Consider the following 55,961-nt stretch of genomic DNA (forward strand, 5'->3'; position numbering starts at 1 on the left):
GACCGTGATCTCCTTGATCAGTTTGGTGAAGACCTTGCCCCGCTTCGCGTCCTGACGACCCTTGCGGTGCTGGATGTTGGCCCATTTCGAATGACCCGCCATAGAATCCCCGATACTTCCGATAAACGATTGGAAATGGGCGGGATTATACAGGCGGGTCGGGCGCGGCGCCCCGCATCCGAGTGCAGCCGTTTGCGCCCTGCGTCTGGTACAGTGGCGGCCTTTTTGTCGATGTCATTCTTCGCGTACCCCGCGGCGCGGTCCCTCCGGCTGCGGGCGTACGTCGCCGATCCGCGATGACGAAACGTTGTCGCTGTACCTCTTGCCGGCGTTTCTTGCGCTTTTCGCTGTTCAGGCGTCCGCGCAAGGACAGACGACTTACGGCGGTTGCGTGGATACGACTGGCGCACTGGTCCGCGCGATTTCCGACGCGACGCTCGCCACCGTCGCCGAGGCGCGGAACGACCGCGGCGTCGCGGAGATCCGTTACAAGCACGAGCCTGTGCGACTTCCGGTGATCGCATGACGCCGTACGCGCCGCTGTGGCCCGGCTCGGCGCGTTCCCGACTCCCCGCGGCTCCGCCCGCAGCGTGCATGCCGGGTGGCGGAGCCGCGGAACCCGAATCCGCTCAAGGAGGACTTTCGACTTGAACCCTGACACCGACCCATCGTCATCTTTCGTACCGGATCGGGTATTCCTGTTCAGCGGGCACCGGATCGACGCGCCCGATCGCCGCACGCCGCGCTTTCCGCCGCGAAGCGAGGCGATTGCCGCCGCGGGCATCGGCGCGGCGCTCGACGCGTGGGGCGCGGGTCCAAGCGACCTCGCGCTGGCCCAGGGCGCCAGCGGGGGCGACCTGCTGTTTCTCGAAGCGTGTCTCGCCCGCGGGTTGCGCCTGCAGATGCTGTTGCCGTTCGCCGAACCCGAGTTCATCCGCTCGTCGATCCTGCCGTCGGCCGACGGCAGGCAATGGTGCGAGCGCTATCACGCGCTGAAGTCGCGGCTCGCGATTCCGCCGCAGGTCATGCCCGCCGATCTCGAACTGCCGGCGGGCTTCCGCATTCCGGAGAAAGCGGGCCCGTATGAACGCTGCAACCTTTGGCTGCTGCATATGGCGATGACGTGGGGCGCGGACAAACTGCACTTCCTGTGTCTGTGGAACGGCGGCGGCGCCGACGGCGCGGGCGGCACCGCTCACATGTACAGCGAGGCGCGGCGGCGCGGTGCACGGGTGACCTGGCTCGACACACGCTCCCTGTGGTGAGACGTCTGCGCACGAGAACGCGCGGCCGGCCCGGTAAAGCGGCAACCAGACACAACCGTTCGCACTGAACCGGTCGATCCGGGTGGCAGGGCTTCGAAAAGCTCGGACCGAACCGGATCCGGTTGCCGCTTTCAGCACCGATGACGGACGGCAACCGCGGAAAACGCGACACAACCCGTCGTCGCGCATCGCGGAAACTTTCCCCGGGAGGGCGAGGCCGCTGCGGGGCCCCGCCGATGTCCCCTCCCTTACTTCGCCTTCGCTTTCGCCGCCGGCTTCTTCGCTGCGCCGACCGTGACCTGGTCACGCAGCTGATTCACCGATTTGTCGCCGATACCAGAGACTTTCGTCAGGTCGTCGACGCTCGCGAACGGTCCGTTCGCCGTGCGGTATTCCACGATCGCCTTGGCACGCGCGGGGCCGATTCCCTTTACTTCTTCGAGTGCGGTCGCGTCGGCGGTGTTGATATCGACCGGGGTCGCGAGCGCTGCCAGCGGGGAAAGGGCAACGGCGAAAACCAGCGAACGAAGCAGTCTGATCACGTTGATGTCTCCGGAGAATGAATGCCATATGGCGCAGGCATTTTCACGACGGCGGCCTGAAAATGTCAATAGCATTTTTGCGAAGGCGTAGCGAGCGGCACGTCCCGGGGGGGCGAAAGCGCTGTCGTCGATCGCGCCCGGCGGAAGATCGGACGAGATGGCCGCTCGGGGGAAGTATTCACGCACCGCCGATTGGATGCCTGAGCTATGCTCGGCGGCATGGAACCGATGCCCCGAGATCCCCCGCTCCGCGCCGCACTGCGTCCGATGGCCGACGGCGTCGGAATACCGAAATACCTCAGCCGGACCTACACCTGGGCCTACCTGAACCCCCGGACCTTGGGCTTGCTTGACCGGCCCGCGGTCGTTTCCGCGATCCTGTGGGGAAACGCGAACCGCCTGATGCGCGACGCCGTCGCCGAGTTTTCCGCGGGGCAGTGCGTACTGCAGGCGGCGTGCGTCTACGGCGCGTTTTCACGGATGCTCGCGGAGCGGGTCGGCGCGTCCGGAGCGCTGGAAATCGTCGACGTCGCCGCATTGCAGATCGCCAACGCGCGGCGAAAGCTCGCCGGGTTGGACCACGTCGTACTGCGTCAGGCGGATCTGTCGCTGCCGGGTTGTCTCCGCGCCGACAGTCATGACGCGGTGTGCTGCTTCTTCCTGCTGCACGAGATGCCGGAGAAGGAACGGCGGCGGGTCGTGGACAATCTGCTCGGCGCGGTCCGGCCGCGCGGAAAAATCGTCTTCGTCGACTACCATCGCCCGCGGCGCTGGCATCCGCTGGCCCCGGTGATGCGGGCGGTATTCCGCTGGCTCGAGCCCTACGCGCCGTCGCTGTTCGAGCGCAACATCGAGTCGCGTTCGCCGCGGGCCGCGGACTTCGAATGGAAAAAGACCACCTGTTTCGGTGGTCTTTATCAAAAACTCGTCGGCGTGCGCCGCGGCTGACGCGCGCCCGACCGACCGCCGCAGCCGGTTTTCCCGGCCGGGCGTGTCATCGGCCAGGGATCACTCGTCGCGATCGCCGCGTTTCGCATTGAAGAGCGCGGCGCGCTGCGCCGGCTGTCGCGAGACGTTCGTGCGCTGTCCGGCGCCCGCATCGGCCTGACGCCCGGCGCCCTGGCCGTTCGTGTCGCGGTTGCGCGGCGCGCGGTTGCCATCGACGTCGGCCCTCGGCGACGCCCCGCGATTGCCGTCGCGGGGAGCGCTCTTGCTGTCGGCGTCGGTGCGGCGCGGCCCGCGATTGCCGTCGACGTCGCCATTGCCGCGCGGGCCGCGGTCCCCGGCCGGCGCGCCGGTTCGCGCCCGTCCGCTCGCCCGCTCCGGCGAGCCGTGGGCGGCTTGGCGTGGCACCGGACGCTCGCCGCGAGGCTGGCGCGCGGCGCCACCGTCGTTCCGCCGCGTCTGCGGGCGCGGCGGGCGCGCATCGGTGTCGGCCTCGGTCGCGAGGGTCGCGAACGCGGGCACCGGTTCGCGTTCGATCGTCCGCTTGATCAGCCGCTCGATCGACGCGAGATGCTGGCGCTCCTCCGAGTCGACGAACGAGATCGCTGCGCCGCTCGATCCGGCACGACCGGTGCGGCCGATGCGGTGCACGTAGTCCTCGGGGACGTTCGGCAGCTCGAAATTCACGACATGCGGCAACTGGTCGATATCGAGCCCGCGCGCGGCGATGTCGGTCGCGACCAGCACCGGCAGCGAGCCGTCCTTGAACTGCGCGAGCGCGCGCGTGCGCGCCGACTGGCTCTTGTTGCCGTGGATCGCGGCCGCCGGGATGCCGTGCTTGGCGAGATACTCGGCGAGCTTGTTCGCGCCGTGCTTCGTGCGGGTGAAGACCAGCACCTGGTGCCAGTCGTTCTGTTTGACGAGATGCACGAGGAGGTCGCGTTTCTGTTTCTGCGCGATCGAATAGACCGACTGCTGCACGAGTTCGGATGCGGTATTGCGTCGCGCGACTTCGACGCAGCCCGGGTTGTGCAGCAGGCCGTTCGCGAGCGCGCGGATCTCGTCGGAGAAGGTCGCGGAGAATAGGAGGTTCTGCCGGTGCTTCGGCAACAGCGCGAGCACCTTGCGGATGTCGCGGATGAAACCCATGTCGAGCATGCGGTCGGCTTCGTCGAGAACGAGAATCTCGACGCCCGACAGGTCGAGCGTCTTCTGCCCGACGTGATCGAGCAGCCGCCCGGGCGTCGCGACGAGGATATCGACGCGCTTTTTCAGCGCCTGGATCTGCGGGTTGATGCCGACGCCGCCGAACATCACCATCGAAGTCAGCGGCAGATGCTTGCCGTAGGTCTGCACCGATTCCTCGACCTGGGCCGCGAGTTCGCGGGTCGGCGTGAGGATCAGGCAGCGCGGGCGGCCCGCCTTCGCGTTCGCCGCGGGGGCGGCGGAAAGGCGGTGCAGGACCGGCAGCGTGAAGCCGGCGGTCTTGCCGGTGCCGGTCTGCGCGGCCGCGAGCAAGTCGCCGCCGGCGAGCACGAGCGGGATCGCCTGCGCCTGGATCGGCGTCGGCGTCGTGTAGCCCGAGTCGGAAATGGCGCGCAGCAGGGGTTCGGCCAGTCCGAGACCGGCGAAAGTGACGTCTGATGTCATCGAGAAAATTGCTCCAGCGACGGCCTGTCGCTCAAGCTGAGTGACACCAATCGAGGCGGGCGGGAAAAGTGGACCGGAACGGTCGTTGGGATGGGGCCGCGGCCGATTGGCTGGGCTCGCGGAAGGCTGCATTGTACGGGCTATCGTGCGCGCGCAGCGAAATTCTTTCGCGGCGGTGAGGAAGATCGCGTCCTTATCACCAAGGTGTAATGTTTCGGAAGCGCCGCGCAGGTATAGTCCCTGTTCGTTTGATGGCTTTACGGACGCCGCTGATGCATCCACTCCGTTCCCGCGTTGCGCGGGCTCGCGGCCGCTTGGCCTTCGTTCTCGGTTTGCGCGCAGTGATCGGACTGTGTGGCTTCGCGCTGCTCGCGCTCGCGCTTGGGGCGGGCGCGATCTGGTCCGCGGCCAGTGCGTGGAGTGCGCTGACCCAGGGGGCGGTGGGGGTCGCGGTGATTTCGGCGGTCGGCTTCCTGCTGTCGGTCGCATTGGCCGTGCGCTGCCTGCTGTGGCTGTCGGCGCCCGCGCCCTGTCCCGGCGGCGTGTGCGTGCCCTACGAAGCCGCCCGACCGCTGCATCGCATGGTCCGGCGCATCGGCAGCCGCCTCGGCAGCGCCGCGGTCGACGCGATCTGGATCGGCGGCGACATGAACGCGGCGATCCTGCAGCGCCCCCGGTGGGGCTGTTTCGGCCCGATGGAAAGCCACCTCATCATCGGCCTGCCGCTCGCGCACAGCGTGTCACGGCGCCAGTTCAGCGCGATTCTCGCGCACGAATTCGCTCACCTCGCGTACCAGCGCCAGGGCGCCGCGGCGTGGTGGAGCCACTTTCGCGCGTGGTGGTTCCGCGTCCTCGACCGGTGCATCGCCGACACGCGGTGGTTCGGCCGAGTGCTCGAGCGCTGGTCGGAGGTCGACCTGCGCGGCGCGCTGCGGCTCGCGCGCCTCGACGAGTTCGAGGCGGACGCGGGGGCCGCGCGCGCGGTCGGTGCCGGGCTGGTCGGCGAAGCCCTGGTCGAAGTGGCGCTGAAGGAGCGCTTTCTGAGCGAGGATTACTGGCGCAAGGTCATGGCACAGAGCCGCCTCCAGCCCCAGCCCTCGATCCGGCCGTACCGCGAGATGGGGCTCGGCGTGATGGCGGGCTTCCGCCGCCCGCTGCCGGGTGCGGTCGACATCCGCGAACTGTTCGACGACGGCGGTTTCACGCCCGATTTCCATCCGTCGCTCGTCGAGCGGCTGGCAGCGCTCCGCGTCGGTCCGTCGGTTTCGCGCGGCGAGCAGGTCACTGCCGCGGACGCCTATCTCGCGCCGCTGCTGCCGGCTCTGTCGCTGGTCTTCGATCGCGCATGGTGGCAGGGGTCCCGCACCGCGTGGCGCCGCGCCTACCAGCTGTCGCGGCTCGTCTGAACCCGCGTCTCGACGTGCGCAGACGTTCCCGGGTTGTCGCGCTGCTCGCTTCGTGCGCCGGCCGGGCGTCGAAGCGGAGCGGACCGCGCGGGCTCATTCGGTCATCGCGGTCTTGAAGCGACGCAGGAGCGGCCGCGCGAGATAGGCGGCGAGCGAGCGCTCGCCGACACGGAGCATCACCGTCGCGAGCATGCCGGGCGCGAGGCGGAGGTCGCCGAGCTTGCCGAGCTCGGACCGCGGCACCGACACGCGCACCGCGTAGTAAGGCTGCCCGGCCTGCGGATCGACGAGCGCATCGGCCGACACGACCGCGACCTCGCCGGTCACCAGCGGTTGTTGCGCGCGATCGGCATAGGCGTCGAGATGCACGTCGGCCGGCAGGCCCACGCGCAGGCGGTCGGCATACTGTGGCGCGACCTTCGCCTCGACGATCAGCTCGTCGTCGTCCGGGACGATGTCGAGGAGGCGGTCGCCCGGCTTCACGACGCCGCCGACGGTGTGGACCGCGAGGTCGACGACGGTGCCCGACACCGGCGCCCGGATCGCGAGGCGGTCGAACGTGTCGCGCTGCGCGGTCAGCCGCTCGCCGAGCGTCGCGACGTCGCGCTGCGTCTCGGCGAGCTGCGTTTCGACTTCGCGGCGGTATTCGACTTCGCGCTGCGCGCCGCGCATGCGGAATTCCGCGAGCCGCGCGTTGATGCCCGAGATGTTCGAAAGATCCTCGCTCTGCTTGCTCTGCACCTCGGCGAGCTGGCGCTCGACTTCGATCACGTGGTTGCGCGACAGGAAGCCGCGCTCTTTCAGCTTCTCGTACGAGTCGAGCTGCTCGCGGAACAGCGCGATCTGCTTCTCGCGCCCCGCCCTGAGCTGCGACAGGCTCGCGAGCTGCGTTTCGAGGCCGAGCGCCGACTCGCGGAGAATCCGCAGCTCGCCGTCGAGCGCACGGCGGCGCGAGCGGAACAGGTCCTCCTGTGCGCGCATCGCGGCCGCGACTTCGGGCTCGGCCGCGGCGGCGGCGAGTTCGGGTGCGAACGCGACCGCGGGGGCGGCGCCGCGCTCGGCCTGCAGGCGGGCGAGCGTCGCGAGCGCCGTGCGGTACTGGCTCAGCGTCGCGTCGAGCGCCGATTTCGACTGTGTTTCGTTCAATACGACGAGCGCATCGCCGACCGTCACCGGCTGCCCGTCGCGCACCAGGATCGCTTCGACGATGCCGCCGTTCGGATGGTCGATGCGCTTGCGGCTCGATTCGACCGAGACGATGCCGGCGGCCGGGATGCCCTCGTCGAGCGGCGCGAGAAACGCCCAGACGAGAAAGCCGCCGAAGCCGACCCCGAGCAGCCACAGCCCGAGCCGGACGACACGCCCGTAGTCGGTGTCCGGCAATGCGACGGCCTCGGCCGCCTGTAGTTCGATGACGTCGGGAAATGTCCCGCTGACATGCGTCTCGCGGTCGTGCTTCGCCGGCGGGAAATCGACGCTCACGCCGCCTCCTCCTTCGCGAGCGGCCTGTTGCGCCCCTCGGCCGCCCGCGCGAGCCCCGGCACGGTCGTCAACACCGCGTCGCGCGGACCGTACGCCTTGATCGCACCGCCCGCGAGGATCATCACCGCGTCGGCGACGTTGAGGATGTTGAGGCGATGTGTCATCACGAACACCGTTCGCGCTTCGCGCTTCATCTGCTGCAGCGCTTCGAGCAGCGCGGCGTCGCCCGCCTCGTCGAGATTCGCGTTCGGCTCGTCGAGCACGACGAGCGCCGGGTCGCCGTACAGCGCGCGGGCGAGCGCGATGCGCTGGCGCTGCCCGCCCGACAGCGCGATGCCGCCCTCGCCGATCGGCGTCTCGTAGCCTTCTGGGAGGCGCAGGATTATGTCATGGACGCCGGCACGCCGCGCCGCCTGCACGACCTTCTCGGAATTGCGTTCGCCGAAACGCGCGATGTTCTCGGCGATCGTGCCCTCGAAGAGCTCGACGTCCTGCGGCAGATAGCCGACCCACGGGCCGAGCTCTTCCTTGTCCCACTTCGTCACGTCGGCGCCGTCGAGCCGGACCGTGCCGCCGAGCGGGGGCCAGACGCCGACGAGGCCGCGCGCGAGGCTCGACTTGCCCGACGCGCTCGCGCCTACGACTGCGATAAGCATGCCGGGCGAGGCGCCGAACGTGACGCCCTTGAGGATCGGCACTCGGCTGCCCGGCGAGGCGAGCACAAGGTTTTCCGCCTGCACGAAACCTTTCGGCCGCGGCAGCGCGGTGCGCTCGACCGGCGACGGATTCGCGTCGAGCAACTCGCTCAGGCGTGCGTATGCGCCCCGCGCCGAGACGGTGCCGCGCCACGTCCCGATGGCCAGATCGACCGGCGCAAGCGCGCGGCCGAGCAGTATCGAGCCCGCGATCATGCCGCCGGCGCTCAGCTGGTTTTCGAGCACCAGCAGCGCGCCGACGCCGAGGATGCCCGACTGCGTCGTCAGGCGGATGAACTTGCTTGCGGCAGTGACGAGCGCGGCGCGTTCGCTCGCGTCGGCCTGAAGATTCAGCACGCGCACCTGCCGGGTGAACCAGCGCCGGCGAAGATTCGGCAGCATGCCCATCGCCTCGATCACTTCGACATTGCGCAGGCTGTTGCTCGCATAGTTGCCGGCCGCCTGCGCGAGCTTGCCCGCTTCGCTCAGCCGGCCCGCGGTGACGCGCTCGTTGAGGTACGCGAGCGCGACGAGCAGCAGCATCGACACCGCCGCGAACACGCCGAGCCACGGGCTGAGCAGGAAGATCACGAAGAGGTAGATCGGCGCCCACGGCGCATCGAAGAACGCGAACAGACCTTTGCCGGTGAGGAACTGGCGAACGTTCGTCAGGTCCGCGAGCGCCTGCGACGGGTTGCCGCTGCGCGACGCGAGATAGCGCCGGAACGACGCGTCGAACACCCGGCTGCCGAGCCGCAGGTCGAGCGCCGAGCTCGCCCGGATCAGGATCCGCGCCCGCACGAGTTCGAGCGCCGCTTCGAGCGTATAGAGGCCGAGCATGATCAGGGTCAGCATCAACAGCGTGGCTTCGTTGCGGCTCGCGAGCACGCGGTCGTAGATCTGCAGCATGTAGACCGCCGGCATCAGCATCAGCAGGTTCGTGACGAAGCTGAAGCTGCCGACGGCGAGGAAGGCGTTCCTGAAGGCGCGAATCGTCCCGCTCAGTTCCCCGCTACCCGCGCTGGAAGTTCCGCTCATGATGCCGCCCGGATTGCGTCTGTAAGCGCATGATCGTACGCGAAAAAAGAGCCCGGGCTGATCGCTCTGTCCGGGCCCCCGCCCGAAAATCGATCGGGCCGTGAATAGGTGCGCGGCCGATCAACCGAACTGGACGTAGCCGCCGGCGACGAGGTCGGCGAGCGACGCGTCGGTGCCGACCAGCGTGATCGAGCCGCCGTCGAAGCTGATGACCGTCTTGCCGTCGGTGAGGGTGTCCGAGGTCAGGAAATTGCCCCAGTAGGCGGCGTCCGTTGCGTTGTCGCTAAGACCGTTGAGCACCAGCTTGTCGGCGCCCTTGGCGGCCCAGTCGAGCACGACGTCGGTGCCTTCGCCTTCGATCGTGGCCTTCGTCGTCGTCTCGTAGTAGGCGTAGCTGTTGTCGCCCGTGAAGTTCGCGGTCGAGTAGATCGGCTTCTTGACCGTGCCGCCATTGACCGTGATATCCACGTCGTAGGTCTCGCCGGCGTCGAGGTCGCCACCATACAGGTTGTCCAGCTCGGCGCGCCACGCGTCGAGCTGCGTGTCGTAGTTGTACCAGGCCTTATAGTCCGCGTTCAGGCTCGGCGCGTCGCCGTCGCGGAAGTAGACGGTCGTCAGTTGCGAGCCGCTCGTGACGGTGAAGTTGAAGGCGAACGTGTCGTCGCCCGAGCCACCGGTCAAGGTGTCGTCCCCGGGGCCGCCGACGAGCGTGTCGTTGCCATTGCCGCCGTCGAGGCTGTCGTTGCCGGCTTCGCCGTAGAGGGCGTCGTTGCCGTTCTCCGCGACCGTCGCGACGACGCCGAGCACGTCATCGCCCGCGCCGCCATACAGCACGTCGTTGCCATTGCCGCCGTTCATCAGGTCGTTGCCGTCGCTGCCGGTCAAGGTTTGTTCGCCGGTGCCGCCGAAATATTCAGCCATTTCCATTTCCCCCCTGGTCGCTTCCGGTGGACGGTCCCTGCCTTCGAGTAGATCGATCGGGCGCCGTCTAGCCGCTCGTTCCATGAAACCGCTTCATCGGCGGCTTCGCCTTTCGCGCCGGCGTGCTGCCCGATCGCGCTGGAATAATGCTAAGCGGCAGCCGGTTTTCCCGGCAGTTAGCCCCGTCACTCCGGATGCGTGACACTTATAATGTCTTGTGCGCCCGGCGTGACAAAGCGCACGGGCACTCAGGGTTTCGGCGGGTGGCGCAGGGCGAGGGCGAAGAGCTGCAGGCGGTTCGCGGCGCCGGTCTTCGAGTAGATCGTCGAGAGGGCGTTGCGCAGCGTGTTTTCGCCGATGCCGAGGACGTCGGCGATCTTCTTGTTCGGCACGCCGTTGTATTCGAGGACGACGGCGACGATCTGGCGCTCCCGCGGGGTCAACGATGCGAACGGGTCGGGCGTCGGGTGGGCCTGGCGGCGCAGCACGTCGACGAGATTGCCGGTGCTCGTGCGATCGAGCCATAGCTCGCCTGCATGGACGCGGTCGATCGCGCGCACGATCGTCTCGGGCCGCTCGTGCTTTCCGAGCACGCCGCGGGCACCCGCGTGCATCGCCTGCCGGCGCATCCCCTCGTCGCGCAGTCCCGTCAGCACGAGAAACCGGATCGGCGTGTCGGCGAATTCCGTGATGAGCTCGGCGCCGCGCTCGCCGTCGAGGTCGAGGTCGAGGAGCGCGACGTCGGGAAGGGTCCGCTGCAGCAGCTCGCGTCCCGCGGCGAGGTCGTGCGCGCTCCCGACCGGCCGCATCCGCGGCATTTCCGTTTCGATCAGGCGTTCGAATCCCCACGTGATGCTCGGATGATCGTCGATGATCGCAACGTCGATGGTCATGTCGTTCATAGCGGAATACGCACGTGCACGATGGTGTCGCCGGTGTCGGCGTGCTCGACCCGCGCGTCGCCCCCGAGGCCCTGCGCGCGGTCGCGGATCGATTTCGGGATGAACGCGGTCTCGCTGCCCGCGCGGCGCTCGTTCGCGAGGGTCAGCCGGATGTCCTCGCCGTCGCGAAAGAGGCGCAGCCTCGCCCGGCGAGACGTCGTGTGCCGGCGGATGTTGCTGAGGCCCTCGCCGATCATCGCGAGCAGATCGGCGGCGAGCCGGTCGCTGACGGGTACGCCGGGCTCGGCGTCGAAGCGGAACTCGATGTCGAAGTGCTCGCGATATTGTTGTGCGAGACGGCCGAGCGACTCGGGGATGAGATCCCCGTCGGCTGCGGTGGCGCGTTGCCCCGCGAGCATCCGGCGCAGCTCGCCGGCGCCCTGGTGGGCGAGTTGCAGCAGGCCGCGCAGATCGTCGGTCGTTTGCGTGGAATTGCCCGGCCGGCGCAGCGCGGCTTCGAGCCCGAGCTGCAGGCCGAGGTAGGGCTGGATCGCGAGATCATGCAAGTCGTGCGCGATGCGCCGGCGTTCGCGTTCCGCGGCGAGCGATGCGAGGCGATCGAGCAGATCGACCTTTTCGACGATGTGCAGCAGGTGCAGCGCGGCGTCTGCGAGGAACGCCAGTTCGGCTTCGTCGAACTGCGGTAGCCGCGCGTCGAGAACGTAGATGCGACCGCGCGTCGCCCTATCGCAGCCGATCGGAACGGTTGCGAACGCGGCGGCGTCGAGCGTGTCGCCGAGCCCGCGGCATCGCTCGCCGAGCGCGTCGGGTGCGCAGCCGACGCACACGAAGGCCGTCGGTGAATGCAGCACGAGCGCGTCGGGCGGTAGCGCGAGCAGGGGAGCCGCGGCTGGGGCGGGAAGCTTTTCGATCGCGGATCGTTTCGCATTGCTGCGCGCGACGACGCAGTCGCCGTCGGCGTCGCGCGCGAGAACGATCAGGCATTCGACGGCGCCGTAGCTGTCGCGGACGCGTTCGGCCGCGTTCAGGAGCGTCCGGTCGACGCCGAAGCGCGGATTCGCGATCGTGTTGATCTGCGCGAGGAGCCCGAGCTTGCGCTGGGCGCGCTTCTGCGCGCCGCCTTCGCGCGCGAGGATGTAGCCGAGGATCAGCAGCGTGATCGGCCGGATCATCGCGCGGTTGAATTCGAAGAGGATGCCGCCGGGCGACGTGGGCAGGCCGACGACAAGAAAGCCGGCGGTCGTCACCCAGGTCATCGTCCAGCCCGCGTCGAACCCGTCACGGAACGACCGGGACACGATCGGCAGCAGCAGGAAGAAGAACAGCAGGCTGCTCGTCCCGCCGGTGACTGCGGTCAGCGCGAGGCACCAGCCGAGGTCGAGCCACGCGGTGCCCGGATGGCGGGGCGCCCCGCGCTGTTCGCGCACGAGCGCCCGGATCGCGAACGCGAGGTACGCGAGCAGCAGCGGCAGCGTCGCCTGCGGCGCGATCGTGAAGTCCGGCGGATCGAGCTGCAGGACGACGATGCCCGTCAATGCCATCAGCACGCGGCAGGCCGCCTCCGGCGGCATGCTCGCGATGCCGGGGCGCGGCGCGGTGCTCCGGGAATTTCTAGTCAACGGTCCCCTCCGAGATGCCGCGCACCGGCGCGCGACGGCGATACGACCGGCCGAGGCGCCGGCGATCGCGTATTCCGTGACCGCCGGCAGCGGTCGAACCTATGGCGCTCGCGCCGCGGCCGAAGCGGGTTGCGGACGAGTGCTCGAGAAAAGGAGGATAGGAGAGGGCGTTCGAATCGCCTGCGTGTTACGTCACGCCAGCGGGCAATGCGCGCCGAGGCGGCCGGCATGCACGGGTGGGAGTTTCGATGCCGGCGGCGCTGCCACCGGCATCGGGCGAGATCCTTACAGCCCCGCGTCGGCCCGCAGCGCGGCAGCCTTGTCGGTCGATTCCCACGTGAATTCCGGCTCGTCGCGGCCGAAGTGGCCGTAGGCGGCGGTCTTGCTGTAGATCGGGCGCAGCAGGTTCAGGTCCTGGATGATCGCCTTCGGCCGCAGGTCGAAATGGGCCTGCACGAGTTCGACGATGCGCTCGTCGCTGATCCGGCCGGTCCCGAACGTATCGACCATCATCGACACCGGGCGCGCGACGCCGATCGCGTACGCGACCTGCACTTCGCAGCGCTCGGCGAGACCGGCCGCGACGATGTTCTTCGCGACCCAGCGCCCGGCATACGCGGCCGAGCGGTCGACCTTCGACGGATCCTTGCCCGAGAACGCGCCGCCGCCATGGTGTGCCGCGCCGCCGTAGGTGTCGACGATGATCTTGCGGCCGGTCAGGCCGCAGTCGCCGTGCGGACCGCCAATGACGAAGCGGCCGGTCGGGTTGATCAGGTAGCGCACTTCGCCCTGGATCAGCTCTTTCGGCAGCACCGGCTTGATGATCTCCTCGACGACCAGCTCCGTGATCTGCGCGTGCGACACGTCCGGGCTGTGCTGCGTCGACACGACGACGGTGTCGATCGCGACCGGCTTGCCATCGGCGTACTTCACCGTGAGCTGGCTCTTTGCGTCGGGGCGCAGCCAGTTGAGCCGGCCGTCCTTCCGCAACTCGGCCTGGCGCTGCATGATGCGGTGCGCGTAGTAGACCGGCAGCGGCATCAGCGACGGCGTCTCGTTGCACGCGTAACCGAACATCAGCCCCTGGTCGCCGGCGCCCTGATCGAGGTCGATGCCTTCGCCTTCGTTGACGCCCTGCGCGATGTCGGAGGACTGGCGGTTGATCGCGGTCAGGATCGCGCACGACTTGTAGTCGAAGCCGATCTCGGAGTTGTCGTAGCCGATGCGGCGGATGACGTCCTGCGCGATTTCCTTGTAGTTCGGGTGGGCGCTGGTCGTGATTTCCCCGGAGATCACGACGAGGCCGGTCGAGACGAGCGTCTCGCACGCGACGCGGGCGTGCGGGTCGTCGGTGAGGATTGCGTCGAGGATGCCGTCGGAGACCTGGTCGGCGACCTTGTCCGGATGGCCTTCGGAAACGGATTCCGAAGTGAAGAGGAACTCCTGGCTCATGCACTGCCCCTGAAAACGGAAAATCCCCAAAGCTGTCCGGCGTGGCCGGCTCCGGGGATTTCGTCGAGCAGGCGACGCTTTAGCAGTACTTGTTTGCCACGACCGGTTAGGTGCGTTCGCGGCGCCGCCCTGCAAGTTGTCGTATTAACTCGGCGGCTGGGCGATAATTATAAGCTTTGTGGCCTGACGGTCAAATTGCGCGGACCCGGTCCGCCGCCGTCAGCGTGGACCGTGATCGTAAATCTCCTTTTCCGTTTTCTCTCCTGGTTGCCGCTTTCGTGGGCGCACGCGCTGGGCACCGCAGCCGGACGGCTCGCGTGGCGATTTTCGCCGTCGTACGCCCGTCGCCTCCGTGACAACCTCGCCTTGGCGGTCGGGCGCGACGACCCGGCGCTGCGCGAGGCCGCGATCGTCGAAGCGGGCAGGCAGGCACTGGAGCTGCCGTTCGTCTGGCTGCGCCCGCAGCCCGAAGTGCTATCGCGGATCGTGCGCGTCGAGGGCGAAGAGCTGATCGCGCGCGCGCGCGCCGAGGGGCGGAGCATCCTGCTGCTGACGCCCCATCTCGGCTGCTTCGAAATGTGCGCGCAGTATTGCTCGACGCATGGGCCGATCACGGTGCTTTATCGTCCGCCGCGCAAGAAGGCGCTGCAGCCGCTGATGGAAGCGGGGCGCGCGCGCGGCGAGATCCGCGTCGCGCCGGCGGACGTGTCGGGCGTGCGCCGGCTCGTGAAGGCGCTACGCAGTGGCGAGATGGTCGGCATGCTGCCCGACCAGGCACCGGGGCAGGGTGAAGGCGTGTGGACGCCGTTTTTCGGGCGCCCTGCCTGGACGATGACGCTCGCGGCGCGACTCTCGGAAGTGAAAGGGGTGAAGGTGATCATGATCTGGACGGAGCGGCTGCCGCGCGGCGCGGGCTACGTGCTGCGGCTGTCCGAGCCGGTCGAGCCGATCGAAGGTTCGCTCGACGAGCGCTGCGCGCTGATCAATCGCGAGATCGAGCGGCTGATCCTCGCATGTCCGTCGCAATACCTGTGGGGATACAACCGCTACAAGCGGCCTGCCGGGGTTCCCCCTCCGCCCGGAGACGCGACATGCTGAGCCGCCTCTCGAGCCACCTCGGGGTCGTGCTGTTCTGGCTGCTGCACTGGCTGCCGCTGCCGGTGCTGGCCGTTCTCGGGCAGATCGTCGGCGAATCGTTCTACCGGTTCGCGTCGAACCGCCGCCGCATCGTCATGGTGAATCTCGGACTGTGCTTTCCCGAACTCGATCTGCCGGCGCGGCGGCGCCTCGCGCGCGCGCACTTTCGCGCCCTCGGTCGCAGCCTCCTGGAACGCGGGCTGCTGTGGTGGGCGAGCGAGGCGCGGCTCAAGCGCCTGATCCGTGTCGAAGGGGCTGAGCGACTGCAGGCGCTGCTCGACGCGGGGCGGCCGGTGATCCTGCTCGCGCCGCATTTCCTCGGGCTCGACATGGGCGGCTCGCGCGTCGCGATGGAATTCGACAGCGTGAGCATCTACGCGCGGCAAAAGAACCGCGTCTTCGACCGCTGGCTGTTCCGCGGGCGCAGCCGCTTCGGCGATCAATTGCTGCTGTCGCGCCAGGACGGGGTGCGCGGGACGGTCAAGGCGATGAAGGCCGGCCGGCCTTTCTATTACCTGCCGGACATGGACTACGGCCGCAAGGACGCGATCTTCGTGCCGTTCTTCGGCGTGCCGGCGGCGACGATCACCGGCCTGTCGCGGCTCGGCCGGCTCGCCGGCGCCGCGATCGTGCCGTGCGTGACGCGGATGCTGCCGGGCGGCCGGGGCTACGTCGCCGAGTTCGGCGAGCCGTGGCCCGATTTTCCGACGCGCGATGCCGACGCGGATACCGCGCGGATGAACCGCTGGATCGAGTCGGTCGTGCGCACGATGCCGGAGCAGTATTACTGGGTCCATCGCCGCTTCAAGACGCGCCCGCCCGGCGAGCCGCGGCCGTATTGACGCATTGCGGCAATCGCTGCTGGACGCGCCGGGGACGCTGCGCGAGAATCCGCTCACTCGCCTCCGCTCCCGGTCATTTCCCATGCGCCTGCGCTTCACCAAGATGCACGGACTCGGCAACGATTTCGTCGTCATCGACGCGGTCCGTCAGCCGGTCGAACTCACGCCCGAGCAGGTCCGCTTCCTCGCGGACCGCAACTTCGGGGTCGGCTGCGACCAGTTGCTGGTCGTCGAGCGGCCGTCCCGCCCGGACGTCGATTTCCGCTACCGCATCTTCAACGCGGACGGTGGCGAGGTCGAGCAATGCGGCAACGGCGCCCGGTGCTTCGTGCGCTTCGTGCACGAGCAGGGGCTGACCGCGAAGCGCGAAATCCGCGTCGAGACGCGCTCGGGCGTCATCACGCCGCGCCTCGAAGACGACGGGATGGTCACGGTCGACATGGCGGTGCCGGTGCTGGAGCCGGCGCGCGTGCCCTTCGTGTCGGACTCGGACGCGGTCGTGCAGCCGCTCGACGTCGCGGGCGCAGCGCTCGCGATCACCTCGGTGTCGATGGGCAACCCGCACGCGGTGCAAGTCGTTGCCGACGTCGAGGCCGCGCCGGTCGAAACGCAGGGGCCGCTGATCGAGCACCATCCGCGCTTTCCGGCGCGCGTCAATGCGGGGTTCATGCAGATCGTCGACGCGCACCGCATCCGCTTGCGGGTGTTCGAGCGCGGTGCCGGCGAGACGCTCGCGTGCGGGACGGGCGCGTGCGCCGCCGTCGTCGCCGGAATCCTGCGCGAATTGCTGACCTCGCCGGTGCGGGTCGAGACGCGCGGCGGCGAACTCGAAATCACGTGGGCGGGCCGCGGACAGCCCGTCCTGATGACCGGTCCCGCGGTGACCGTTTTCGACGGCGAGATCGAACTCTGATCCGACTCCGGCCGGGCGCGGGCGCGTGCCCGTCACCGGCCGGCAACCGAACACGACGGGTGCTTCCGGCCCGATGGAGCTGTTTGCGATGAATGCCACTGACGTAGCGCGCTATCTGAAGGATCACCCCGATTTCCTGGTCGATCACGGCGACCTGTTCACGCAACTCACGGTGCCGCATCCGCACGGCGGGCAGGCGATCTCGCTCGCGGAGCGGCAACTGCACGCCCTGCGGGACAAGATCCGCCTGCTCGAAGGCAAGCTCGCCGAGCTGATCCGGTTCGGCGAGGAAAACGACGAGATCGGCGAGAAAGTCCATCGTCTCACGCTCGGCCTCCTCGAAGCCGAAGACTACGAGGGCCTGCGTTTCGCGCTGTTCGAGAACATGCGCGACGACTTCGCGGTGCCGAACGTCGCGTTGCGCGTCTGGAACAGCGTGCTGACGCGCGACGGCGAGGACTTCGCGGCGGTGAGCGAGGAAGTCCGGTTCTTTGCCGGCGACCTGCGCCATCCGTACTGCGGCGTGCCGGCGAACCTCGAAATCGTCGCCTGGTTCGGTGACTTCGCGCCGCACGTGCGCTCGGTCGCGCTCGTGCCGCTGCGCCGCGAAGCTCAGGTGTTCGGCCTGCTTGCGCTCGGCAGCGAGGAGTCCGAGCGTTTCTACCCTGAGATGGGCACGCTCTATCTGTCGCGCATCGGCGATCTCGTCGCATCCGCGCTGCGCCGGCAACTCGGCTGACCGTGAGGGCGTCCGACGCGGGCGAGGCGCCGGAATGGCTCGACGCCTACCTCGACTATCTCGGAACCCAGCGCCGCGCGGCGCCGCTGACGCTCGAACATTACCGGCGCGACCTCGTGCGGCTGCATCGGCTCGCCGACGGACGCGTTCCGGCCGAACTCGGTGTCCATGACATCCGCCGCTTCGTCGCCCGGCTGCACGCCCAGGGGCTCGAAGGCCGTTCCATCGCGCGCGCGCTGTCGGCGTGGCGCGGTCTCTTCCGCTGGCTGATCCGGCAGCGCGGGCTGATCCGCGTGAATCCCGCCGAAGGCGTGCGTGCGCCGAAGTCGCCGCAACATCTGCCGAAGGTGCTGTCGCCGGACCAGGCCAAGGCGCTGCTCGACGCCGAGCCGGACGACCGGCTCGAAGTCCGCGACCGCGCGATGTTCGAACTCTTCTATTCGTCGGGCCTGCGGCTGGCGGAACTCGCCGGGCTCGATGTCGGCGAAGGGCTCGACCTCGTCGAGGGCCTCGTCACGGTCCGCGGCAAGCGCGGCAAGACGCGCGCCGTTCCGGTCGGCACCCACGCGGTGCAGGCGCTGCATGCGTGGCTTGCGCAACGCGGCGCCCCCATACCGGGCAGCGGCGACGGTCGCGCGCTCTTCATCACGCGTAGCGGCGGGCGGATGAGCCCGAGCGCGATCCGCTCGCGGCTTGCGCGCTGGGCGAAAGTCCACGGTTTCGGCGTGCACGTCCACCCGCACATGTTGCGACACAGCTTCGCCAGCCATCTGCTGCAGTCGAGCGGCGACTTGCGCGCGGTCCAGGAACTCCTCGGTCACGCCAGCATCCGCAGCACCCAGATCTACACTCATCTCGATTTCCAGCACCTCGCAAAGGTGTACGACGCGGCGCACCCGCGCGCGAAAAAGGGCTGAATCGCGGCCGGCCCTGCCGTATGGCGAGGCATCCGAAACGCGCGGCGGCACGAAAACGCGTCCCTCCGTGACGCAATGCCCAGTTCGGGCATCGTAGATCCCGAGCCCGTACGGCGCTTCGGCTATGCTCGACGCAACAAATACTTTAGAGAGTCTGCCTTAGATCCGGTGTGACGGATCGTGGGTGAAAGGCAGTTATGCCAACCATTCCTGAACCCAAAGAAGCAGGGGCCGCTGCCGTCCCGGCCGAGAAGAACGGATCCGCCCCCGCGCGCAATTCGACACTGCGAACCGCGGCCATGCTGCTCGCACGGTATCAAATCCGGAATTTGCGACGGGTTTTCGAGGAGTTCGAGCGCGACATCCTGCTGCCGATCCTGCTCGGCGAAATCGCGCTTCACAACATCGGCGCGTTCGAGCATCGCAACCCGGGATTGCCGAATCACGATGCTCCCGCGGGCGGGGCGGAAGCGCTCGAAGGACTGGGACATGTCCCGCCGATGCGGCCGTGCAATGCGTATTCGATTTCCGCTGCGACCGGCCTGCCGCGCGAGACGGTCCGGCGCAAGATCGGCCGGCTCGTCGAACTCGGCTGGATTCACAAAGAGGACAACGGTCACCTCTATCTGACCGAGCGCGCCTTCGCCCATTTCGGCACCCTGATGAATTCGCGCGACCTGCCGGAATTTCTCGAAACCGCCGATCGCGTCCGTCGCGTCCTCAACGACTGAGCGGGCTGGCCGGACGGGCCCCGGTCGGGTGCGTGCGCAAACTCCCGCCCTCCACCGAGTGACGAGATGCGCGGGGACGGCTGCGGCTGGCCGGCCCGATGCGCGCCGAGGGAATTTACACGGCTGGTGACCCCGGCCGCCGCGCTTTAAACTCTCGCGCCTGTCCTTCCCGCCACGGTTCACGATCCAATGTCCCAGCTCGTCCTGAATCCCGGCAAGGAGCGCTCGCTCCTGCGCCGTCACCCGTGGGTTTTCGCCGGATCGGTCGCCCGCCTCGAAGGGCGGGCGCGGCCCGGGGATACCGTGGACGTCGTCACCGACGATGGGCGCCCGCTCGGCCGCGCCGCGTGGTCGCCCGAATCGCAGATCCGCGCGCGGATGTGGTCCTTTGCGCCCGACGCCGTCATCGATCACGCGTTCTTCAAGCGCCGCGTCGCCGAATCGGTCGCCCGTCGCGCGACGCATCCGCTGCTCGCGGCCGAGAGCGGATTGCGCCTGATCCACGGCGAATCCGACGGGCTGCCGGGCGTCATCGCCGACCGCTTCGACGACGTCGTCGTCGTGCAACTGACGAGCGCGGGCGCGGAGAAATGGCGCGATGCGATCGTCGCCGGCCTCGTGCAGGCGACCGGCTGCCGTGCAGTGTACGAGCGCTCGGATTCGGACGTGCGCGGCATGGAAGGGCTCGGGCCGAAAACCGGCTGCGTATTTGGCGACCTGCCGGAAGAAGCCCTGACGATCGTCGAGAACGGCGTGCGCATGGAGGTCGACGTCGTCGCCGGGCACAAGACGGGCTTCTATCTTGACCAGCGCGACAATCGACGCCTGACCGGCCTCCTCGCAGGTGGGCGCAGCGTGCTGAACTGCTTTTGCTATACCGGCGGTTTCTCGTTGCAAGCGCTCGCGGGCGGCGCGGCTTCGGTGCTGTCGATCGACTCCTCGGGGCCTGCGCTCGACGGTGCACGCCGCAACTTGGCGATGAATCCGCAACTCGATGCCGCGCGCGCGGAATGGTTGCAGGCGGATGTGTTCGACGCGCTGCGAGCGCTGCGCAACGACGGCCGCCGCTTCGACCTCATCGTGCTCGATCCGCCGAAGTTCGCGCCATCCGCCGCCCATGCCGAGCGCGCGTCGCGCGCTTACAAGGACATCAATCTCTTCGGATTCCGCCTGCTGAACCCGGGCGGAATCCTGATGACGTACTCCTGCTCGGGCGGCATCGGGCTGGAGCTCTTCCAGAAGATCGTCGCGGGGGCGGGGAGCGACGCCGGCGTCGACGCGCGCATCCTGCACCGGCTGTCCGCCGCCGCCGATCATCCCGTCGGGCTCGCGGTGCCGGAAGGCGAATACCTGAAGGGGCTCGCGGTGCAGATCGGCCATTAAAGCCCCGCGAACTCGCGGCTTTCAGCGGTGCGGCGTCGGTGTGCCGGAAGGCGGGCGCCAGTCCGGGTTCGGGCCGCGCTCCCCGGTCGTGAACGCGGCGCTGACGAGGCCGAGCGCGACGACGATCAGCAGGAAATAGCGCAGCTGCCATCGCCGCGTCGCGGGCCGGGACGGCGAGCGCGCCGCCTGGCGCGCCGCCATCACGCCGACCGCGCCGATGACGAGCAGGCCCGCGCCGAGCAGCTGTGACGATGTCCCGCCGAGCGCTACGCCCTGCGACGGATCGAAACGATCCGGCCAGAAGAACACCGGTCCCTGCAGCAGATAGAGGCCGCCCACGGTGCACAGCACGATCGTCAGCGCGAGAAAGGTGCGCACGCCGCCGATCAGGACGCGGAGAACAGGTCGCCGTCGTCGCCGCGCCGCGCCGGATGCGCAAGGCCGAAATGCTGCCAGATCGACGCGGTCGCGACACGTCCGCGCGGCGTGCGCTGCAGGTAGCCCTGCTGGATCAGGTAGGGTTCGAGCACGTCCTCGATCGTGTCGGAGGATTCGCCGATCGCGGCCGCGAGGTTGTCGAGCCCGACCGGGCCGCCGGCGAACTTCTCGAGCATCGCGCTGAGCAGTTTACGGTCCATCAGGTCGAGGCCGAGGTGGTCGACGTCGAGCATCAGGAGCGCCGCGTCGGCGACTTTCGCCGTGATGTCGCCATCGGCCTTGACCTGCGCGTAGTCGCGTACCCGGCGCAGCAGCCGATTCGCGATCCGCGGCGTGCCGCGGGCGCGACGGGCGATTTCGAATGCGCCGCCGTCGTCGATCGCGACGTCGAGCAGCCGCGCCGAGCGGCTGACGATGAACGCGAGTTCCTCCGGCGTATAGAACTCAAGCCGCGCGACGATGCCGAAGCGGTCGCGCAGCGGATTCGTCAGCATTCCCGCACGCGTCGTTGCGCCGACCAGCGTGAAGGGCGGCAGGTCGAGCTTCACCGAGCGTGCCGCCGGGCCTTCGCCGATCATGATGTCGATCTGGAAATCCTCGAGTGCGGGATAGAGGATCTCCTCGACGACCGGCGACAGGCGGTGGATCTCGTCGATGAACAGCACGTCGTGCGGCTCGAGGTTCGTCAAGAGCGCCGCGAGGTCGCCGGCGCGCTCCAGCACCGGACCGCTCGTCTGCCGGAGGTTCACCCCCATCTCGGCGGCGACGATGTGCGCGAGCGTCGTCTTGCCGAGCCCGGGCGGACCGAACAGCAGCACGTGGTCGAGCGCCTCGGCGCGCTGCCGCGCGGCCTGGATGAAGATTTCGAGCTGCTCGCGGATCTTCGTCTGGCCAACGTATTCGGCGAGCCGCTTCGGCCGCAGCGCGCGCTCGACCGCGTCCTCCTGCCGGTCGGCGGGCTGCGCGGAGATCAGGCGGGACGCCTGGAGCTTGTCGGTTTCGATCATCGCGGGAGTGTACCGTGCCGCAGCGTCGCAGCGGGTTTCGTCAGGCTTTCGACAGCAGCCGCAGCGCCTGGCGGATGCCGTCGGAGACGCCGGCGTCCTCCGGCACCGCCTTCATCGCCGACAGGGCTTCCTTCTCGTTGTAGCCGAGCGCGAGCAGTGCATTGAGGATGTCGCTGCGATCGTCGGACGGTCGCGCGGCGACGCCGGGCGCGGCAGCGCTCGCGAGGCTCGGCAGCGCCTTGCCGAGCTTGTCGCGCAGTTCGAGCAACAGGCGCTCCGCGGTCTTCTTGCCGATGCCCGGGATCTTCACGAGGCGGCCGGCTTCCTGCAGCGCGACGGCTTGCGCGAGGTCGGTGACGGACAGGCCGGACAGCACCGCGAGCGCGGTGCGCGCGCCGATTCCCGAGACTTTCAACAGCTGACGGAACGCCGCGCGCTCGTCGGCCGTCGCGAAGCCGTACAGGAAATGGCCGTCCTCTCGGATCGCGAGATGCGTGAACAGCGACACGGCCTGGCCGGTCGCGGGCAGGCCGTAGTAGCTGCTCATCGGCACATCGACCTCGTAGCCGACGCCGTGCGCGTCGACGACGATCTGCGGCGGGTTCTTTTCGAGCAGGATGCCGGTGATTCGTCCGATCATGCGGTTCTTCCAGGGGATGAAAACGGGGTCACGGATGCGGAGGGGCTATCGGGATACACGGTTTGCTGTTCGCGTATTCCGGACTCCGATCGCGCGTCGAGCGGGGCCGGGCGCAACCGGGCCGCATCGTCACGAGCGCGTGCCGAACGCGAGCGTCGCCGCGAGCACGAGCCCGTGCAGGTTCGCCGCGGCGATCGTCAGCTTGATCGCCGGCGCGAGCGCGCGCGGTTCGCTCGCATGCTCGCGCAGCATCCGGGCGGCGTGCAGTGACAGCACCAGTGTCAGCGCCGCGGCGGCGCAGGCCTGCGGCAGGTTGTTGCGGCCGACCTGCAGCATGAGCCAGCCGTAGGCGACGAGCGCGATGCCGAAATAGCCCCATTTCGCCGTGTCGGCGCCGAGGCGTACGACGAGCGTGCACTTGCCGGCCGCGGCGTCGGCGGCGTGGTCCGGAAACTGGTTGATGTACAGTAGGTTCGCGACGAGTAGTGCGAACGACAAGCCGGCGGCGAGCGGCGTCCAGGCGAAGGCGCCGCGCTGCACGTAGTCCGCGCCGACGACGACGAGCAGCCAGCCGGCGGCGACTGCGGCTTCGCCGATCCCTCGGCTCGCGAGCTTCAGCGGCGGCGCGGAATAGGCCCATGCGAGCCCGAGGCCGGCGAGCCCGATGCCGATCAGTTCTGCCCCGGACTGGGTCACCAGCCACAGCCCGGCCGGGACGACCAGTCCGAGCAGCGCGTAACCGAACATCGCGGTCGCGCGAACCGTCAACACACCGTTCTGGATGAAGCGGCTGCCGCCGGTGAACGGGAAAATCCGGTCGACGTTCGCCGCGTCGGTGCCGCTGACCGCGTCGTGATAGTCGTTGATGACGTTCGCGCCGGCATGGGCGAGCAGTGCGAACAGTATCGTGACGACGGCGCGCATCCCTTCGAACGCGACGCCGTCGGCATGGGCGGCGGCGAGCCCGATCAGGCTGCCGGCGAGGGTGACGCTGAGGAAGGCGGGGCGAGTCGCGGCGAAGTAGGTCGCCGCGACGGAAGCCGGCGCGCCCGGTCGGGGTTCAGAGGCCATGCAGAAGATCGGCCAGGTTGTAACGTGCCGCGCCGATCATCGCGATGAGTCCGAGCGCGCCGAACAGCCGGAACGTGTGGACGTACGGCGGTTTTGACGACTTGTGGCGGAACAGCCGCTGCGCGGCGAGCGCACCGAGCCAGCCGCCGGCCAGCCCGACGAATTGCAGATTGCTTTCCGGTATCCGCCACGCATCGCGCTCCGCGCGCCGCTTATCCACGCTATACATGACGAAGGCGACCAGGCTCATACCGACGATGCCGGCGACGAGCAGCATCGGCAGTCTCCCGGACGCGATGAGCCATGTCGGGGCCGTGACGTGGGCGCCGGCGATGACGGCGTCGGGCATCCAGCCCCAAGGGCGCCCGCGCTTCGGTCGGGAGACCCGATCGGCGCTCGCATATCGAACTTTCGCTGCACTCGGCTTCTTGCCCGCGGGAGCGACGACTTCATAGGTCGCGACCTCTCCGACGGCGGGCCGCCGCGTCGATCCCTGCAGCTCGGAAACATGAAAAAAATACCGCTCGCCGGTGCCGTTGGTCGTGACGAAGCCGAAACCCCGGTCGTCATTCCACTCGGTGATCTTTCCCTGGTATCGCATCTGCCGGTCCTAAAGCAGCACGATGTCGAACTGTTCCTGCGAGTAGCTCGCTTCCGGATGCAGCGAGATCTTCTTGTCGATGAAGTCGGACAGCATCGCGAGCGATTGCGACTCCTCGTCGAGGAACAGATCGATGACGTTCGGTGCGGCGAGGACGCGGAATTCGCGTGCGTTGAACTGGCGCGCCTCGCGCAGCAGTTCGCGCAGGATCTCGTAGCAGACGGTGCGCGCGGTCTTCACTTCGCCGCGGCCGTCGCAGGTCGGGCAGGTTTCGCACAGCAGGTGGGCGAGCGATTCGCGCGTGCGCTTGCGCGTCATTTCGACGAGGCCGAGCGCGGTGAAGCCGTTCACCGTCATCTTCGTGTGGTCGCGCGCGAGCGCCTTCTTGAACTCGTCGAGCACCATGTCGCGGTGCTCGGCGTTTTCCATGTCGATGAAGTCGATGATGATGATGCCGCCGAGATTACGCAGACGCAGCTGGCGCGCGATCGCCTGCGCGGCCTCGAGGTTCGTCTTGAAGATCGTGTCGTCGAAGTTGCGCGCGCCGACGAAGCCGCCGGTGTTGACGTCGATCGTCGTCATCGCTTCGGTCTGGTCGACGATCAGGTAACCGCCGGACTTCAGGTTCACGCGTCGCGCGAGCGCCTTCTGGATCTCTTCCTCGACGCTGTGGAGGTCGAAGAGCGGGCGCTCGCCGCTGTAGTGTTCGAGCAGCGGCAGGACTTTCGGACTGTATTCGGCGGCGAAGGCGACGAGCTTCTGATGGTTTTCGCGCGAGTCGACGAGGATGCGCGCGGTGTCGCCGTCGACGAGGTCGCGGAGCACCCGCTGCCCGAGGCCGAGGTCTTCGTAGAGCACGCTCGGAGGCGACCGTCCGGTCGCGCTGCTGCGGATTTCGCCCCACAGCTTGCGCAGGTAGGCGATATCAGCGGCGAGCTCGTCGTCGGATGCCGACTCGGCCATCGTGCGGACGATGAAGCCGCCCGGCTCGTCCGCGGGCACCAGCCGCGTCACCCGTTCCCGCAGCGCTTCGCGCTCGGATTCGTCCTCGATGCGCTGCGAGATCCCGATGTGTTTTTCCTGCGGCAGGTAGACGAGTAGCCGTCCGGCGATGCTGATCTGCGTCGACAGCCGCGCGCCCTTCGTGCCGATCGGATCCTTCAGCACCTGGACCGTGAGATTCTGTCCTTCGGCGAGAATGCGCTCGATCGGCCGGCCCGCGTCGCCGTTGTGGCGCTCGGTCCAGATGTCGGCGACGTGCAGGAAGGCGGTCCGTTCGAGGCCGATGTCAATGAACGCCGACTGCATGCCGGGAAGCACGCGGACGACGCGGCCGAGATAGATGTTGCCGACGATGCCCCGGCTCGCCGTCCGCTCGACATGCAGTTCCTGGACGACGCCCTGCTCGACGATTGCGACGCGCGTTTCCTGCGGCGTGAAGTTGATGAGAAATTCGATCATGGGGACATGGGTAATGGGGAATGCGCAATCGCAGACGACCTCGTCTCGCGATTGCGCATTGCCCATCGCGCCTTGCCCGCGGATCGGCGGGCGGCTAGAGAGGATAGCCGAACGCTTCGAGCAACTGGGCGGTTTCGAACAGCGGCAGGCCCATGATGCCGCTGTAGCTGCCACGGATCTCCTCGATGTAGATCGCCGCACGGCCCTGGATGCCGTACGCACCCGCTTTGTCCATCGGCTCGCCGGACGCGACGTAATGGCGGATTTCCGCGTCGGTGAGCGGGCGGAAGCGGACTTCGCTGATGCAGGTGCGGCTGCGCGTCCGCGCGCCGTCGCTGATTGCGACCGCAGTCAGCACGCGATGCGAGCGCCCCGACAACCGCTGCAGAATCGCCGTGGCGTCGGCCGTATTGGCCGGTTTGCCGATGATCGTGCCGTCGAGTTCCAGTGTCGTATCCGCGGCGAGCACCGGGTGCTGCGGCAGCGTGCGCCACTGCAGCCGCCGGCAGCCCGCCTCGGCTTTCGTCAGTGCCAGGCGCTCGACGTAGCGCTCGACCGGCTCGTCCGGAAAAGGCGTCTCGTCGACGTCGGCATCTTCGCCGCGTGCGCCGCCACGAAACACCAGCGAGTCGAAATTCACGCCGATCTGGCGTAACAGGTCGCGCCGCCGGGGGCTGCGGGACGCGAGGTAGATGCGGGCTGGAATCGTTGACATGGGATCGGGCCGGAAAAGCGGGAAAACGGCGTCGGGCGGCAACAATCCGACGCGGTGCAGGGCATTTTACCGCGTGCAGTGTTGCTGCCGGTTTATCATCGACGATGTCATGAAGTTAATTGTTACAATTCACCGCTCGATGCGCGCCGGCAGTGGAGGCCGAGCGCGTCGCGTCTATCCTTTTTAGTCAGGCGGCGAGCATCGTGTCGCTCTCATTCCACGATTCAGGAGACATTCCATGCGCAAGTCGTTGTTCTCGGTGGCCCTGTCCGGCGCTCTGCTCGCCGCGCCCGTCGCGGCTTTCGCTGCGGATTACGTCATCAATGCCGGCGACATCGTCAAGGCCGCGAACTGGGAGAAGATGGAGACGCTGACCGTCGAACTCGACGAGCACAGCTTCGCCCCGCAGGACCTGAAGCTCAAGGCGGGGCAGCCGTACAAGCTGGTGATCAAGAACGTCGGCGAGAAGGACCACTACTACACGGCCGCCGCATTCTTCAAGTCGGTCGCGTGGCGCAAGGCGCAGACGCCGCGGCCGAACGGCGGTGAAATCAAGGCGCCGTATTTCACCGCGGTCGAGGCGTACAAGGACGGCGGGGTCGTCGAGTTGTTCTTCGTGCCGGTGAACAAGGGGACCTTCGAAGTCATCTGCACGATCGAGGACCACAAGGAGCAGGGCATGAAGGGAACGGTCACCGTCGAGTAAGGTTTTTCCGTGGAACGAGGCCAACGGATGCGAAAGTTCGCCGTCTCCCTGCTGCTTGCCGCGCCGTTTTTCGCGTCCGCGCAGGCGCCGCAGACCGTGCCGGTGTCGGTACTCCAGAATGCTCCGAAGGTCGATGGCGACCTCGGCGAGTGGGGCGCCGGTGGCTGGATCAAGGTGCCGGTGAAGCCCGCGCTCGAACGCGACGAGCGTGCGAAGTACGGACTCGAGCCGGCAGGCGATCGCAATGTCACCGGCAACCTGACGGTCGAGATGAAAGCGGGCGTCGCGGCCGGCCGGCTTTTCGTCGCCGTCCGTTATCCCGACGGTGCGCCCGACATGATCCACAAGGAATGGGCGTGGCGGGGAGAGAAATACCAGCGCGAGACGCAGCACGAAGACATGTTCGCGCTGCGTTTTCATCTCGCGGGCGACTTCGATCGCTCGATGCTCGCGACCCGGGATTACAAGGTCGATGTCTGGCTGTGGTCGGCCGCGCGGACGAATCCGGCCGGCATCGCCGAGGACATGAGCCACCACGTGACGACGCGGATGCTCGAATCCGCCGCGGAATACCAGCTGAAAGACGGGCCGGTCGTCTATATCGCGAAACGCCGCGACGACGGTTCGGCGCCGTACGAGATGCTGCCGCGGCCGAAGGAAAACAAGGGGGAGCGGCTTCCGTCGTTCGCCGCGGCGACGGCGAGCGGCAGTGCCGCCGACGTTGCCGCGAAGGGCGTCTGGAAGGCGGGCTCCTGGCACCTCGAATTCAGCCGCGCGCTGTCGACGGGTAATGCGGACGACGTCGTGCTGAAGGCCGGCGACCGGGTGACCGGACAGATCGCGGTGTTCAATCGCGGTTCGGCCGAGCACAAGAGCGTGTCGGAGCCGCTCGTGTTCGATCTTTCCGCGGTGAGGTGAGGGCCCGAAGAGGTTCTCGCGCTGCCGAGCGATGAAGCCCGAGGCTTCGCGCTTCGGCGAACCCGCTCGGAATGGTATCCATTCGCCGGTCAATAACGCGAGAGCCGAAAGGCGGAATCGCTACTCGCGGTGGTACGGATGGTTCTTCAACACGCTCCAGGCCCGGTAAAGTGCCTCGGCGAGCAGCGGCCGGACGAGGGTATGGGGGAGCGTCAGGCTCGACAGCCGGATGCGTTCGTGGGCGCTCGCTTTCAGCGCCGGGGCCAGGCCATCCGGTCCGCCGACGATCAGCGCGACATCCTCGCCTTCGCCCTGCCACGCTTCGAGCCGCTGCGCGAGCGCCTTCGTCGTGATGTCGGTCCCGCGTTCGTCGAGGATGACGCGTCGGCAGCGTGCCGGCAGCGCCGCTTCGAGGCGCGTGGCTTCGGCGGCCATCATCGCCTCGACCGTCTTCCCGGTCGTGCGCGGTTCGGCCTTCACTTCGAGGAGATGCAGCGGCAGTTCGCGCGGCATGCGTCGGGCGAACTCGTCGAAGCCGGCTTCGACCCATGCCGGCATCCGCGTGCCGACGGCGACGATCAGCAACTTCATCGCCGCGCCGCGACGGTCGGGCGGGTGCGGCTGCAGCAGCGGATCATTCGGCCGAATGCGCAGCGTCCGCGGTCAGCCGCAGGCGCTTCGGCGTGGTCGTCCACAGTTCCTCGAGGTTGTAATAGTCCCGGATCGCCGGCTGCATGATATGGACGACGATGTCGCCGAGATCGACCAGCACCCATTCGCCGGTCTCCTCGCCCTCGACGCTGACGATTTGGCCGCCCGCTTCCTTGACCTTGTCCTGCACGTTGCGCGCCAGCGCGCGCGTCTGACGGTTGGAGTCGCCGCTCGCGACGACGATGCGGTCGAACAGCGATGTCAGCTTGGTGGTGTTGATGACCTCGATATTCTTGGCCTTGATGTCCTCGAGCGCGTCGACGACGATTTTCTGTAGTTTGCGTATGTCCATCAGATCGGCTGGTAGAGATGATGCTGCCCGATGTACTGGAGAACCGGTTCGGGCAGCAGGTAGCGGGCGCTTTGTCCCGCGAGGATCAGGGCGCGCACCTGCGACGCGGAGATCGCGAGCGGCGTCATGTCGAAGGGCACGATCCGGCCGGCAGGGGATTGGTGCACGGACGTCGGATCGTTGTCCCTGTGATTGTTGCACAGCGCATCGAGTTCCGCCGACGCCATCCCCCGCGGGATGCCGTCCGGCAGCGCATGCCCCGGACGGTTGCCGACCGCGAGATGCGTCAGTTGCAGGATCTCGCGCCATCGGTGCCAGGTCGGCAAGCCCTGGAACGCATCGGCGCCGAGGATCAGCACGAGGGGCCGCTCCGGGCCGATCGAGGCGCGCAGCCGTTCGAGCGTTAGCACGGTGTAGCTCTTGCCGGCCGCGAACACTTCGCCGTCGTCGACGATGAACGACGGATTCGACGCGGTCGCGCGCCGCACCATCTCGAGCCGGTCGGCGGCAGTTGAGTGGGGCGCGTCCCGGTGCGGCGGCTGCCCGGCGGGAATGAACGCGACGTACTCGAGATCCAGCCGCTCGCGCGCCTCTTCGGCGAGGCGCAGATGACCGAGGTGGATCGGATCGAAAGTCCCGCCGAACACGCCCAGCGGGCCCGCTTCACTCCGGGGCATCGACGTCGGACGTGATGTCAAACACGTCGCGGGCGTTCGCGTAAAAGCTCGCGAACACGATCGGGATCAGCAGCACCGGCAGCGGCACCGAGACCAGCGTCGCGAGCATCGGCGATATCAGGCCGAGCATGCCGATGATGATGCCGGGCAGGATCGCGACGAAGACGGTCAGTGCGATCGCGTACGCGAGGAACGGGCGCCAGTTGCGCAGGCACGCGACGAAACTGAAGAACATCGCTTTCGGCGCGCGGATCTTCCACCAGCCGGCGAGCAAGGGCGCGAACCAGTACGCCATCATGACCGGCGTCGACAGCGCGATCGCGATCAGCAGCGAAAGCATGAAGCCGGGCGTGACGGCGGCCGCCTCGGGATCGACCTGCTCGCGCCCGGTCATGATCTGCAGCAGCGTGCCGCCGTCCGCGAGCGACGTCAGGAACAGCACGAGCAGGCTCCCGGCGAGGTAGATCGCCCCGATCGTCACGAGCGCCGGCAGGTTCTGCTGGAAGCCCGAGAACAGGATGTCGGGGCCGGCCTTGCGGCCTTCGTCGATCGCGCGGCAGGTGTTGAGCACGCCGAGCGAGAATACCGGCATCAGCAGCGACGCGAGCGGCTGGCCGATCAGTGGCACGACGCTGATCAAGAGCAGCATCAACAGGTAGCCGAGCGACGCGAACGTGAGCAGCGCCGGGTTGCGGCGCCAGATCGCGAGACCTTCCGTGAGCCACGCCCAGCCGCGGGCGAGCGGGAGTTGTCGTACTTGCATGCGGTTCAGGATTCGCGGTCGGAGTCGGAAGGCGGCGGCAGGAGTGCCCGCTTGATGAAGGTGTCTTGCCAGGCGGCGTAGAGCGCGCCGGCGAGCACCGGCACGAGCACCAGCATGCCGAGCCCGGCAGGGAGCATCGCGACCCAGGTCAGCACGTACAGCACCAGGCCGAACACGATGAAGGTCGCGAGGTTCGACAGGCAGGCCTGCGCCGAGATCTTCATCGCGTCGAGCGGCGAGACATCCTGCAGCATCACGAGCGCCGGGGCGAACCACAACGCCATCAGCAGCAGCACCCAGAGCACCGTGAACACGACGACGGCGAGCATCATGCCGCCGGCCGCCATCCCCATGCCGGCGAAGGCGCCGACGAGCATCCCGGTCAGCGCCGCGCTGCCGCCGACGGCCGCGGCGATCAGCGCCGCGAGCAGCGCGCCGAACAGGTGGAAGGCGCCGATCATCAGCAGGTTGCCGGCATGCCGGCGCAGCCCGTCGAAAAGGTGGTCGATCCGCAGCCGCTCGCCGCGTTCGAGCGCCTGGACGCCGGCCAGCATGCCGGCGACGAGCACCGGGAAGGCGAGCGGCGCGACGGCCCAACCGAGAAAGGGCACGACGCCGAGCGCGGTGAGGATTACGATCAGGATCAGCGTCTGGACGATCCAGATGCCGGGTTTCGCGACGAAGGTCCGCCAGCCGGCCGCGAGCCATTGCAATGTGTCGCCGGGGCTGACGCGGCCGGGCTGCGGAAGCGGATGGCGCCGGCGGCGCTCGCCGGAAGCGTGGGGTTGCGGGGCGGTCATCGGTCAGCGAGGCAGGGCATGCGGGGCCGCGATCCGCTGGCGCAGGATGTCGCGATATTCCGCGGGCGGCTTGACGAGCACGAGCTCGCCGGCTTTCGGCAGATGGAAATCCTCGGCCCGCGACAGCCAGAAGCGCAACGCCGCGGCGCGCAGCATCGCCGGCCAGCAGTCGCGCTCCGCGTTCTCGAACGGCCGCTCGGCGTTGTAGGCGTCGAGCAGCGCGATCGTGCGGACGGGGTCGAGTTCGCCCGACCCCGTCGCGCACCAGTCGTTGACGGTGACCGCGACGTCGAACAGCAGCGCGTCGTGGCCCGCGAAGTAGAAGTCGATGACGCCGCCGATGCCGTCGTCGTCCCACAACACGTTGTCGCGGAAGAGATCGGCGTGGATGACGCCCCGCGGCAGCCGCGCGGGGTCGAGGCTCGCCTGGAACGCGAGCTCGGCGTCGAGCAGCGCCTGTTCTTCGGCGGGCAGGTACGGGCGCACGCGCCGGGCGGTCGCATCGCGCCACGCCGCGCCCCGGGGGTTGTCCTGGCGACGGCCATACGAGAGGCCTGCGAGATGCAGGCCGGCGAGCATCGCGCCGACCTGCTCGCACTGGCGCGCATCCGGGTTCATCACCGAATGGCCGGAAAGGCGGCGGACCAGCGCGGCGGGACGCTCGCTCAAGATGCCGAGATACTCGTTGTCGCGGTCCGCGATCGGCGCCGGCACCGGGAGTCCGTGGCGCGCGAGGTGGGCCATCAGGTGCAGGTAGAACGGCAGTTCGGCGCGCGGGATCGCCTCGAACAGCGTCAGCACGTAGCGGCCGAGCGTCGTCGTGACGAAAAAGTTACTGTTCTGGACGCCGGCCGAAATGCCTTGCAGCACGACGAGCCGGCCGACCGCGTAGCGGCCGAGCCAGCCCGACAGGGCTTCAGTGGAAACCGGGGTGAAAACGGACATGTGATCGTCGGGAAGTCAGCGTGCGGCGATCACCAGGACTTGATCACCCACATCGGCACCGCCAGCGTCGGCATCACGTCCTGGCGCGCCATCACGCCCGTGCCGTCGCGGTCGACGAGGTAGTAGGGGACGCCGTGCGGCGGTGTCACCTTGATCATGTAGAGGCGGCCGCGAATGCGGTATTCCTGCACCGTGTCCTCGCCGCGCTTGAGAATCGTGACTTCGGGCTCGAGCGACTCGTCGGTCATGCCCGGCGGGATCGGCGGCGGCTCGGGGAGCGGTTCGAGCTTCGGGGGTTGCTGGGCCGCCAGCGGGGCGGCGACGGCCATCAGCAGAACGGTCAGGGCACGGCGCATGTTGCTCTCCTTGGATCCCGGCGATTCTAGCAGAGGCGGGTCGAATCGCCTTGCGCGGAGCGGCGGTCGGCGCCGCCGCGAACCCGGCGGCATTGGCGGCGACGCGAGCGGCAAACGCCGCCCGCCGACGTCGGTGACGCTTGGACCGCCGCGCACCGACGCCGGGTTCCGGAGCCCGCTCAAAGGTTCAGCATCAGCTCGTGCTCCTCCGGCAGCGGCAGGAAGCCGCGCGTCTCGTAATGCTTGAAGATCGCCTCGACGACGTCTTCGGGCTTGTCGATGATCTGGATCAGGTCGAGGTCCGCGGGGCCGACCATGCGTTCGGCGACGAGGCGGTCGCGGAACCAGTCGAGCAGTCCCTTCCAGAACGGTTCATGCACCAGGATGATCGGGATGTTGCGGCTCTTGCCGGTCTGGATCAGCGTCATCGCTTCCATCAGCTCGTCGAGCGTGCCGAATCCGCCGGGCAGCACGACGTAGGCCGACGCAAACTTCACGAACATGAACTTGCGCGCGAAGAAGTGCTGGAAGGTCTGCGAGATGTCCTGGTACGGGTTCGCCGCCTGCTCGAGCGGCAATTGGATGTTGAGCCCGATCGACGGGCTCTTGCCGAAATACGCGCCCTTGTTCGCCGCTTCCATGATGCCGGGGCCGCCGCCGGAGATCACCGCGAAGCCGGCGTCGGAGAGCAGGCGGCTGATCCGCTCGGCGAGCATGTAGTACATGTGGTCGGGCGGCGTGCGCGCGCTGCCGAAGATCGAGACCGCCGGGCGGACCGCGTTGAGCCGTTCGGTCGCCTCGACGAACTCTGCCATAATTCCGAAGATTCGCCACGACTCGCGCGCGTTGAATCGCGGGGTCGTGCTGCTCGGGACACTGAGGGGGATTTTTTCTTTCGCCGTCATATTGTTCTCGATGGAAAACGGGGTCCGACCCCGATTCGTGATCTTCGCCTCGCCCCGTTCTCCCTAGGATTTCCCTGATGCCCGCCCTGCTGCTCGTCGACGGTTCCAGCTATCTCTACCGCGCGTTCCATGCCCTGCCGGACCTGCGCACGTCGAAGGGGGAGCCGACCGGGGCGATTCGGGGTGTGCTGTCGATGCTACGTCGGCTCGAAAGCGACTACAAGGCGGAATTCCGCGCCTGCGTGTTCGATGCGAAAGGCAAGACTTTCCGCGACGACTGGTACCCGGAATACAAGGCGAACCGGCCGTCGATGCCCGACGACCTGCGCGCGCAGATCGAGCCGCTGCACGAAGCGGTGAAGGCCGAAGGCTGGCCGCTGCTGTGTGTCGACGGCGTCGAGGCCGACGACGTCATCGGCACGCTCACCCGCCAGGCGCTCGAGCGCGGCTGGGAAGTCGTGATCTCGACCGGCGACAAGGACCTGACGCAGCTCGTCCGCCCCGGTGTGCGCTGGGTCAACACGATGAGCGACGAAGTGCTCGACGAGGCCGGCGTGACGGCGAAGTTCGGCGTGCCGCCCGCGCGCATCGTCGATTACCTCGCGCTCGTCGGCGACACCGTCGACAATGTGCCGGGCGTCGACAAGTGCGGGCCGAAGACCGCGGTGAAATGGCTGACCGAGTACGGCACGCTCGACAACCTCGTCGCCAACGCCGCCAAAGTCGGCGGCAAGGTCGGCGAAAATCTGCGCAAGCACCTCGAATTCCTGCCGCTCGGCCGCAGGCTCGTCACGGTGTCGACCGACGTCGCGCTGCCGGTGCAACTCGAAAACCTGCCCGCGCGCGACGACGACAAGGTCGCGCTGCGCGCGCTGTATGAGCGCTTCGAGTTCAAGGGCTGGTTGCAGGCGATCGATGGGGCGCCCGGAAGCACGACGGCGGCGGCCGACACGGCACCCGTCGTCGAAATCGCGGCCGGCGAACCCGGCGCGCATCGCAGCGCGTATGAAAGCATTCTCGACTGGGCGGCGTTCGACCGCTGGTTCGCGAAGCTCGAAGCCGCCGAGCTCGTCGCGTTCGACGCCGAGACGACGAGCCTCGACCAGATGGCGGCGAAGCTCGTCGGCCTGTCGTTCGCGATCGTCGAGGGCGAGGCCGCGTATCTGCCGCTCGCGCACACGTACGCCGACGCGCCGGCGCAGCTGCCGATCGACGAGGTGCTTGCGAAACTCAAGCCGTGGCTCGAATCCGACCGCCACCGCAAGCTCGGCCAGAATCTGAAATACGACGCGCACGTGCTCGCGAACCACGGCGTGACGCTCGGCGGCATCGAGCACGACACGCTGCTCGAGTCCTACGTGCTCGAAAGCGACAAGCCGCACGACATGGACTCGCTCGCGAAGCGCCACCTCGGCCTCGACACGATTCCGTACGTCGCGGTGTGCGGCAAGGGCGTCGGGCAGATCTGCTTCGACCAGGTCGCGATCGATCGCGCGACCGAATACGCCGCCGAGGACGCCGACATCACACTGCGCCTGCACCGCAATCTGTGGCCGCAGCTCGACGCCGCGCCCGCGCTCGCGGCGCTGTACCGCGACGTCGAGCTGCCGGCGATGCAGGTGCTGTTCGACATGGAGCGGAGCGGCGTGCTGATCGACACGTTCCTGCTCGCGCAACAGAGCGAGGAGCTCGCCCGCCGGCTGATGACGCTCGAGCGCGACGCACACGGACTCGCCGGCCAGCCGTTCAACCTGGGCTCGCCGAAGCAACTCGGTGAGATCCTGTTCAGCAAACTCGGGCTGCCGGTCGTGAAGAAGACCTCGACCGGCCAGCCGTCGACCGACGAGGAGGTGCTGCAACAGCTCGCCGAGGACTTCCCGCTCCCCAAGTTGCTGCTCGAACACCGCGGCCTCGCGAAGCTGAAAAGCACCTACACGGACAAGCTGCCGCGCATGGTCAATCCCAAGACCGGGCGCGTGCATACGTGTTTTTCGCAGGCGGTCGCCGTGACCGGGCGACTCGCGAGCGCGGAGCCGAATCTGCAGAACATCCCGATTCGCACCGCCGAAGGGCGGCGTATCCGCGCCGCGTTCATCGCGCCGCGCGACCACGTGATCGTGTCGGCCGACTACTCGCAGATCGAGCTGCGCATCATGGCGCACCTGTCCGGCGACGCGCGGCTCGCGCAGGCGTTCGCCGAAGGCGAGGACGTGCATCGCGCAACCGCGGCCGAGATCTTCGGACTCGCGCCGGGCAAGGTCACGAGCGAGCAGCGGCGCTACGCGAAGGTCATCAACTTCGGGCTGATCTACGGCATGAGCGCGCACGGGCTGGCGAAGAACCTCGGCCTCGAACGGGCGGCGGCCGCGGCCTACATCGACCGCTATTTCGCGCGCTATCCCGGCGTCGCGGCGTACATGGAGCGCACCCGCGCCGATGCGAAGGCGCGCGGCTACGTCGAGACTGTGTTCGGCCGACGCCTGTATCTGCCGGACATCCGCGCGAGCCAGGCGGGGCGGCGGCAGGCCGCGGAGCGCGCCGCGATCAACGCGCCGATGCAGGGCACCGCCGCCGACCTGATCAAGAAAGCGATGATCGCGACGCGGAAATGGCTCGCCGACACGAAGCTGCAGTCGCGCCTCGTGCTGCAGGTGCATGACGAACTCGTCCTCGAAGTGCCGCGCGCCGAACTCGAAACGGTGAAGGCGACACTGCCGTCACTGATGGGCGGCGTCGCCGACCTGGCGGTGCCGCTGCTCGTCGAAGTCGGCAGCGGCGAGAACTGGGACGAGGCTCACTGAGCGGAAACCGGTTAAGACGCAAGGACGGGAAGCCGGAACGCAAGGGCCTGACAATCCCAGCGCCCAAGGGTGACGAAGGTCGCGCCACCCGTCACCTGCCGCGCGAAAATCGCTCTGGAAACCACGCGTTCGGCGTTTTGCGCGGGCAAGGTATACTTGCGCGTTTTCATACGTCTTCACATCGCCCGCTCCCGTTCCGGAGCGGCGGCTGAAATCTCGAGGCCTTTCCCTTGGCTCTGACCATACTCGGACTCTCCGGCGCGCTGACGCATGACCCGTCGGCGGCGCTCTACATCGACGGCGAACTCGTCGCCGCGGCCGAAGAAGAGCGCTTCGTCCGCGACAAGCACGCGAAGAACCGCATGCCGTACGAGGCGGCGAAGTTCTGCATGGAATTCGCCGGAATCCAGCCGAAGGACGTCACCGCGGTCGCGATCCCGTTCGCGCCGATCAGCATCATGGAACCCGCGCGCTGGCACTACGCGAAGCGCTACTGGTATGCGCCGGACCGCGGCCTCGACGCGATCCTGACCGGCAACCGCCGCTTCCACCGCTACAAGCGCCGCATCGAATGGTGCCTGCAGCAGCTCGGCTTCGACCTGAAGAAGACGCAGATCGTGCCGGTCGAGCACCACCTCGCGCACGCCTCAAGCGCGTACCACTGCTCCGGCTTCAGGGAAAAGACCGCGATCCTCGGCATCGACGGCAAGGGCGAGTACGCGACGACCTTCTTCGGCTACGGCGAAAACGGCCGCATCCACAAGATCAAGGAGTTCTACGACCCGGACTCGCTCGGCGGCCTGTACGGCGCGATCACCGAGTACCTCGGCTTCGAGATGCTCGATGGCGAGTACAAGGTCATGGGCATGGCGCCGTACGGCGACCCGGGAAAGTACGACTTCTCGCGTCTGGCGAAATTCGCCAACGGCGAGCTGGTCGTCGACACCGACTACGCGAACGTGATCGGCTTCCGCCGCTACAAGGAAGACGGCAAGGGCTACTACTTCTCGCCGAAGCTCGTCGACTGGCTCGGTCCGAAGCGCGCCGGCGACATCGCCGACGAGCCGTACATCCACTATGCCGCGAGCATGCAGAAGCTGTTCGAGGATCTCGCGCTGCAGATGATCGACTATTACCTCGGCGACATCCTGCGCGAAACCGGCCGGCTCGCGTTCGCCGGCGGCGGTGCGCTGAACGTCAAGCTGAACCAGAAGATCATCGCGCGCCCCGACGTGCGCGAGCTCTTCGTGCAGCCGGCGTCGGGCGACTCGGGTACCGCGCTCGGCGCCGCGTCCTACGTGTCGAATGCGCGCGGCGTCGTGGTCGAGAAGATGGAGCACGTCTATCTCGGCCCGCGCTACACGAACGAGGACGTCGTCGCCGCGTGCGCGAAGCACCCGGCGCAGCCCGAGTGGGAGCGCATCGACAACGGCGACACCGAAGTGCCCGCCCGCATCGCGAAGATCCTCGCCGCCGGCCACCCGGTTGCGTGGTTCCAGGGACGCATGGAATTCGGCCCGCGCGCGCTCGGCGGCCGCTCGATCCTCGGCTGCCCGAGCGCCCCCGGCGTCGCCGACCGCATCAACGAGCAGATCAAGTTCCGCGAGCGCTGGCGGCCGTTCTGCCCGAGCATGCTCGACACCGTCGGCCCGCAAATGCTGCAGACCGAACACCCGGCCCCGTTCATGACCTTCACGTTCGAGGTCGCAGAGGAATGGAAGACGCGCGTGCCCGAAGTCGTGCACGAGGACGGCACGTCCCGCGCGCAGGTCCTGAAGCGCGAATACAACCCGCGCTACTACGACCTGATGAAGGAACTCGAGAAACTCACCGGCAACGGCGTCGTGCTGAACACCTCGCTGAACCGCCGCGGCGAATCGATGATCTGCTCACCGACCGACGCGCTGAACATGTTCTACGGGTCGGACTTGCAGTATCTGATCATGGAGGACGTGCTCGTGGTGAAGGGCGACTTGGAGGAAGCCCTTGGGTGAGCGTCGCATACTCCAGTTCTGCCATTGCCATTACGGCCCGTTTGCCGATGTCGCGCGGCAGTACGCCGAACTGTTCAGAAATTCGCCATACAAGGTCACGACGGTCTTCCTGACCGATCCGCCGAGCGACGAGGTCGCCGCGCAGGCGGCCTCGGACGAGGTGGTCTTTCTCGGTTACGACGGCAAGGATGTGCGCGGCCTCAAACTGGATGCGATGCGCCGTATTCGCGCCATCGTTGCCGGCCGCGACTTCTCGCTGGTGATCGCACATCGCTTCAAGCCGATCTACATCTCCTGTGTCGCGACGGCGCTTCCGGTGATCGGCGTGCATCATGCGTTCGGGGATTACAGGCGCGCGTCCCGGCGCATCTTTGCCAATTTTTTCCGCAACCAACTGTCCCTGCTTGGCGTTTCGGATGCGGTCCGGGACGATCTGCGCGCGAGCCTCCCCGCGTGGCCGGCGGACCGGATCGAGACGCTGTACAACCGCGTCGACGTCGAAGCGGTGCAGCGGGACTTGCTCCCGCGTGCGGCGGCGCGCGAGGCGCTCGGTTTGCCGCAGGACGCGTTCGTGATCGGGAATGCAGGGCGCCTGCACCCGGACAAGGATCAGGCGACGCTGATCCGGGGGTTCGCGAAAGCCCTGCCCGGCCTCCCGGACGGCAGCGTGCTGGCGATCATGGGGCGCGGCCCGCTGGAAGCGGATCTGAAAGACCTGGCGCGCCAGCTGAATATCGCTTCCCGGGTGCGCTTTCTCGGCCAGATTCCGGACGGTCGCCGCTACTTCAAAGCCTTCGATCTTTTTGCGCTGACGTCCGATCGCGAGCCGTTCGGCATGGTATTGCTGGAGGCGTTCGCCGCCGACGTGCCGGTCGTCTGCTCCGACTGCGGAGGAGGCAGGGAGGTGGTCGACGGGGTCGGGCGGCTGTTCGCATTCGGCGATGTCGGCGGGCTGGCGAGCGAGTTGCAGCGCTGCGTCGTCGAGGCCGAAGCATCCCGCGCGAGCGAGCGGCTCGAGCGCTGCTTCTCGGATCGCGCGGCCCGGCAACGGTTCTGGCAGCTTCCGATGTGCAAGCCCCTCCTGGGCGAAAACGCCCGGCTTTGAAGGCGCCTTGCCCCCTCGAAATTCCCAAGGAATACCTGGCGTGATCGGACTGTTTCGAGCGTATCGCTGCAAACGCTGGCTGCGCGAACGCGGCTACAAGCTTGCGGTGAGCGTCGACGATTTCGGCGACAACGCCGTCCTGATGCTCGAGGAGGGGGCTTCGGTCGGACACGTCCTCCCCGGCTTCGAGCGCCTGCAGATTGGCGCGCTGACATACATCCGCAGTCGTTCCGAGCTGATCAACGTATCTTCGATCGGCCGCTTTTGCTCGATCGGCAATGGCGTGGTGATCGGCCAGGAAAGGGCCGGGCACCCGCTGGATTGGGTCAGCTCGCACCCCTTCCAATACACCAGCACCGCGCTGAGCTATGAACCGAAGGGGGAGGCGGCGACGATCGATCACGACGTGTGGATTGGTCGCGACGCGGTTGTGATGGAAGGGGTGCGCGTCGGCACGGGCGCCGCGATCGCTGCGCGCTCCGTCGTCACCCGCGACGTTCCCCCGTATGCCGTCGTCGCCGGAATGCCGGCGAAAGTCGTCCGCTTCCGCCATGCGCCGGAAGTCATCGGCGGTTTGCTCGAGAGTGCGTGGTGGGAGCTGTCGGTCGATGTCCTGCGGCAACTGCCGCTCGACCGGCCCGAGCAGTTCCTGCGCGAGATTGCGGCACTTCCGGGGAGAAGCGCTGCGCAATGGAAGCGGGTCGAGGTGCGCCGGCGCGGCTGCCGCGAATTGCGCCCGGCGTGATGAGATCGAGATCATGAAAGTGCTGTTTCTGGTTCAAGGCGAGCAGCGGGCCATCCTGGATCGCCTGTATGAAGGGGTGCAGCACCATTGCGACTGCGATCTGCGCTGGCTGAGTCGCGACGAGCAGGCCGATCTGCGTGGCTATTTTCGCGCTCAGGTCGACGTCGAGCGCTATGACCGCATCCTGTTCTTTCTCCGCTTCAAGCAGGAAATCAGGCAGGTGTCTTTCATTCGCAGCGTGCCGAACCTCGTGATTCTCGAGCATGACGCCTACCAGAACTACATTGACTGCAAGTATCGGGGACGCTTTTCGGCGCACTATCGAAAGCTGCCCTGGGCGCGGGTGATCAGTTCCGGCTACGACGTCACGCGCCGATTACAGGCCGAAGGGGTCGATGCCGTGTTCGTTCCGAAGGGGTACGACCAGAGTCTGCTTCGCGACCTCGAAAGCGAACGGGACATCGAATTGGCATTCCTCGGCAGTACCAAGAGCGACGCCTACAGCGGACGCAAGGAGCTGCTCGATGAGCTCGGCAAATCCGAGAACCTCGTCGTCACCCGGACGAGTTCCGGCGAGGACTATCTGAAGACGCTCAACCGGATCCGCTTCTTCGTCAGCGCGGATGTCGGCATGGGCGAATACATGATCAAGAACTTCGAGGCGATGGCCTGCGGCTGCGTGCTGCTTGCCTACGATCAGGGCGAGGAGGAGAACCGCGCACTCGGCTTCGTGGACCTGGAGAACCTGGTGCTCTACAAGAGCGTGGACGAACTGCGTCGCAAACTCGCGATCCTGCGGGACGACCCCGCGCGTGCCGCTCGCATCGCCGCCTGCGGCCGCGCGTTGGCGGTCGAGCGGTATTCGTTCGAACGGATCGGCGCGCAGATTGTCGAGGCGCTGGCGCCCCCGCTGCGTCCGCGCGCAGCGACGAACTGGTTGACGCGTTTGCGTAACCGATGGGGTATTTGAGCGCCATGCAGCCGTGCATCCGTTTCGTCATTCCGTATTTCGGGCGCTGGCCCTTCTGGATGTCGTTCTTTCTTCGCAGTTGCGGAGGCAATCCGGACATCGAATGGTTGTTCTTCACCGATTGCGGCGTTCCCGCGGATTCCCCCGCGAATGTCGAGTTCCGCGAGTGCAGTTTCGACGAGTACTGTCGGCAGGTGTCCGCGAGACTGGACATCGATTTCCGGCCTGCGAGCCCTTACAAGCTGTGCGACGTGAAACCGGCACTCGGATATATCCACGCGGACGAGCTGGACGGCGTCGATTACTGGGCCTTCGGTGACATCGACGTCATCTACGGCGAACTGCGCCCTTATCTGGAGGCGGTGAATCTGACCCGCTTCGAGCTGCTGTCGACTCACGCGAATCGGATATCCGGGCATCTGTGCCTGATGCGCAACACGACTCGCATGCGCGAAGCATTCATGTGCGTTCCCGAGTGGCGCGACAAGCTCGCCGATCCGCAGCATTGCGTGTTCGACGAGAGCGCCTTCAGCCGCTTGTTCATCCGTCACAAGAACTGGCCGATGCCGCTGCGGCGTCTTTACGACTCCGCTAATCCGTGGAGGCGCCGCAGCGAATTCGTCGAGGCTTTCACGACACCGAACGGACGCGTGCCCTGGCTCGATGGCTCGCTCGATTTTCCCGCCCGGTGGATCTGGCGCAACGGCCGCCTGACGAACGACCGGGACGGCGAACGCGCGTTTCCCTATTTTCATTTCATCGCCTGGAAAACCGGCGCCTGGCCCGCGTATGCGGCGGAACAGCTCCTGCCGGATCCGCAACTCGCGCAGCGGGATGCGTGGAGCATTACGCGGGAGGGTTTCCGGGAGGTATGAGCATTGGAATTCTCGAAGGACAGTGACCTGAGGGTTGTCGTCACCCGTCGCGGCCGTTTCGGCCTGCACGACCAAACCGTGGTCGGCCTGGAGGCGGGCATCGCAATCGGACGGGCGTTGCCGCGTTGCGCGGACGGCTCGTCGTGCGGGGGCCGGCGGTGAGATTTCTCGACGGTTTTTCGCGCGACGGACGCGAAACCGCTTACTTCACGTTCGCACTGCTGTTGTTCATCGCGAGCTTCCTGCTGCTGCCGACCACGAAGATGGTCAACAACGTCTATTACGTGTTTCTGGCGCTGCCCGCGCTCGTGACGGTGGTCGGGAGACGAGGGCGCGGACTTCGGTGGGCCCCGGATCTCCTGTTGTGGACCCTGCTGATCGCCTGGTTCGCCGTCGTCGGAATCTGGTCGGGGGACGGGCAGCATTTCAAGCACGTGTTGTACGTGGCCTTGTTCGTGTTGCTCGTCCGGGTGTTTGCGGACCCGACGGTCTTCCGGACGCCGGTGTTCGCGCGCGGCCTGTTCTGGATCCTGACGATCTACGTGCTCGGATCAGCCGTGACTTACTGGATCGTCGGGCGCTACGCGGTCGGTGAGCGCGTCCTCTGGTTGCCGGCGCGGATGACCGGGCCGATCTACACGAGCATGTGGCTGGCCTGCTGTTTTGCCCTTGCGCTGCCCGTCTGGCTGCGCGAGCACCGCAGGCTGGAGCTGGCCGCGGCGCTAGCGGTGAGCATCTTCTGCATGGCTTACGTGCTGCAGAGCAGATCCGGACTCGTCGGCCTGTCGCTGCTGCTGGTCCTGACCGCCTGCGCCGCCGTCTGGCGGCGCAGTCTCCACCCGTTTCTTCTGGCCGGCGTCGCGGCGTGCATCGGGGGGATCGCTTTTCTCGTGGGAAGCCAGGTCCCGAAACTGGTCAGCCTTTTCCAGCGTGCGGATTCGGGGCGCCTCGAGCTTTGGTCGATTTTGTTCGCGGACTGGATGGCCTGCGGGGTGTGGACAGGATGTGGCATGGACCATGTGATCGACCGGCAGTTGAGCATCGGTCTCCCCATTCCGCATCCCCACAGCATTTTCCTTGCGCTCGGCCTGTACAGCGGACTCGTCGCGCTCGTGATCTTCCTGGCGCTGATGCTGGCCCTGCTGCGCGGCGCATGGGTGCGGCGCGATCCGTGGGGGCTGTATCTGCTCACGGCCCTCGTGATGCTGAACTTCGACGGCACGAAGCTCGTCGGCAACCCCGACGAGCTCTGGCTGCTCGTGTTGCTGCCGGCGGCGCTGATCGGCAACCGCCGGGAAAGGCCCGCGTCGGCGTAGAGCCGGGCGCGCCGTCAGCGGCCGGAATCCATGCGCCTGAGCCGGTCGCAGTGTTCCCACAGCGCCTGGATGTCGAGCGACAACCGTTCCTTCTGCACGTATTTTTCGAAGTGCTGCCGGTTGCGCCGCACGAGCCCCGGGCCGAGCCGTTTCCCACGGATCTGCATGTCTGCAATGTCGATCAGCCCAAACGCGCCGTCCGGGGTCTACACGATGTTGCCCAGATGGAGCGAGCGAAAATAAACCCCCTCGTCATGCAACCCGTTGATGAAGCGGGCGAGCCGGGGGACGAGCGCGGGCCACTCGGCGGCCGACTCGCGCAGAAGCGCGCTGAGCGTGCGACCGGGCAGCGGCCGATAGAGCACTGCGGTCCAAGTCCGGTCGTCGAGCCGGAAGGCCCGGAGCGGTGTCACGGTGGGGATGTCCTTTCGCTTCAGGGCGATCGCGTTGTCGCAGAAGCGGCGCGAATGCGGGCGGATCAACGCGGAAGACAGCAGGCGCTTTCGCCGAAACAGCTTGAGGATGTCGCCGTCGGCGAGCAGATACACCTTGGGTCCGAAACCGTCCCGCTCCAGGACTTGCGCGCCCGCGATCATGCGCTCCATCGCAGGCTGGGACAGGGTCGCCGGTCGACGCAATGCTCGGTCCGTCATGGGAGGAGGCGCAACGTGGCGATTCGGGCGCGGATCGGGAGTTTCCATTGACGGCGGACGGCGGACGGCGGAGTGGCCGGATTCGACTCTCGGGCTCCGAGTTGTAAGGGCATGGGATTTTATGCCCATTGCTCTAAGATAGGCGCCCTTCCGTAAGTGAGCACCCTGATGACAGAGCATGCGGGACAAAAGCCGGTGTCCAGCCTCAAAATCTATCTCCGTCTGCTCGGCTACGTCCGCCCCTACGCGGGCCAATTTGCGGTCAGCATCCTCGGCTTCCTGGTCTTCGCGTCGTCGCAGCCGATGCTCGCGGGCGTTTTCAAGTATTTCGTCGACGGCCTGGTCGATCCGTCGGTGTCGCCGTTCCCCGGGCTGCCGCTGCTCGCCGACATGCCGTTGATGCAGGCGGTGCCGGTGCTGATCGTGCTGATTGCAGCGTGGCAGGGGGTCGGGTCGTATCTCGGCAATTACTTCCTGCAGAAGGTGTCGCTCGGGCTCGTGCATGACCTGCGGGTCGCGCTGTTCGACAGCCTGTTGCGACTGCCGAACCGCTACTTCGACGAGCACAGCTCGGGCCACCTGATTTCGCGCATCACGTTCAACGTCACGATGGTCACCGGCGCGGCGACCAATGCGATCAAGATCGTGATCCGCGAAGGCCTGACCGCGGTTTTCCTGTTCGCCTACCTGCTGTGGATGAACTGGAAGCTCACGCTGGTGATGATTGCGATCCTGCCGGTCATCGGCGTGCTCGTGGGCAGCGCGAGCCGCAAGTTCCGCAAGCAGGCGAAGAAGATCCAGCTCGCGATGGGGGACGTCACACACGTCGCGTCCGAGACGATCCAGGGGTACCGGGTCGTGCGCAGCTTCGGCGGCGAGCCGTACGAGTCGCGGCGCTTCGGGGCTGCGAGCGCGGACAACACGCGCAAGCAGCTGCGCATGGTCAAGACCGGCGAGATCTTCACGCCGACGCTGCAACTCGTGACCTACGTCGCGATGGCGTTCGTGCTGTTCCTCGTGCTGTGGCTGCGCGGCGATGCGACCGCCGGCGACCTCGTTGCGTACATCACAGCGGCCGGATTGCTGCCGAAACCGGTGCGCCAGTTGTCTGAGGTCAGCTCGACGATCCAGCGCGGGGTTGCCGCGGCCGAGAGCATCTTCGAGCAACTCGACGAGCCGCCGGAAACGGACCGCGGCGTCGTCGCGCGCGAGCGCGTGCGTGGGCGCATCGAGGTGCGCGAGCTGAGCTTCCGCTACCCGGGCGCCGAGCGCGACGTGCTCGAGGGCGTCGACTTCACCGTCGAGCCGGGCCAGATGGTCGCGCTCGTCGGACGGTCCGGCAGCGGCAAGTCGACGCTCGCGAACCTGATTCCGCGCTTCTACCATCACGAGCGCGGGCAGATCCTGATAGACGGTGTCGACGTCGAGGACTACACGCTGCGCAACCTGCGCCGGCACATCGCGCTGGTGACGCAGCAGGTGACGCTCTTCAACGACACGGTCGCGAACAACATCGCCTATGGCGACCTCGCCGGCGCGCCGCGCGCACAGATCGAGGCGGCAGCCGAAGCGGCGTATGCGAAGGAATTCATCGACCGGTTGCCGCAGGGCTTCGATACGTTGATCGGCGAGAACGGCGTGATGCTGTCGGGCGGGCAGCGCCAGCGGCTCGCCATCGCGCGCGCGCTACTGAAGGACGCGCCGATCCTGATCCTCGACGAGGCGACCTCGGCACTGGACACCGAATCGGAACGCCACATCCAGGCCGCCCTCGACCACGCGACGCGCGGGCGCACGACGGTCGTGATCGCGCACCGGCTGTCGACGATCGAGAAGGCCGATGTGATCATGGTGATGGAGCAGGGGCGGCTCGTCGAACGCGGGTCGCATGTCCAGTTGCTTGCCGCCGGCGGGCATTACGCGCGGCTCCACGCGATGCAGTTCCACGACGACGCGGGCGGGGCGCCCCAGCCGGCGCGCGCCTAGACTGGCGGCAGGTTGTCGTCGAGCCAGCGGTGCAGGCCGCTGTCGGCGGGCCAGTTGCGCAGCAGGCGGGCGCGGTCGCGCCGCCACGCGCGGGCGTGCGCCTGCACGCTGTGATGCTGCACGGCTGCGTCGAGGTCGATGACGACGATTGCGCCGTCCTGCCACAGCAGGTTCGTCGCCTTCATGTCGCCGTGGCTGATGCGCTGCCGGTGCAGGGCGCCGAACAGCGCGCGCAGCGCGGCGGCTTCGGCCGGCGGCGGACCGGCGGCGACATGCGGCGCGAGGTGCTGGAGAAGATTCGGGCCGGGGCAGTGTTCGGTGATCAGCCACGCGCGGCCGCGCAGCGGTCCGACCCGGGCTTCGACGAGCGCGAGTGGCGCCGGCGTCGGGATGCCGAGAAAGCGCAGCCGGTGCCCTTCGAGCCAGGAATGCCATGCGCGGCTCGGGCGCCACGCGCGCGACAGCGCATGGCGCGCGTGCTTCAGGTTGTAGCGCTTGACGACGAGCGCGCGCCCGCCGAGATCGACGCGCGCAACCGTGCAGGTGCCGCCGTCCTTCAGCAAGATCCCCTCGGCAAGCCGACGATCGGGGTCGGCGACGAGCGGCGCGAGCGCGTCGGCTTCGGCGCGGACGACGGCCGCGAAGCGGCGGAAGTTCTTCGCGACGCGGAACAGCGTGCAGTCGCGCAGCGCCTTGCCGAGATAGTCCTTCAGTCGCGCCGCCCGCAGCCCCGCGATCTCGACAGCAAGAAGCGACGGATCGGGATCGAGCGACGGATAGCCGGAACGGTAGGCCGCGACGAGGGCGGGCAACTGCCCGTCCCAGCCGGTCGGCAACTGCGCGATCAGCAGCGCGAGGTTCGCGGCCGCCTCCGCCGCGCAGAGCGGCCGTCCGGCTCGATCCGCATCGACCGCGTCGCCGTCGATGACGTGGAGGCGGCCATGGTGGTGCAGGAAGTTGCCGAGATGCAGGTCATGCTGCAGCAAGCCGCACGCGTGTAGGCGGCCGAGCATCGCGAACGCGGGCGCGAGCACGGCGAGCGCCTCGACATCCCCGGGCGGGAGATGCGCGTGCAGCGCCCATCGGTCGGCAAGGCTCTCGGCGTCCGCGAGGTAATCCGTCAGCAGCGCGTGGCCGTCGCCGGCGAGCGGGCCGGCGTGGATCAGGGCCGGGGTCGGGAGGCCGGCGGCCGCGAGCGCCACGAGTCCTTCGTGCTCGCGCCGCATGTGGCGGGAACTGCCATTCGCGATGAAGAGTTTGGCGAGTACGGGGTGCCCTTCGAATTCGGCCTCGCCGACGATGCGCTTTCCGGGCAGCAGGCGCAGCACGCGCCGCATCGTCAGCGGCCGGCCGTCGGCGAGCGCGACGGTGAAGGGCAGCGACGGCGTGCGACCCGCCTCGCGCAGCGCCGCGGCGGTCGTCGTCACCGGCGCGCTTCCGCGGGTGCGTATTTGCGCAGGTAGCGCGCCTGCAGCTGCGCCGCGCGCGTCTCGAGACGCGCGAGCAGGGCGGCTTCGTCGCGCAGGACTTCGCGCAGCGGACGCCCGAAGTAGCCGCGCAGGAAGCGCAGTTTGTCGCGCTGAGTGAGGCCGATGTCGAGCGCCGAAAAGTACAGCGACGCGAGATCCTTGTCGCGCCAGCGCCGCGGCGTGCGGGCGCGAATCTGCGCGCGATGCAGGTCGATCAGCGACAGTCGCAGCGCCGCCGGCGTCGGCGCCGGATCGAGGTGCAGCAGAAAGTGGCAGATGTAGAAGTCGCGGTGATTCATGCCGCTCTCGTGCATCCGCCGCGCGACCTCGGCGACGCGCGCGATCAGCGCGCGCTTCAGCGCGAAAGCGGGCGGGCGGCGTGGCCAGTCGCGGCAGAAGTCCTCGAGGCTCACCGTCGGCGCGAGCTCTTCGGTGACGATGAAGGAATGCTGTTTCGCCGGATTCGCGCCGCGCTCGCCGTACGCGACCGCTTTCATCGTCGCGATGCCGAGCCGCGTCAGGTGCGCGATTGCGCGCCATTCGTTGCGCGCGCCGAGCACCGGCAGGCGCGCCGACGCCAGGTTCTTCGCGATCTCGCCCCAGCCGATGCCGCGGTGGATCTTGACGAAGTAGCCGCGGCCGTCGATCTCGACGCGCAGCGTGCGGCGGCCTTCGAGTTCGCGGAAGACTTCGCCGTGCAGCGCCTCGACCGCGTCGAACGGGTCGCGACCGGCCCACAGCGAGCGAAACGGTTCGTCGACGACGAGCACTTGCGTCCCGTTCATCCGCGTCCCTGCAGGATCACGTCCGCGGCCCGCTCGGGCAGGCCGTAGAGCTCCGCGCGGTCGGCGAACGCGAGGCCGTTCGCGCTCCACCTCGCGCGCGCGACGTCATCGGCGAGCATCTGCGCGAGCATCCGGTCGAGCGCGGCCTGTTCGAACGGCGCCGGCACGATGCGCCCGGCGTCGGCGTCCTCGATGTAATGCGCGTAGCCGCAGGCGGCGCTCGCGAGCACCGGCAGCCCGGCGACGACCGCTTCGAGCAGCACGGTGCCGGTGTTCTCGTTGTACGCGGGATGGATCAGCAGGTCGGCCCCGAGCAGGAAGCGCGGGATGTCGTCGCGGCCCTGCAGGATGCTGACGCGGTGGCCGAGCCCGAGCGCGTGCAGTTGCACGAGAAAGGGCTTCGGGTCGTCCTGGCCGATCGCGATCAGCCGCGTGCGCTGCTTCAGCGGCTCCGGCAGCGACGCGATCGCCTTCAGGCTGCGGTCGAGCCCTTTCGTCTTGAAGCCGGAGCCGATCTGCACGAGCAGCAGATCGCGTTCGCCGAGCCCGAATTCGCGCCGGAACGCGGCACGGATTCCCGCCGCGTCCGGCGGCGCGCGCCGGTCGGGCGCGATGCCCGGCGGCAGCAGATGGAAGCGGCGCGCCGGGGTGCCGTAATGCCGCATGAAGAGCGGCTGCTGGGCCGCCGAGATCATCAGGATCTCGGTATGCACTTCCGGCGCGAACACTGCGCGCTCGTAGGCGGCGAAGTGGCGATAGCGGCGCGACAGGCGGTACAGCGGGTTGCGCAGCGTGCGCGCCTTGTCCTCGAAGCAGGGGTCGGCGGCGTAGTAGACGTCGAGCCCCGGCATCTTGTTGAAGCCGACGACGCGGTCGGCCGGCCGGCGCGCGAGATCCTGCTGCACCCAGGTGGCGAATTTCTCGTTCCGCGCCGGATTCGTGAGCGCCCGCACCGGCACCCGGATCACGTCGAAGCCCGGCGGAACTTCCCCTTCCCAGTGCAGCGTGTAGACGCGGATCGCGTGGGCGCGCGCCTGGCAGGCGAGCGCGATGCGCAGGAAGTCGCGCTGCAGGCCGCCGAACGGGAAGAACTTGTACAGACAGAACGCGAGCTGCATCAGCCGGCGGCCTTGCGGTCGAAGACGCAGCGGATCAGCGGCGGCTGCGCGCCGGCGGTGTCGGCAAGCGAGCCGTCGGCGCCGCCGACCGGGAGTTCGACCGCGTCGGGCAGGCTGTTGCCCGCGAGGATCGACTGCAGCGAAGTCCAGACGCGTTCCGGGTCGAGCCGCGTGAAACACAGCGGGTGTTCGGCGACCAGGTCGAAGCGCGCCCGCTCCTCGGTCGTCGGCACGTGCATGCACTGCCGCTGCAGGCACGGCGCGCACGCGAGGTTCGACGCGAGATGGAACTGGTTCGGGCCCCACGCGCCGGTGTAGCCGGGGTTCGTCGCGCCGAACAGCGACAGCGTCGGCACGCCGAACGCCGCCGCGAGATGGCCGAGCCCGGTGTCGACCGCGACGCACGCGCGCGCGCCGGCGACCTCGCGCGCGATCCCTTCGAGCCGCAGCCGCGGCAGCACCGTCACGCCGGGAAGATCGCTCGCAAGCCGCTGAGCGCGCTGGAATTCGACGTCGTTGCCCCACGGCAGGCGCACGGCCCAGCCGCGGCTGGTGGCGCGCTCGACCAACCGGCGCCAGTAGATCTCGGGCCAGTGTTTCGTCACCCACGTCGTGCCGTGCAGGAACAGCAGGTAGGGTTCGCGCTCCTCGGTGCCGGCGAGCCGCCGGCGGTCCAGGCCGTAATCCCCCGGCCCGTCGGGGACGGTGTAGCCGAGCGCTTTCGCGAAGAGCTCGCGCACGCGGTCGACGGCGTGGCGCCCGACCGGCACTGCGTGCGGATGGGAGTAGAAACGGCTCGCGAGCGGCTCGCGCGCCGAATTGTGGTCGAGACCGTGCACTGGCTTGCCGCTGTAGCGCGTCAGCACCGCGCTCTTCAACAGTCCCTGCGCGTCGATCGTCGCGTCGTAGCGGCCTTTCTCGATCTGCCGCTTGAAGCCGCTCCATTCACCGCTGATCAGCGCGCGCAGCGGCGCCTTGCGCCAGCGCCGGACCGCGACCGGGATCACGCGATCGACGGCGGGATGCCACGCCGGGATCTCGGCGAAGGCGTCCTCGACGACCCAGTCGAAACGGATTCCGGGGATCGCTTGCACCGCGTCGGTGAGGGCCGGCAGCGTATGGATGACATCGCCGAGCGAGGACGTCTTGACGACGAGCACGCGCATTCAGACGGCTCCGGCGGAGCGGACGAAACGCAGCGGTGCGGCGAGGCCGAGCGATTCGAGCGCGCGCAGCACGCTCTGCGGAGTGATCTCCTTCAGGCAGTTCGTGTGGCCGAGCGGGCAGACCCGTTCGAAGCACGGCGAGCATTCGAGGCGAAGGTAGCGTACGACGACGCGGTCGGCGAGCGGCGGCGTGTGGTCCGGCGTCGAGGAGCCGTAGATCGCGACGAGCGGCCGGTCGAGCGCGGCGGCAACGTGCATCAGTCCCGAGTCGTTTGTCACTGCGGCCTCGCTCATCGCGAGCAGGTCGACCGCGTCGGCGAGCCGCGTGCGCCCGCACAGGTTGACGACGCCGTTGCCGCCCGTACGCACGATCTCGTCGCCCGCGGGGGCGTCCTTGTCGGAGCCGAGAATCCAGACCTGGTGGCCGCGGGCGACGAGTTCGCGCGCGAGCGTCGCGAAATGCGGCAGCGGCCATTGTTTCGCCGGGCCGTACTCCGCGCCCGGCATGAAGCAGATCGCGGGACGGTCGGCGCTCAGCCGATGGGTCTCGCGCAGGCGCGACTGGTTCGCCGGGTCCGGCGTCAGGCTCGGTCGCGGCAGCGGGTGCGGAAGCATCGCGCGCGGCGGCAGTCCGAGCGCGATGAAGCGTTGCACCGTCATCGGGAGCGCCTGCTTGTCGAGCGTTCGCATGTCGTTGAGCAGGCGGTAGCGCATCTCGCCGCGGAAGCCGGTGCGTTGCGGAATGCCGGCGAAGAACGGCACGAGTGCGGATTTCAGCGACCCCGGCAGCACGATCGCCTGGTCGTAGCGCGTCTTCGCGAGTTCGCGCCCGAGCCGCCAGCGCGTACGCAGGTCGAACTGCCCGTGTCCGAGCGGCATCGCGATGCCCCGGCGCACTTGCGGCATGCGCTCGAGGATCGGCAGCGACCATCCGGGTGCGAGCACGTCGATCTCGCACCGACCGGCGGCCTTCAGCGTCATGAAGAGGCTCTGCGCCATCACCATGTCGCCGACCCACGACGGCCCGACGACGAGAATCCTGCGGCTCGGGGCCATCAGTCGCGCAGCGCCAGCCATTCCATGTAGCGCGGCACGCCGACCTCGACCGGCATGAACTCACGGTCGTAGCCCGCCTGCCGCAGCGCGCTCATGTCCGCCTGCGTGAAGCTCTGGTAGCGGCCCTTGAGGTGCTCGGGAAAGGCGATGTAGTCGATGCCGCCGCCGCCGGCTTCGCCCTTGTGCCACGCCAGCGCGGCACGCGCGACCTCGTTGAAGGTCTGCGCGCGGCCGGTGCCGACGTTGAAGATGCCGCGCACGCCCGGGTTGTCGAGCAGCCACAGATTGACCGCGACGACGTCGTCGACGTGGATGAAGTCGCGCTGCTGCTCGCCCGGGCCGTAGCCGTCCGCCCCCTCGAAGAGACGCAGCCGTCCGCTCTCGTTGAGCTGGTTGTGGAAGTGGTACGCGACGCTCGCCATGCTGCCCTTGTGCTGCTCGCGCGGCCCATACACGTTGAAGTAGCGCAGGCCCGCGACCTGGCTGTCGATCCGCGGCGCGAGCGTGCGCAGGTGGCAGTCGAACAGGAACTTCGAGTACGCGTACATGTTGAGCGGGCGCTCGAACTCGCGCGACTCGCGGAACGTCGGGCCCATGCCGTAAACCGACGCCGACGACGCGTACAGGAAGGGCACCCGGCGGGCGAGTGCCCACGCGAGCAGCGACTTCGTGTACTCGTAGTTCACGGACATCACGAAGCGGCCGTCCCACTCCGTCGTCGAGGAGCACGCTCCCTCGTGGAAGATCGCTTCGACCGGACCGAACTCCTCGTTCGCCTCGATGCGGCGCAGGAAATCGTCCTTGTCCATGTAGTCGCGGATGTCGGCGTCCGCGAGGTTCAGGCACTTGCGTCCGTCGGTGAGGTCGTCGACGACGAGGATGTCGCGGTGGCCGCGGTCGTTCAGGCCCTGTACGATGTTGCTGCCGATGAAGCCGGCGCCGCCGGTGACGATGATCATCATTTCCCTCCTGAATACGTCCGCGTTACGCGCGCGGTTCGGCCGGGCGGACTGCGCTCGCCGCATGCAGGGCGAGATCGAGTTCGGCCAGGTTGACGGTCGCGGTCCCGAGCTTGCCGACGACGACGCCGGCGGCGAGGTTCGCGAAGGCGGTCGCGTCCGGCAGGGACAGGCCGCAGGCGAGCCCCGCGCCCAGCACGGCAACGACGGTGTCGCCCGCGCCGGTGACATCGAACACGTCGCGCGCCTGCGTCGGTAGGTTCAGCGGCTCCGCGCCCTTTTGCAGCAGCGTCATACCGCGCTCGCTGCGCGTGACGAGCAGGGCTTCGAGGTCGAGCATCTCGCGCAGCGCCTCACCGCGGGACACGAGCGCGCTTTCATCCACGCAGTGCCCGACGACCGCCTCGAACTCGCTGAGGTTCGGCGTGATCACCGTCGCGCCGGCGTAGCGGCCGAAATCCGTGCCCTTCGGGTCGACCACGACTGCGACGCGATGTTCGCGCGCGACGCGGATCAGCGTGCCGACTTCGGCGAGCGTCCCCTTGCCGTAATCGGAGAGCACGATCGCGCCGCTCCCGCTGACCGCGTTGCGGAACGCTTCCTCGACGCCGGCGCTTTCGAGCATCGCGAAGTTGTCTTCGAAATCGAGCCGGATCAGTTGCTGGTGGCGACTGATCACGCGCAGCTTTGTGATCGTCGGATGCTGCGGCGCCTCGAGCAGCCGGCAGACGACGCCGCCGCCTTCGAGCCGTTCGTGCAGCAGCCGCGCGGCTTCATCGCGACCGACGAGCCCGACGAGCTCGGCGTTCGCGCCGAGCGATGCGACGTTGAGGGCGACGTTGCCGGCCCCGCCGGCGCGGAACTCGTCGGCCTCGACCTTGACCACCGGGACAGGCGCTTCGGGCGAGATGCGGGTCGTCGAACCGTGCCAGTAGCGGTCGAGCATGACGTCGCCGACGACGAGGACGCGGCCGTTCGAGAAGTCGGGCAGGGTGGGCGGCATGAGGCGGAAGGCGTGACCAGCGTGCTGAAAAGTCGAAGATTATCCCATGAACCGCTGTTTTCGAGCGGCCGGCGTCGCGGCGCGGTCCGTCGTGGTCGGGCCGGGTGCGCGATGGGCGTCACCCGGGGCAAACCGAACCCGCTGCTCTCACGCGACGGCGTGCGCGTCCCGCAGCCGTTCTTCGGGTGCGCGGATTGGCCGAAGCCGCCGTGACGCAGGTGCGCAACTCAGCGATTGAACCACTTCAGCGCGACGCCCCAGTCTTCGACATCGAGCCGGGTCGCGTGGCCGCACGCGAAGTCGAGCCCGAGCCAGCGCTCGGCGGGCAGACCGAGCAGGTGACCGGCGATCGCGCGCAGCGGGCCGCCGTGGGCGACGACGACGACCGGCTCGCCGGAGCGGCCATCGACGACTTCGCCGAGCCAGTCGAGCACCCGCGCCGCCATCTGCCGCGCGGATTCGCCGCCCGGCGCCCGGAAGTCGAGCGGCGCGCTCGCCCAGGCGTCGATCGCCGCGCCGATCTCGGCGTACGGCCGCAGTTCCCATTCGCCGAAGTGTATCTCGCGGAGCCGCTCATCGAGGACCGGTGCGCCGAGTTCGGCCGCGAGCAGCCGCGCCCGGGCGAGCGGGCTCGCGTGCAGCGCGTAGCCCGCCGGGAGCAGCGGCCGCAACCGCGCGGCGACCGTCGCGACGCATTCGGCGACGCCGACGTCGGCCTGCCCGTAGCAGACGCCGGCGGCGACGTCCGGTCGCGGATGGCGGATCAGGTGAAGTTCCATGCGACGAGGATGCCGAGGTAACAGGCGAGTTCGCTGCCCTGCTGCGCGGCGCCGAGGCAGTCGCCGGTGTAGCCGCCGAGGCGGCGCAGGAACACGCGCGCGGCCCAGGCGGTGACCGCGAACGTCGCGACGAGCCCAGCCGCCGCTTCGAGCGGCGCGAGCAATGCGAGCGGGGCGAGGCCGAAGAGCGTCGCGGTCGCGAGTTCGGCGGCCGACAGCCGCCGCGCTAGCGGTTTCGACTTCGAGCTTTCGTCCTCGCGGACGTATTCCATCAGGTGGATCAGGCTCGTCGACGCGAGCCGCGACAGCGGGTGCGCGACGAGCAGCGCGGCCGCGACCTTCAGGTCGCCCGCGCCGGCGAGTTCGACGAGCGCCGCGGCCTTCGCGAGCAGTATCAGCACGAGGCCGACCGTCCCGTAACTGCCGATGCGCGAGTCCTTCATGATCGTCAGCACCTGGACCTTGTCCCACCCGCCGCCCAGGCCGTCGCACGCATCCGCCCAGCCGTCCTCGTGGAACGCGCCGGTCGCGCGGATCGTCGCCGCCATCGACAGCAGCACCGCGAGCGTCGGCGGCAGGACCTGCGCGAGCGCGAGGTAGCTCGCCGCCCCGAGGCCGCCGACGAGCCAGCCGACGAGCGGAAAGTAGCGTGCCGCGTGATTGAGCCGCTCCGGCGACCACGGCACCCACGTCGGGACCGGCAGCCGCGTGAAGAAACCGAGCGCGGTGAAGAAGAGTTCGAGCTGGTAGCGCAGCGCGTTCATCGGCTTGCGCGAGCGCGGCGGCATTCGCGTCGCACGCTCACCGGCCCGGCTCCAGCTGACCGTCGACGCGGGCCGAATCGAAGCTCGCCATGTCGTTGAGGAAATTCACCGCGGCCTGCACGAGCGGGAATGCGAGCGCGGCGCCGGTGCCTTCGCCGAGGCGCAGGTCGAGATCCATCAGCGCGTCGACGCCGAGGTGCTCGAGCTGGACCGCGTGGCCCTGCTCCTTCGAGCGATGCGCGAACACGCAATAGGGCAGGATCTGCGGCGCGATCGCGTGCGCGACGAGCAGCGCCGACGTGACGATGAAGCCGTCGATCAGCAGGACCATGCGTTTTTCCGCGGCACCGAGCATCGCGCCGACCATCATTGCGATCTCGAAGCCACCGTATTCGGCGAGCGCGGCGAGCGGCTCCGAAATCCGGCCGCCGCGCGCGAGCGCTTCGCCGAGGAGCTTCTGCTTGCGGCTCACGCCGGCGTCGTCGAGCCCGGTGCCGCGGCCCGTTGCGGTGCGCAGGTCCGCGCCCGCTAGGCAGCAGGTGAGCAGCGTCGCAGACGCCGTGTTGCCGATCCCCATTTCGCCGAAGCCGACGAGATTGCAGCCGTTCGCCGCGAGCGCATGCGCGAGGTCGCGACCGCGAGCGACGGCCGCGCGGCACTGGTCCGCGCTCATCGCCGGCGCTTCGAGATAATTCGCCGTGCCGTTCGCGACCTTCGCGTCGACGAGGCCCGGACGGCGGCCGAAATCGTGGTTGACGCCCGCGTCGACGATGGTCAGATCGAGCCCCATCTGCCGGCAGAACACGTTGATCGCCGCGCCGCCGGCGAGAAA

General features: G+C 68.1%; 56 protein-coding genes and 1 pseudogene (1 of these 57 running past the window's edge). 21 read left to right on the plus strand and 36 right to left on the minus strand.

Annotated features, from left to right (window positions below; genetic code table 11):
• Positions 1-102 (minus strand): annotated as a pseudogene (locus tag V6M37_RS18135) (YebC/PmpR family DNA-binding transcriptional regulator); the annotation flags it as partial.
• Positions 103-391: 289 nt separating this feature from the next.
• Between V6M37_RS18135 and V6M37_RS18140 the strand changes: the two are divergent.
• Both V6M37_RS18140 and V6M37_RS18145 read left to right on the plus strand, forming a co-directional pair.
• On the plus strand, positions 392-526 hold the full coding sequence (locus tag V6M37_RS18140; RefSeq protein ID WP_332675677.1) for a hypothetical protein: 135 nt from the start codon (positions 392-394) through the stop codon (positions 524-526).
• A 121-nt stretch (positions 527-647) separates the two neighbouring features.
• On the plus strand, positions 648-1,265 hold the full coding sequence (locus tag V6M37_RS18145; RefSeq protein ID WP_332675678.1) for a hypothetical protein: 618 nt from the start codon (positions 648-650) through the stop codon (positions 1,263-1,265).
• A 248-nt stretch (positions 1,266-1,513) separates the two neighbouring features.
• On the opposite strand, the gene V6M37_RS18150 is transcribed toward V6M37_RS18145, so the two are convergent.
• On the minus strand, positions 1,514-1,993 hold the full coding sequence (locus V6M37_RS18150; RefSeq protein ID WP_332675679.1) for a ComEA family DNA-binding protein: 480 nt from the start codon (positions 1,991-1,993) through the stop codon (positions 1,514-1,516).
• Positions 1,994-2,035: 42 nt separating this feature from the next.
• Here V6M37_RS18150 and rquA point away from each other — a divergent pair, with 42 nt between their 5' ends.
• Positions 2,036-2,755, plus strand: coding sequence for a rhodoquinone biosynthesis methyltransferase RquA (rquA, locus tag V6M37_RS18155; RefSeq protein WP_332675680.1), 720 nt, complete (start codon positions 2,036-2,038; stop codon positions 2,753-2,755).
• 60 nt (positions 2,756-2,815) lie between these two features.
• Here the strand turns inward: rquA and V6M37_RS18160 are convergent, their stop codons facing one another.
• The gene (locus V6M37_RS18160; protein ID WP_332675681.1) at positions 2,816-4,402 is read right to left on the minus strand and encodes a DEAD/DEAH box helicase; all 1,587 of its coding nucleotides are present in this window, start codon (positions 4,400-4,402) and stop codon (positions 2,816-2,818) included.
• Positions 4,403-4,743: 341 nt separating this feature from the next.
• On the opposite strand from V6M37_RS18160, the gene V6M37_RS18165 reads away from it, so the two are divergent.
• Complete coding sequence (locus V6M37_RS18165) at positions 4,744-5,808, plus strand: M48 family metalloprotease (RefSeq protein WP_332675682.1); 1,065 nt, start codon at positions 4,744-4,746, stop codon at positions 5,806-5,808.
• 93 nt (positions 5,809-5,901) lie between these two features.
• On the opposite strand, the gene V6M37_RS18170 is transcribed toward V6M37_RS18165, so the two are convergent.
• The 6 genes from V6M37_RS18170 to metK form a co-directional block, all read right to left on the minus strand.
• On the minus strand, positions 5,902-7,290 hold the full coding sequence (locus V6M37_RS18170) for an HlyD family type I secretion periplasmic adaptor subunit (RefSeq protein WP_332675683.1): 1,389 nt from the start codon (positions 7,288-7,290) through the stop codon (positions 5,902-5,904).
• A complete protein-coding gene (locus tag V6M37_RS18175) occupies positions 7,287-9,023 on the minus strand; it encodes a type I secretion system permease/ATPase (protein WP_332675684.1) in 1,737 nt (578 codons plus the stop codon). Before V6M37_RS18175 ends, V6M37_RS18170 begins: the two co-directional genes overlap by 4 nt.
• 120 nt (positions 9,024-9,143) lie before the next feature.
• Positions 9,144-9,944 (minus strand): calcium-binding protein, encoded by an 801-nt coding sequence (locus tag V6M37_RS18180; protein ID WP_332675685.1) that lies wholly within the window; start codon positions 9,942-9,944, stop codon positions 9,144-9,146.
• Between the two features lie 248 nt (positions 9,945-10,192).
• Positions 10,193-10,837: a response regulator transcription factor gene (locus V6M37_RS18185; RefSeq protein WP_332675686.1), complete on the minus strand. Its 645-nt coding sequence runs from the start codon at positions 10,835-10,837 to the stop codon at positions 10,193-10,195.
• 5 nt (positions 10,838-10,842) lie between these two features.
• A complete protein-coding gene (locus tag V6M37_RS18190; RefSeq protein ID WP_332675687.1) occupies positions 10,843-12,465 on the minus strand; it encodes a sensor histidine kinase in 1,623 nt (540 codons plus the stop codon).
• Between the two features lie 285 nt (positions 12,466-12,750).
• The gene (gene metK / locus V6M37_RS18195) at positions 12,751-13,917 is read right to left on the minus strand and encodes a methionine adenosyltransferase (protein ID WP_332675688.1); all 1,167 of its coding nucleotides are present in this window, start codon (positions 13,915-13,917) and stop codon (positions 12,751-12,753) included.
• Between the two features lie 231 nt (positions 13,918-14,148).
• Between metK and V6M37_RS18200 the strand changes: the two genes are divergently transcribed.
• From V6M37_RS18200 to V6M37_RS18230, 7 genes are all read left to right on the plus strand, one after another.
• Entirely contained in the window at positions 14,149-15,015 is an 867-nt protein-coding gene (locus V6M37_RS18200) for a lysophospholipid acyltransferase family protein (RefSeq protein ID WP_332675689.1), read from the plus strand.
• Positions 15,009-15,896 (plus strand): lysophospholipid acyltransferase family protein, encoded by an 888-nt coding sequence (locus V6M37_RS18205; protein ID WP_332675690.1) that lies wholly within the window; start codon positions 15,009-15,011, stop codon positions 15,894-15,896. The genes V6M37_RS18200 and V6M37_RS18205 overlap by 7 nt, the downstream gene beginning before the upstream one ends.
• 82 nt (positions 15,897-15,978) lie before the next feature.
• Positions 15,979-16,809 carry a diaminopimelate epimerase gene (gene dapF / locus V6M37_RS18210; protein ID WP_332675691.1) on the plus strand — a complete coding sequence of 277 codons (831 nt, stop codon included), beginning with the start codon at positions 15,979-15,981 and terminating at the stop codon, positions 16,807-16,809.
• 88 nt (positions 16,810-16,897) lie between these two features.
• Positions 16,898-17,548, plus strand: a complete 651-nt coding sequence (locus tag V6M37_RS18215) for a DUF484 family protein (RefSeq protein ID WP_332675692.1) — start codon at positions 16,898-16,900, stop codon at positions 17,546-17,548.
• Positions 17,549-17,550: 2 nt separating this feature from the next.
• Positions 17,551-18,465, plus strand: coding sequence for a tyrosine recombinase XerC (xerC, locus tag V6M37_RS18220; protein WP_332675693.1), 915 nt, complete (start codon positions 17,551-17,553; stop codon positions 18,463-18,465).
• Positions 18,466-18,764: 299 nt separating this feature from the next.
• Positions 18,765-19,196, plus strand: coding sequence for a hypothetical protein (locus V6M37_RS18225; protein WP_332675694.1), 432 nt, complete (start codon positions 18,765-18,767; stop codon positions 19,194-19,196).
• A gap of 189 nt (positions 19,197-19,385) precedes the next feature.
• Positions 19,386-20,579 carry a class I SAM-dependent rRNA methyltransferase gene (locus V6M37_RS18230; protein WP_332675695.1) on the plus strand — a complete coding sequence of 398 codons (1,194 nt, stop codon included), beginning with the start codon at positions 19,386-19,388 and terminating at the stop codon, positions 20,577-20,579.
• Positions 20,580-20,600: 21 nt separating this feature from the next.
• Here V6M37_RS18230 and V6M37_RS18235 read toward each other — a convergent pair whose 3' ends face one another.
• From V6M37_RS18235 to V6M37_RS18265, 7 genes are all read right to left on the minus strand, one after another.
• Entirely contained in the window at positions 20,601-20,957 is a 357-nt protein-coding gene (locus tag V6M37_RS18235; RefSeq protein ID WP_332675696.1) for a hypothetical protein, read from the minus strand.
• A gap of 8 nt (positions 20,958-20,965) precedes the next feature.
• A complete protein-coding gene (gene ruvB / locus V6M37_RS18240; protein WP_332675697.1) occupies positions 20,966-22,024 on the minus strand; it encodes a Holliday junction branch migration DNA helicase RuvB in 1,059 nt (352 codons plus the stop codon).
• Between the two features lie 40 nt (positions 22,025-22,064).
• Positions 22,065-22,664, minus strand: coding sequence for a Holliday junction branch migration protein RuvA (gene ruvA / locus V6M37_RS18245; protein ID WP_332675698.1), 600 nt, complete (start codon positions 22,662-22,664; stop codon positions 22,065-22,067).
• Between the two features lie 129 nt (positions 22,665-22,793).
• Positions 22,794-23,735 (minus strand): prenyltransferase, encoded by a 942-nt coding sequence (locus tag V6M37_RS18250; RefSeq protein ID WP_332675699.1) that lies wholly within the window; start codon positions 23,733-23,735, stop codon positions 22,794-22,796.
• Entirely contained in the window at positions 23,725-24,336 is a 612-nt protein-coding gene (locus tag V6M37_RS18255) for a cold shock and DUF1294 domain-containing protein (RefSeq protein WP_332675700.1), read from the minus strand. Before V6M37_RS18255 ends, V6M37_RS18250 begins: the two co-directional genes overlap by 11 nt.
• A gap of 9 nt (positions 24,337-24,345) precedes the next feature.
• Positions 24,346-25,797, minus strand: a complete 1,452-nt coding sequence (gene rng, locus V6M37_RS18260) for a ribonuclease G (protein WP_332675701.1) — start codon at positions 25,795-25,797, stop codon at positions 24,346-24,348.
• Positions 25,798-25,891: 94 nt separating this feature from the next.
• Positions 25,892-26,512 carry a Maf family protein gene (locus V6M37_RS18265; RefSeq protein ID WP_332675702.1) on the minus strand — a complete coding sequence of 207 codons (621 nt, stop codon included), beginning with the start codon at positions 26,510-26,512 and terminating at the stop codon, positions 25,892-25,894.
• A gap of 238 nt (positions 26,513-26,750) precedes the next feature.
• Here V6M37_RS18265 and V6M37_RS18270 point away from each other — a divergent pair, with 238 nt between their 5' ends.
• Entirely contained in the window at positions 26,751-27,218 is a 468-nt protein-coding gene (locus V6M37_RS18270; protein WP_332675703.1) for a cupredoxin domain-containing protein, read from the plus strand.
• 27 nt (positions 27,219-27,245) lie between these two features.
• Entirely contained in the window at positions 27,246-28,136 is an 891-nt protein-coding gene (locus V6M37_RS18275) for an ethylbenzene dehydrogenase-related protein (RefSeq protein WP_332675704.1), read from the plus strand.
• A gap of 120 nt (positions 28,137-28,256) precedes the next feature.
• On the opposite strand, the gene rlmH is transcribed toward V6M37_RS18275, so the two are convergent.
• From rlmH to V6M37_RS18315, 8 genes are all read right to left on the minus strand, one after another.
• Positions 28,257-28,727 carry a 23S rRNA (pseudouridine(1915)-N(3))-methyltransferase RlmH gene (gene rlmH, locus V6M37_RS18280; RefSeq protein ID WP_332675705.1) on the minus strand — a complete coding sequence of 157 codons (471 nt, stop codon included), beginning with the start codon at positions 28,725-28,727 and terminating at the stop codon, positions 28,257-28,259.
• A 43-nt stretch (positions 28,728-28,770) separates the two neighbouring features.
• Complete coding sequence (gene rsfS / locus V6M37_RS18285; RefSeq protein ID WP_332675706.1) at positions 28,771-29,139, minus strand: ribosome silencing factor; 369 nt, start codon at positions 29,137-29,139, stop codon at positions 28,771-28,773.
• Positions 29,139-29,816 carry a nicotinate-nucleotide adenylyltransferase gene (gene nadD / locus V6M37_RS18290; RefSeq protein WP_332675707.1) on the minus strand — a complete coding sequence of 226 codons (678 nt, stop codon included), beginning with the start codon at positions 29,814-29,816 and terminating at the stop codon, positions 29,139-29,141. Before nadD ends, rsfS begins: the two co-directional genes overlap by 1 nt.
• Positions 29,803-30,579: a BPSS1780 family membrane protein gene (locus V6M37_RS18295; protein WP_332675709.1), complete on the minus strand. Its 777-nt coding sequence runs from the start codon at positions 30,577-30,579 to the stop codon at positions 29,803-29,805. Before V6M37_RS18295 ends, nadD begins: the two co-directional genes overlap by 14 nt.
• Positions 30,580-30,584: 5 nt before the next feature.
• Positions 30,585-31,379: a DUF2189 domain-containing protein gene (locus tag V6M37_RS18300; protein WP_332675711.1), complete on the minus strand. Its 795-nt coding sequence runs from the start codon at positions 31,377-31,379 to the stop codon at positions 30,585-30,587.
• Between the two features lie 3 nt (positions 31,380-31,382).
• Positions 31,383-32,324, minus strand: a complete 942-nt coding sequence (locus tag V6M37_RS18305; protein ID WP_332675713.1) for a homoserine kinase — start codon at positions 32,322-32,324, stop codon at positions 31,383-31,385.
• Between the two features lie 29 nt (positions 32,325-32,353).
• Positions 32,354-32,680: a DUF2782 domain-containing protein gene (locus V6M37_RS18310; RefSeq protein ID WP_332675714.1), complete on the minus strand. Its 327-nt coding sequence runs from the start codon at positions 32,678-32,680 to the stop codon at positions 32,354-32,356.
• Between the two features lie 179 nt (positions 32,681-32,859).
• The gene (locus V6M37_RS18315) at positions 32,860-33,585 is read right to left on the minus strand and encodes a TIGR00730 family Rossman fold protein (RefSeq protein WP_332675716.1); all 726 of its coding nucleotides are present in this window, start codon (positions 33,583-33,585) and stop codon (positions 32,860-32,862) included.
• A 77-nt stretch (positions 33,586-33,662) separates the two neighbouring features.
• Here V6M37_RS18315 and polA point away from each other — a divergent pair, with 77 nt between their 5' ends.
• From polA to V6M37_RS18350, 7 genes are all read left to right on the plus strand, one after another.
• Positions 33,663-36,386, plus strand: coding sequence for a DNA polymerase I (polA, locus tag V6M37_RS18320; RefSeq protein WP_332675718.1), 2,724 nt, complete (start codon positions 33,663-33,665; stop codon positions 36,384-36,386).
• A gap of 230 nt (positions 36,387-36,616) precedes the next feature.
• On the plus strand, positions 36,617-38,380 hold the full coding sequence (locus V6M37_RS18325; RefSeq protein WP_332675720.1) for a carbamoyltransferase family protein: 1,764 nt from the start codon (positions 36,617-36,619) through the stop codon (positions 38,378-38,380).
• A complete protein-coding gene (locus tag V6M37_RS18330) occupies positions 38,373-39,485 on the plus strand; it encodes a glycosyltransferase (RefSeq protein ID WP_332675722.1) in 1,113 nt (370 codons plus the stop codon). The genes V6M37_RS18325 and V6M37_RS18330 overlap by 8 nt, the downstream gene beginning before the upstream one ends.
• Before the next feature lie 40 nt (positions 39,486-39,525).
• Positions 39,526-40,230 carry a CatB-related O-acetyltransferase gene (locus tag V6M37_RS18335; RefSeq protein WP_332675724.1) on the plus strand — a complete coding sequence of 235 codons (705 nt, stop codon included), beginning with the start codon at positions 39,526-39,528 and terminating at the stop codon, positions 40,228-40,230.
• 13 nt (positions 40,231-40,243) lie between these two features.
• Positions 40,244-41,200 (plus strand): glycosyltransferase family protein, encoded by a 957-nt coding sequence (locus tag V6M37_RS18340; RefSeq protein ID WP_332675755.1) that lies wholly within the window; start codon positions 40,244-40,246, stop codon positions 41,198-41,200.
• 5 nt (positions 41,201-41,205) lie between these two features.
• Positions 41,206-42,075, plus strand: coding sequence for a DUF6625 family protein (locus tag V6M37_RS18345; RefSeq protein ID WP_332675757.1), 870 nt, complete (start codon positions 41,206-41,208; stop codon positions 42,073-42,075).
• A gap of 158 nt (positions 42,076-42,233) precedes the next feature.
• Entirely contained in the window at positions 42,234-43,391 is a 1,158-nt protein-coding gene (locus V6M37_RS18350) for an O-antigen ligase family protein (protein WP_332675726.1), read from the plus strand.
• Between the two features lie 14 nt (positions 43,392-43,405).
• On the opposite strand, the gene V6M37_RS18355 is transcribed toward V6M37_RS18350, so the two are convergent.
• Both V6M37_RS18355 and V6M37_RS18360 read right to left on the minus strand, forming a co-directional pair.
• The gene (locus V6M37_RS18355; RefSeq protein ID WP_332675728.1) at positions 43,406-43,558 is read right to left on the minus strand and encodes a hypothetical protein; all 153 of its coding nucleotides are present in this window, start codon (positions 43,556-43,558) and stop codon (positions 43,406-43,408) included.
• 39 nt (positions 43,559-43,597) lie between these two features.
• Positions 43,598-43,996, minus strand: a complete 399-nt coding sequence (locus V6M37_RS18360) for a hypothetical protein (protein WP_332675730.1) — start codon at positions 43,994-43,996, stop codon at positions 43,598-43,600.
• A gap of 216 nt (positions 43,997-44,212) precedes the next feature.
• On the opposite strand from V6M37_RS18360, the gene msbA reads away from it, so the two are divergent.
• A complete protein-coding gene (gene msbA / locus V6M37_RS18365; protein ID WP_332675758.1) occupies positions 44,213-46,030 on the plus strand; it encodes a lipid A export permease/ATP-binding protein MsbA in 1,818 nt (605 codons plus the stop codon).
• Here the strand turns inward: msbA and V6M37_RS18370 are convergent.
• The 10 genes from V6M37_RS18370 to cobT all read right to left on the minus strand — a co-directional run.
• Positions 46,027-47,457, minus strand: coding sequence for a lipopolysaccharide kinase InaA family protein (locus tag V6M37_RS18370; protein ID WP_332675731.1), 1,431 nt, complete (start codon positions 47,455-47,457; stop codon positions 46,027-46,029). The two genes, msbA and V6M37_RS18370, sit on opposite strands and share 4 nt — an antisense overlap.
• Positions 47,454-48,284 (minus strand): lipopolysaccharide core heptose(I) kinase RfaP, encoded by an 831-nt coding sequence (gene rfaP, locus V6M37_RS18375; RefSeq protein WP_332675733.1) that lies wholly within the window; start codon positions 48,282-48,284, stop codon positions 47,454-47,456. The genes V6M37_RS18370 and rfaP overlap by 4 nt, the downstream gene beginning before the upstream one ends.
• The gene (locus V6M37_RS18380) at positions 48,281-49,402 is read right to left on the minus strand and encodes a glycosyltransferase family 4 protein (protein WP_332675735.1); all 1,122 of its coding nucleotides are present in this window, start codon (positions 49,400-49,402) and stop codon (positions 48,281-48,283) included. The genes rfaP and V6M37_RS18380 overlap by 4 nt, the downstream gene beginning before the upstream one ends.
• Positions 49,402-50,568, minus strand: coding sequence for a lipopolysaccharide heptosyltransferase I (waaC, locus tag V6M37_RS18385; RefSeq protein WP_332675737.1), 1,167 nt, complete (start codon positions 50,566-50,568; stop codon positions 49,402-49,404). The genes V6M37_RS18380 and waaC overlap by 1 nt, the downstream gene beginning before the upstream one ends.
• Positions 50,569-51,624 carry a lipopolysaccharide heptosyltransferase II gene (gene waaF / locus V6M37_RS18390; protein ID WP_332675739.1) on the minus strand — a complete coding sequence of 352 codons (1,056 nt, stop codon included), beginning with the start codon at positions 51,622-51,624 and terminating at the stop codon, positions 50,569-50,571.
• A complete protein-coding gene (gene rfaD / locus V6M37_RS18395) occupies positions 51,624-52,583 on the minus strand; it encodes an ADP-glyceromanno-heptose 6-epimerase (protein WP_332675760.1) in 960 nt (319 codons plus the stop codon). The genes waaF and rfaD overlap by 1 nt, the downstream gene beginning before the upstream one ends.
• Before the next feature lie 25 nt (positions 52,584-52,608).
• Positions 52,609-53,586 carry a D-glycero-beta-D-manno-heptose-7-phosphate kinase gene (rfaE1, locus tag V6M37_RS18400; RefSeq protein WP_332675741.1) on the minus strand — a complete coding sequence of 326 codons (978 nt, stop codon included), beginning with the start codon at positions 53,584-53,586 and terminating at the stop codon, positions 52,609-52,611.
• 227 nt (positions 53,587-53,813) lie between these two features.
• On the minus strand, positions 53,814-54,365 hold the full coding sequence (gene cobC, locus V6M37_RS18405) for an alpha-ribazole phosphatase family protein (RefSeq protein ID WP_332675743.1): 552 nt from the start codon (positions 54,363-54,365) through the stop codon (positions 53,814-53,816).
• Positions 54,350-55,120, minus strand: a complete 771-nt coding sequence (locus V6M37_RS18410) for an adenosylcobinamide-GDP ribazoletransferase (protein ID WP_332675762.1) — start codon at positions 55,118-55,120, stop codon at positions 54,350-54,352. The genes cobC and V6M37_RS18410 overlap by 16 nt, the downstream gene beginning before the upstream one ends.
• A gap of 46 nt (positions 55,121-55,166) precedes the next feature.
• Positions 55,167-55,961, minus strand: the 3' portion of a protein-coding gene (gene cobT / locus V6M37_RS18415) for a nicotinate-nucleotide--dimethylbenzimidazole phosphoribosyltransferase (RefSeq protein ID WP_332675745.1). Its footprint extends 252 nt past the window's final position; 795 of the gene's 1,047 nt are visible here — the last part of the coding sequence; its start codon lies off the right edge, out of view; the stop codon is at positions 55,167-55,169.

The sequence above is a fragment of the Aromatoleum sp. genome, from assembly GCF_036675785.1.
Taxonomy (GTDB): domain Bacteria; phylum Pseudomonadota; class Gammaproteobacteria; order Burkholderiales; family Rhodocyclaceae; genus Aromatoleum.

Bases quoted from the DNA above. Each gene is read 5' to 3' on its own strand.
- rquA (WP_332675680.1), top strand. From the start codon at position 2,036: ATGCCCCGAGATCCCCCGCTCCGCGCCGCACTGCGTCCGATGGCCGAC.
- V6M37_RS18160 (WP_332675681.1), bottom strand. From the start codon at position 4,402: ATGACATCAGACGTCACTTTCGCCGGTCTCGGACTGGCCGAACCCCTG.
- V6M37_RS18175 (WP_332675684.1), bottom strand. From the start codon at position 9,023: ATGAGCGGAACTTCCAGCGCGGGTAGCGGGGAACTGAGCGGGACGATT.
- V6M37_RS18180 (WP_332675685.1), bottom strand. From the start codon at position 9,944: ATGGCTGAATATTTCGGCGGCACCGGCGAACAAACCTTGACCGGCAGC.
- V6M37_RS18185 (WP_332675686.1), bottom strand. From the start codon at position 10,837: ATGACCATCGACGTTGCGATCATCGACGATCATCCGAGCATCACGTGG.
- metK (WP_332675688.1), bottom strand. From the start codon at position 13,917: ATGAGCCAGGAGTTCCTCTTCACTTCGGAATCCGTTTCCGAAGGCCAT.
- V6M37_RS18205 (WP_332675690.1), top strand. From the start codon at position 15,009: ATGCTGAGCCGCCTCTCGAGCCACCTCGGGGTCGTGCTGTTCTGGCTG.
- dapF (WP_332675691.1), top strand. From the start codon at position 15,979: ATGCGCCTGCGCTTCACCAAGATGCACGGACTCGGCAACGATTTCGTC.
- V6M37_RS18215 (WP_332675692.1), top strand. From the start codon at position 16,898: ATGAATGCCACTGACGTAGCGCGCTATCTGAAGGATCACCCCGATTTC.
- V6M37_RS18225 (WP_332675694.1), top strand. From the start codon at position 18,765: ATGCTGCTCGCACGGTATCAAATCCGGAATTTGCGACGGGTTTTCGAG.
- V6M37_RS18230 (WP_332675695.1), top strand. From the start codon at position 19,386: ATGTCCCAGCTCGTCCTGAATCCCGGCAAGGAGCGCTCGCTCCTGCGC.
- ruvB (WP_332675697.1), bottom strand. From the start codon at position 22,024: ATGATCGAAACCGACAAGCTCCAGGCGTCCCGCCTGATCTCCGCGCAG.
- ruvA (WP_332675698.1), bottom strand. From the start codon at position 22,664: ATGATCGGACGAATCACCGGCATCCTGCTCGAAAAGAACCCGCCGCAG.
- V6M37_RS18250 (WP_332675699.1), bottom strand. From the start codon at position 23,735: ATGGCCTCTGAACCCCGACCGGGCGCGCCGGCTTCCGTCGCGGCGACC.
- V6M37_RS18255 (WP_332675700.1), bottom strand. From the start codon at position 24,336: ATGCGATACCAGGGAAAGATCACCGAGTGGAATGACGACCGGGGTTTC.
- rng (WP_332675701.1), bottom strand. From the start codon at position 25,797: ATGATCGAATTTCTCATCAACTTCACGCCGCAGGAAACGCGCGTCGCA.
- V6M37_RS18265 (WP_332675702.1), bottom strand. From the start codon at position 26,512: ATGTCAACGATTCCAGCCCGCATCTACCTCGCGTCCCGCAGCCCCCGG.
- V6M37_RS18270 (WP_332675703.1), top strand. From the start codon at position 26,751: ATGCGCAAGTCGTTGTTCTCGGTGGCCCTGTCCGGCGCTCTGCTCGCC.
- V6M37_RS18275 (WP_332675704.1), top strand. From the start codon at position 27,246: ATGCGAAAGTTCGCCGTCTCCCTGCTGCTTGCCGCGCCGTTTTTCGCG.
- rlmH (WP_332675705.1), bottom strand. From the start codon at position 28,727: ATGAAGTTGCTGATCGTCGCCGTCGGCACGCGGATGCCGGCATGGGTC.
- rsfS (WP_332675706.1), bottom strand. From the start codon at position 29,139: ATGGACATACGCAAACTACAGAAAATCGTCGTCGACGCGCTCGAGGAC.
- nadD (WP_332675707.1), bottom strand. From the start codon at position 29,816: ATGCCCCGGAGTGAAGCGGGCCCGCTGGGCGTGTTCGGCGGGACTTTC.
- V6M37_RS18295 (WP_332675709.1), bottom strand. From the start codon at position 30,579: ATGCAAGTACGACAACTCCCGCTCGCCCGCGGCTGGGCGTGGCTCACG.
- V6M37_RS18300 (WP_332675711.1), bottom strand. From the start codon at position 31,379: ATGACCGCCCCGCAACCCCACGCTTCCGGCGAGCGCCGCCGGCGCCAT.
- V6M37_RS18305 (WP_332675713.1), bottom strand. From the start codon at position 32,324: ATGTCCGTTTTCACCCCGGTTTCCACTGAAGCCCTGTCGGGCTGGCTC.
- V6M37_RS18310 (WP_332675714.1), bottom strand. From the start codon at position 32,680: ATGCGCCGTGCCCTGACCGTTCTGCTGATGGCCGTCGCCGCCCCGCTG.
- V6M37_RS18315 (WP_332675716.1), bottom strand. From the start codon at position 33,585: ATGACGGCGAAAGAAAAAATCCCCCTCAGTGTCCCGAGCAGCACGACC.
- polA (WP_332675718.1), top strand. From the start codon at position 33,663: ATGCCCGCCCTGCTGCTCGTCGACGGTTCCAGCTATCTCTACCGCGCG.
- V6M37_RS18340 (WP_332675755.1), top strand. From the start codon at position 40,244: ATGAAAGTGCTGTTTCTGGTTCAAGGCGAGCAGCGGGCCATCCTGGAT.
- V6M37_RS18345 (WP_332675757.1), top strand. From the start codon at position 41,206: ATGCAGCCGTGCATCCGTTTCGTCATTCCGTATTTCGGGCGCTGGCCC.
- V6M37_RS18355 (WP_332675728.1), bottom strand. From the start codon at position 43,558: ATGCAGATCCGTGGGAAACGGCTCGGCCCGGGGCTCGTGCGGCGCAAC.
- V6M37_RS18360 (WP_332675730.1), bottom strand. From the start codon at position 43,996: ATGGAGCGCATGATCGCGGGCGCGCAAGTCCTGGAGCGGGACGGTTTC.
- msbA (WP_332675758.1), top strand. From the start codon at position 44,213: ATGACAGAGCATGCGGGACAAAAGCCGGTGTCCAGCCTCAAAATCTAT.
- rfaP (WP_332675733.1), bottom strand. From the start codon at position 48,284: ATGAACGGGACGCAAGTGCTCGTCGTCGACGAACCGTTTCGCTCGCTG.
- V6M37_RS18380 (WP_332675735.1), bottom strand. From the start codon at position 49,402: ATGCAGCTCGCGTTCTGTCTGTACAAGTTCTTCCCGTTCGGCGGCCTG.
- waaC (WP_332675737.1), bottom strand. From the start codon at position 50,568: ATGCGCGTGCTCGTCGTCAAGACGTCCTCGCTCGGCGATGTCATCCAT.
- waaF (WP_332675739.1), bottom strand. From the start codon at position 51,624: ATGGCCCCGAGCCGCAGGATTCTCGTCGTCGGGCCGTCGTGGGTCGGC.
- rfaD (WP_332675760.1), bottom strand. From the start codon at position 52,583: ATGATCATCGTCACCGGCGGCGCCGGCTTCATCGGCAGCAACATCGTA.
- rfaE1 (WP_332675741.1), bottom strand. From the start codon at position 53,586: ATGCCGCCCACCCTGCCCGACTTCTCGAACGGCCGCGTCCTCGTCGTC.
- cobC (WP_332675743.1), bottom strand. From the start codon at position 54,365: ATGGAACTTCACCTGATCCGCCATCCGCGACCGGACGTCGCCGCCGGC.